This window comes from Mesorhizobium sp. M1066, assembly GCF_040318635.1.
In the GTDB taxonomy this organism is placed as follows: Bacteria; Pseudomonadota; Alphaproteobacteria; order Rhizobiales; family Rhizobiaceae; genus Mesorhizobium.
The window spans coordinates 1-55,794 of the sequence record NZ_JAMYMR010000018.1; the positions used below are offsets into that span (position 1 = coordinate 1).

Genomic DNA, 55,794 nt, shown 5'->3' on the forward strand with positions numbered 1-55,794 from the left:
CCCCCCCGCGCCGGGGGTCCCCCCCCCAAAAAAATCCGCCCCCGCCCCCCCCCCCCCCCCCCCCCCCGCGCCCCCCCCCCCCCCCCCCCCGGCCGGTTCCCCCCGCCCGCCCCCCCGGGACCGCTGGCGACGAAGCCGGCAAGAGACAATCAAAGCGAGGATCCGATGGCAGAGCGCCTCATCGAACTGCGCGACATCAGCAAATCCTATGGCCAGGTCTATGCACTGGGCGGGGTCAACCTCAGCGTCGACCGCGGCGAGGTCGTCGGCCTGCTCGGCGACAATGGCGCCGGCAAGTCGACGCTGATCAAGATCCTCTCGGGCGTGGTCAAGCCGACCAGCGGCGAAATCCTCGTGCGCGGCAAGCCGGTGACCGGGTGGAGCGCCGCGCGTTCCCGCGAGGCCGGCATCGAGACGGTGTTCCAGGACCGGGCGCTGGCCGTGCAGCAGACCATCGTTCGCAACATCTTCATGGGCCGCGAACTGACCGGCTTCATGGGCTTTCTCAGGGTCAACAAGGAGATCGAGGAAGCGAGCCGGCTGATGCGCGAGATCGGCTTCACCTCGAAAGTGTTCACGCCGCAGTCGATCGTCGGCCAGCTGTCCGGCGGCGAGCGCCAGGGCGTGGCGATCGCCCGCGCCATCTACAAGCAGGCGGAGTTGATCGTCCTCGACGAGCCGACGACGGCGTTGTCGCTGACCGAAACCGCCAAGGTGTTCCATTTCGTGCGCCAGGTGCGGGCGAGCGGCCGCTCGATCCTGTTCATCGGCCACAACATCCATCATGTCTTCGACATCGCCGATCGCTTCGTCGTGCTGGACCGCGGCAAGGTCGCACTGACGACCGACCGCAGCGAGGTCAAGTCGGCCGAAGATCTCATCAACTTCATGGAAGAGGTCGCGCATCCCGGCGGATTGGCCGGGCTGCACGATGCCGGCGACGCGGAGCAGAGAGCACGATGAGCAAGACCATGGAGCCCGACCTGCACGAGCCGTCCGCCGGCATTCCCCGCCCCAGTGCCCAGAAAGAGTGGAAACACCCATCCGATCACTGGATGCGCGGCTTCATCCTCGACAACCGTGCCGCGCTCGGCACGCTCGCCGTGTTCATCGTCATGATGACGGTGTTCCTGATCGCCAACCCGACCGTCTTCACCACCTGGTATCTCTACCGCTCGGTGCTGACGACGCTGCCGGTGGCGCTGTTCGTGGTGGTGCCGCTGGTCTTCGTGGTCACCTGCGGTGAGATCGACCTGTCGTTTCCGGCAACGATGGGCTTTGCCTCATGGGTCTTCGCGCTGGTCGTGCAGGCCGGCTACGATCCGTTCCTCGGCATCGCCGCGGCACTCGTCACCGGCATGCTGCTCGGCTTCCTGGTAGGCTCGCTGGTCGTCTATGGCGGGCTGTCGTCGCTGATCGCCACGCTCGGCATGAATTTCCTGCTGCGCGGCCTGATCCAGATCATCAACGAAGGCAAGTCGATGGCGCTGACCAGCCTCAGCGACAGCTGGGCCTACACGATCTTCTCAAGCCAGCTCCTCGGCATTCCGGTGCAGATCTTCTGGGCCATCGGCTTCGTCGTGCTGTCGGCGATGCTCTACAACCGCCACCGCTTCGGTGCGCAGGTGAGGGTGGTGGGCGACAACCCCGACAGCGCCCAGCAGATGGGCATCGACGTCAAGCGCGTGCGGGTGAAAGTGTTCGTCTTCGTCGGCATCGGTGCGGCGCTCGCCGGCACATTCTCGGTGATGATCAACTTCACCTGGTGGCCGACCGCCGGCGACGGCTATCTGCTGCCGGTGCTGGCCTCGGTGTTCGTCGGCGGCACGCCGACCTGGGGCGGCATCGGCACCGTGGTCGGCGGCGCTATCGGCGCGGTCACCGTGTCCTTCATCCAGACCGGCGTCGTGGCGGCGGGGTTGAGCGGTTTCTACGTCCAGTTCTTCAACGGCCTGATCATCATCCTGTCGCTGCTCGGGCATAAGTGGAACCAGGCACGGTATCGGTGAGGGGCTGTTTCGTTGGCGAACCGCATGCCTTGCGCGGACGCCCATCATTTCGTCATCCACGGGCGAAGCAAGGAGCGTAGCGACGCGGCGCAGACCCGAGGATCCATGCCGCGACTTAAAAGTACCGCTGCGGTTGTGGAATTCTGCTCCGCTGCATTTCTGGGCGAAGGTCGCGGCATGGATCCTCGGGTCTCCGCGACGTCGCTTCGCTCCTGCTCCGCCCGTGGATGACGAAGGTGGGGCTTCCGCCAGAGAATGGTCGCTTGTAGGGCAAGCGGGCGCTCACACCGCCGCGACGAACCCGTCCAGCACGCGCTTCTGGCCGGCCTTGTCGAAGTCGATGGTCAGCTTGTTGCCTTCGATCGCGGAAATGTTGCCGTTGCCGAATTTCTGGTGGAAGACGCGGTCGCCGACGTTGAAGGCGGATGGCGTGTCGGAGACGGATTTGGCGACCAGTTCGCCGTCGATGGTGCGGCCTTTGACCGAGGTGCGGCCGGCGCCGTAGCCGCTGTCCGTCTCGCCATAGCCGATGCGCTCGACCTGGTGGCCGGAGCGCGAGCCCCAGTTGCGGTCGGTCGCCTCGGTGCGGTTGGCCTGCGCGCGCTGCCAGCCCGGCGTTGCATAGGTGTTGGAGAAGGCGCCGGATTTTTCGCTGTCGGCGCCGACATTGTCGAAGCGCGAGGCGCCATAGGGGTTTTGCCGTCCCGCGCCCTGGCCGCCGCGGCCGGAGGCAAAAGAACCGCCGCCATAGGAATTGCCGTAGCCGCCGTAGGAGTTGCCGCTTTCGGCGACCTCGACATGGGCTTCCGGCAGTTCGTCGAGGAAGCGCGACGGAATGGTCGACTGCCACAGGCCGTGGATGCGGCGGTTGGAGACGAACCAAAGATGCAGGTTCTTCTTGGCGCGGGTCAGGCCGACATAGGCAAGGCGGCGCTCTTCCTCCAGCCCGGAGCGGCCGCCTTCATCGAGCGCGCGCTGATGCGGGAACAGGCCTTCCTCCCAGCCGGGCAGGAAGACGGTCTCGAATTCGAGGCCCTTGGCCGAATGCAGCGTCATGATCGAGACGGCGTCGAGCCCGGCATTCTGCTCGGCATCCATGACCAGTGCGACATGTTCGAGGAAGGAGCGCAGCGACTCATACTCCTCCATCGAGCGGATCAGTTCTTTCAGGTTCTCCAGCCGGCCGGGCGCTTCGACCGAGCGGTCATTCTTCCACATGTCGGTGTAGCCGCTCTCTTCGAGAATGGTCTCGGCGAGTTCGGTGTGCGGCGTGGTTTCCAGGGCCTTTTGCCAGCGCTCGAAATTGGCCGCGACCTCGCGCAGTGCGGCGCGCGGCTTCGGCTTCAGCTCGTCGCTTTCGGCCAGCTTGGCGGCGGCCTCCAGCATCGGGATGCGCAGCGCGCGGGCCGTGTCGTGGATCTGGCGGATGGTGGCTTCGCCCAGGCCGCGCTTGGGCACATTGACGATGCGCTCAAAAGCGAGGTCGTCGGCACCTTGCGCGACGACGCGGAAGAAGGCCAGCGCATCGCGTATCTCCATGCGCTCGTAGAAGCGCGGGCCGCCGATGACACGGTAGTTGAGGCCGAGCGTGACGAAGCGGTCCTCGAACTCGCGCATCTGGAAGGAGGCGCGGACAAGGATCGCCATGTCGTTGAGATTGTGCTTTTGCCGCTGGTAGGTCTCGATGGTTTCGCCGACGGCGCGGGCTTCCTCCTCGGAATCCCAGGCGGCATGGACATGCACCTTGCCGTCCTCCGGCTCGTTGCGGTCGGTGAACAGCGTCTTGCCGAAGCGGCCCTCATTGTGGGCGATGAGGTGGGAGGCCGCGCCAAGGATATGCGCGGTCGAGCGGTAGTTGCGCTCCAGCCTTATGATGGTGGCGCCGGGAAAATCCTTGTCGAAACGCAGGATGTTGTCGATCTCGGCGCCGCGCCAGCCATAGATGGATTGGTCGTCGTCGCCGACGCAGCAGATGTTGACGGTGGCGGTGCGCTGATATCCCTCCCCCTTGAGGGGAGGGTGGCCGGGCGAAGCCCGGTCGGGTGGGGTCCGCGCGGCAGTGCTCGACGTTTTGGAGGTGCCTTCTGAGGCAACCCCCTCCGCCCGCTTTGCGGGCACCTCCCCCTCAAGGGGGGAGGATTGCGGCCGCTGCGCCAGCAGCCGTAGCCACATGTACTGGGCGGTGTTGGTGTCCTGATATTCGTCGACGAGGATGTATTTGAAGCGCTTGTGGTATTCCTTCAGCACATCCGGATTGGCGCGGAAGATGCGGATCGGGTGGCATAGAAGGTCGCCGAAGTCGCAGGCGTTCAGCGTCTTCAGCCGCTCCTGATAGGCCTTGTAGAGTTCGCGGCCCTTGCCGTTGGCGAAGGCGCGCGCGTCACCCTCGGCGATGTCGGCCGGGCCTTGGCCCTTGTTCTTCCAGCCGTCGATCATCTGGGCGAACTGCTTGGCCGGCCAGCGCTTGTCGTCGAGCCCTTCGGCCTGGATCAGCTGCTTGATCAGCCGCACGACGTCGTCGGTGTCGAGGATGGTGAAGTCGGATCTCAAGCCGGCAAGTTCGGCATGGCGGCGCAGCAGCTTGACCCCGATCGAGTGGAAGGTGCCGAGCCAGGGCATGCCCTCGACATTGCCTTCGCCGATCAGGACGCCGATGCGGATCTTCATCTCGCGCGCGGCTTTGTTGGTGAAGGTCACCGCGAGGATCTGCGACGGGAACGCCTTGCCGGTGGCGAGGATGTGGGCGATGCGCGTGGTCAGCACGCGGGTCTTGCCGGTGCCGGCTCCAGCCAGCACCAGAACCGGGCCTTCCGTTGTTTCAACCGCTAGCCGCTGCTCCGGGTTGAGGCCCTTCAGATAGTCGGGCGCGTTGTTGTGTCCGCTGCGGGCAGCCATGGCGCGCGCGGCGATGCCCGACGGGGCCGTGGGCCGCGCATTGGGTTCGTCGAAAAAGGGCATGTCTTCGGAAAAGCCGGACATCGCCCCGAATGTAGTGATTCGGTGGGGAAAGACCAGAACTGTCTACGTTTTGTTCCGCTAAAGTGCCCGATTGCTGCCCCGCGCTCCCACCGCGGTCGATGTTATTCCAATTGCGATGGACCATTACCGCCTGCGCTTGAGGCCCGTGCTTGACAGGCGGGACCGTCAGGAGAAAGTTGTGCTTCGGGCAGCGACGCAATGCCGGGTTGCCATGGCCGCGCCGCGAAGCGCAACAGTCGAAGGAGTATCATCTTGGCTGTCACCATCACCTCCCTCATTCTTTTCCTCATCGGCCTGGCACTCGGCGGCGGCGGCATCCGCCTGGCGATGCTGGGCGGCAGCTGGTACTATGTCGTTGCCGGCCTTGCCTTCCTGATCGCCGCCTGGCTGCTCTACCGGCGCCGGTCCACCGCACTGTGGCTCTACGCGGTAATCGTGCTCGGCACGTTGGCCTGGGCGGTCTGGGAAACCGGCTTCGACTGGTGGGAACTTGGACCGCGCGGCGGCATCATCGTGCTTCTCGCTTTGTGGCTGCTGACGCCGTGGGCGAGGCGGGGTCTTGTCGGCCCTGACGCACGCGCGCCGCTGATCCTGGCCGTGCTGGCCTCGCTGGCCGTCGCCGGTTATTCGATGACTTCAGATCCGAAGGACATTGCCGGCGAACTCGGCACCGACAAGGTGGTCGCCAACGCCAATCTCGGCAATGATGTGCCGGCCGGCGAGTGGCACTATTACGGACGTACGCAGTTCGGCCAGCGCTATTCGCCGCTCGACCAGATCACGCCTGACAATGTCGCCAAGCTGCAGCCTGCCTGGACCTACCAGACCGGCGACGTGAAGGGACCGGACGATGTCGGCGAGACCACCTATCAGGTGACGCCGCTGAAGATCGGCGACACGCTCTACATCTGCACGCCGCACAATTTCGCCATCGCCATCGATGCCGCGAGCGGCAAGGAGAAATGGCGCTTCGATCCCAAGGTCAAGCTCGACAAGGACCGCCAGCACCAGACCTGCCGCGGCGTGGCCTATTATGCCGATGCCGCCGGCGCCGCCGGGCAGCCCTGTGCGACCCGCGTCTACCTGCCGACCTCGGACGCGCGGCTGATCGCGCTCGACGCCGCCAACGGGCAGGTCTGCCCGGCTTTCGCCGAGGGCGGCACGCTGAACCTTCTGACCAACATGCCCTATCCGAAGTCGGGCTATTACTACTCGACCTCGGCCCCGCTGATATCAGGCGGCAAGATCATTGTCGGCGGCGCGGTCAACGACAATTATTCGACGCAGGAGCCGTCCGGTGTCATCCGCGCCTACGACGCTGCCACCGGCGCGCTGGTGTGGAACTGGGATTCCGGCAATCCGGACCAGACGACGCCGCTGCCGGCCGGCCAGACCTATACCGCCAACTCGCCCAACATGTGGTCGACGCCGAGCGCCGACGAGAAGCTCGGCCTGCTCTACGTGCCGCTCGGCAACCAGACGCCGGACCAGCTCGGCGCCGGGCGCAGTGCCAATGTCGAGAAGTTCTCGTCGTCGATCACCGCGCTCGACCTCAACACCGGTCAGGTGCGATGGGTGCGGCAGACCGTGCACCACGATCTCTGGGACATGGACGTACCGGCACAGCCGAGCCTGATCGACATCACCAAACCCGACGGCACGGTGGTGCCGGCGCTGGTCGGACCGACCAAGCAGGGCGACCTCTATGTGCTCGACCGCCGCACCGGCGAGCCGGTCATTGCGGTCAACGAAGTGCCGGCGCCGGGCGGCGCGATCGAAGGCGACCACACATCGCCGACGCAGCCGGTCTCCGATCTCACCTTCATGCCGAAGCCGCTCACCGGCGCCGACATGTGGGGCCTAACCATGTTCGACCAGTTGGCCTGCCGGATCGAATTCCAGGGCCTGCGCTATGAGGGACGCTATACGCCGCCTTCCGTCCAGGGCTCGCTGATCTATCCCGGCAATTTCGGCACCTTCAACTGGGGCGGCGTCGCCGTCGATCCGGTCCGGCAGGTGCTGTTCGGCATGCCGACCTACCTGGCGTTCAAATCGCAGTTGATCCCGCGCGATCAGGTGCCGCCGCCGGACGAGGGGCGCGGCAGCGAGCAGGGGCTGAACCGCAACGAGGGCGCGCCCTATGCGGTGGTGATGGGGCCGTTCCTGTCGCCGCTCGGCATTCCTTGCCAGGCGCCGCCCTGGGGCTATGTCGCCGGCGCCGATCTCAGGACCGGCAAGATCGCCTACAAGCACCGCAACGGCACCGTCTACGACATGACGCCGCTGCCGCTGCCCCTGAAAGTCGGGGTGCCGGGCATCGGCGGGCCGATGATCACGGCTGGCGGCGTCGCCTTCCTGGGGGCCGCGGTCGACGACTATCTGCGCGCCTACGACCTGACATCGGGCAAGCAGCTGTGGCAGGCGCGGCTGCCGGCCGGCGGGCAATCGACGCCGATGACCTATACGGTCGCCGACGGCCGCCAGTTCGTGGTCATTGTCGCCGGCGGCCACGGTTCGGTCGGCACCAAGCCCGGGGATTATGTTATGGCCTACGCGCTGCCGAAGTAGGCGACAGGGTAACGCGATCTTTCAGAGGTCGCGCCGCCCCTCATCTGTGCCGGTGTCTTTCCCCGTATAGTGACGGGGAGAAGTGCCCGACTGGGCGATGAGGGGCGGCAAATCTTCCGATCGACCCGTTGTCGATCAGCCAATCCCCAGATGACCCTTCAGGCTGGGCACCGAGCCGAGCACCTTGTTGGTCAGGTCGGGGCCGGCGGCGGCTTCGGCCTGCTGGATCAGCGTTGCACCGGCCTTCTGGATTTGCGCCATATCGAGCCCGGATGCTTTGAGCGCGGCGATGCCGTTGATCAGCGCGCCGGCCTTCTCGCCGAGAACGCCGCCAAGCGCGCCCTGCAACGACGACAGAAAACCGCCACCGCCGGCCGGAGCGGCGGCCATGACGTCATATTGATGGGCGAGGTCGTCGGCGCCGGGGATCTTGGCGAAGAACGCCGAGGCGCTTGTGCCTTCCGCCTCGTGTTCGAGCACCGAGAAAATGGTGCCGACGACTTTCTCCGTCGTCGCCTGGTCGAGGCCGGCCTTCTGCGAAACGGTGTTGACGATGTCCTGGACGTTCATGGCGTCACCTCAACCCTGGTTTTTCGTGTTGCGGTTCCGCTCAGCGCGGACCCTGATCAACGATCGTCTGCCTGCGTTCAGAACCATCGAGCACAGGGCCAAAGCGACGGCCGCCGCAAGGACGAGCGCGCTGGCGAGGATCGGGGAAGGCATGGTCATGGTCATCGCTTCCTTCTGGGTTTGACGTGTAGGCACGCGGTCAAGATACCGTCGATAGCCACCTTCCCTCACGATTGTGGCAGCGCCAGCAGGATTTATCGCCAATGACCAAAAAGTGATGACACGGCCGTGCATGGCACCGGCTTTACTGCCGGGACGCGGCCAGCGGCCTACGCCCTGAGGCAATCGGCGGCCGCGATGAGTGCTCGACTGGACCATGCCGGCTTGGTCCCTATGTAGCTGGCAATTAAAGCCCGAAGCAGAGGACCCGATCCATGACGAAACCCGACGCCAAGCCCGCCATCACCCAGGCGATGATCGACGCCTATGACGAATATACGCATCTGACGCTCGATCGCCGCCGGTTCATGGAGCAGTTGACCCGGCTTGCCGGATCGGGTGCGGCGGCCGCCGCGATCGCCCCGCTTCTGGCGGCAAATTCGGCGCAAGCGGCTGTTGTCGCCGACAACGATCCGCGGGTGAAGGGCGAGGACATCAGCTATCCCGGCGGCAGCGGCGAAATGAAGGGCTATCTGGTCAAGCCGGTGGACAAGGCGGGCAAGCTCGGCACGGTGATCGTCGTGCATGAGAACAGGGGGCTCAACCCGCATATCCGCGATGTGACGCGACGCGTGGCGCTGGAGGGGTTCGTGGCGCTGGCGCCGGATTTTCTGTCGCCGCTCGGCGGAACGCCAACCGATGAAGACAAGGCGCGCGACATGTTCGCCAAGCTCGATCCGGCGCAGACCATCGCCGACGGTGTTGCGACCGTCGCTTTCCTCAAGAGCGACAAGGACGGCAACGGCAAGGTCGGCGCCATCGGCTTCTGCTGGGGTGGCGGCACGGTCAACATGCTGGCCATCAACGCCCCCGATCTCAGTGCCGGCGTTGCCTATTACGGCATGCAGCCGAAGGCCGCCGATATGTCCAAGATCAAGGCGGCCTTGCTGCTGCACTATGGCGGACTGGACGAGCGCATCAATGCCGGCATCGACGCCTTCAAGAAGGAACTCGACGCGGCGCATGTCGAATACACGGTCTATGTCTATGAAGGCGCCAACCATGCCTTCAACAACGACACGTCGGCAGCGCGCTACGACAAGAAGGCGGCTGACCTCGCCTGGGGCAGAACGATCGCCTTCCTCAAGCAGAAACTGGCATAGGGGCACCCGTCTAATCCGTGTTCGCCGGCTTGTGGAAGGCGACGCCGGCGACCACCAGCGCAATGCCGAGGCAATCGGCAAAACTTGGAATCTGGCGCAGCACGACGACGCCGATCAGCGTCGCGGTGACGGGCAGCAGCGACAGCATCAGCGCGAAGCTCGCGCGTGGCAGCCGCGACATGGCGAGCTGGTCGCAGATGTAGGGGATAACCGACGAGCAGATGCCGACGCCGATGGCGGCGAGCAGCAGCGGCGGCGAGAAAAAGGCCGGCAGCGCATCGGTGAAGCCGATCGGCAGCACGACCACGAAAGCGATCGCCATGGCGGCACCCAGGCCGGCAATGCCGCTGCCTGCGCCCGAAGCGGCGACGCGGTGGCCGAGCACGATGTAGCCGACAAACAGCGCGCCGTTGAGGAAGGCCCAGAACAGCCCGATGGGACCATCGGACCATCTGACGTCGATGAGCAGCAAGGTGCCGGCGATGGCGACGGCAAGGGCGGCGAGATTGCGCGGGCTCCTGAGGCCGACCACCGCGACGCCGATGGTGCCGACGAATTCGATCGCCGCCACCAGCGAGATCGGCAGGCGGTCGAGCGCCAGGTAGAACGAACAGTTCATCACCGCCAGACAGGCGCCGAAGGCCAGCAACAGCAGCCTTGTCGAGCGATCGGCGCGGGCGAAGGTTCGCCATGGGCGGGTCAGGGGTGCGAAGATGAGTGCTGCCGTGGCGATACGCAGCCACGCCATGCCGAGCACGCCGACATGCGGGAAAAGCAGGACGGCGAATGCCGGCCCGAGATAGTGGAAGACGGCGCTGACGCCGAACCAGACATGCGGCGGCAGTTTTTCCGTCAGCCTGCCGAGGGTGGAACCGGAAGGGGCAGGGTCCGCCGCAGGAGCTTGCGTTTGATCATCCATCGGATCAGTATCGCAGGCAGATTTGGCTGTTTATATGGGTGATAACTGGCTCTTCTGGCCATCTTTCTCCCGGAAGCAAGGAATTTTCCATGAAGCGCCTTCGAAACGAAAATGCCGACCTCGACGCGGCGGATATGAAGATCCTGCCTGCTGGAGAAGGACGCGCGCATCAGCACGGCGGAACTGGCACGCTCGGTCGGCCTGTCGGCGCCGAGCGTGGCCGAGCGCATCAAGCGGCTGCAGGAGACCGGCGTCATCGAGGCCTATTCGGTCAGGATCAACCCCGCGGCACTTGGCCTGCCGCTGTCGGCATGGCTGCGCATCCGTCCGGTGCCGGGACAACTGGCTGTCGTGGCCGAAATCATCCGCGAGCTGCCGGAGATCGCGCAATGCGACCGGGTGACCGGCGAGGACTGTTTCATCGCGCTGGCGCATGTCGGCTCGGTGGCCGAACTCGAACGGGTGATCGACCGGATCATTCCCTACGCGATGACCAACACGGCGATCATCCAGTCGTCGCCGGTGGTAGCGCGCTCGCCGCTGGGAGCGGTCAAGCGCTGATGCACGAACTTTCGTTCGTGTCTTCGCACAACAGGCTGCTGCCGCCAGGGAAGCCCTAGCGCTGCCGTGGTTGACGGGCCAGATCTTCATCCGCTTTGCCAACGAGCCAGTTGAATACCTTTACAGATACGCTGATTACCCCAATAGGTCTCTTCGGTCGCTTGTATCCGTAGATATGATCTTGCGGTGTTGCCTCGTCCATTTCGGTTCCGCATTGGATGCAAACTACATGAAGATCATGATGAAATACCTGAATGTCGCAATGTCTTCCATCTGAGTAAGCGACTTCTCCGCCACCGCTTGCGCCATTGTGAAGATAGTCATCAATAAACTTAGGGCTGTGCTGCTTGAGGCCAGATAGGAACAAATCAAGTGCAGTCAGTTCTCTTCGGCATCCCTTGCAAAAAATATGATTTAATGTCCGCCAGTCATGTTGCGGGACATCTGTTTGCAGAATATTTTGTATGATCTCTGCCTCAAATGGCTTTATAGGGTTTGTGTTTAGGTAAAACTGCCTGACAAAGGCCTCAGATTGGATGCTAGTAAGTTGGACTGAGTAAGGTTTCTGCATTTTCCCCTCCACCGCGTTCGGCCCAACGATAGACTGCCGCGAGAAGTTTCAACAGAGCGTCGTCATGCAATTTACCAATCCTGTTACTGTCGCAGTAACGCGCCGGTGCGATGGAGGAAGGTGCCAATAGACGGACAAGGCCGTGCACGACTGAGGCTACTTTACTCCTGCACCAATCAAACGTGGCCGCGCTTCATGCGCGCCTGCTTCAGGATGGCGCGCCAGCGGATCATGTCGAACGGGATCGGCTCGTTGTTGTTGGCGATGTGGAAGATCTCGTTGTTGACGTTCTTGAGCGAGCGCCAGAAATCGTAGTCGGTGATGCGCGGATCGGCAGCCAGCCTGTCCACCTCGACCTTGATGTCGGTTTTCATGCACTTTCCTCGAACCGGCGCCGCGCCGCCCGTGTCGCTACCTCGATGCGGATCGTTTTCGACCGACCCGCTGAGTCGCGCAACGGCTCAAATGGCTTGTTCCCGTTAAAACCTTGGTAAGGTTAACGTGGGCGCCGCGCTGCTTCAAGCACTGCTGCCGGCCGATGGGAGGGTTCTGCGATTTTAGATTGCCGGTGTGGCTTTGAAGCCGGAAACGAGAAGTATCGCCTTCGCCCTATTTGCGTTTGATGCCGATCGAGCGGCCGGCCCGTTCCGGCATCGGCAGTGCCGAATGGGCGGCGCGCATGGCTTCGACCCTGGCCAGCACATCGGCGGGGAAGGGCGCCACCTTCGGCCCGGACATGTCGACATGCAGCGACAGCGATTCGGACGTCGCGGCCAGCCAGCCGTCGACATGGCGGATTTCCTGATAGGCCCGCAGCCGCTTGTCGTCGTGGTCGATGAGCTGGAATGAGACCGTGACCTTATGCTCGAGGTGCAACTCCTGCACGTAGCAGACATGGACTTCGGCCGTGTAGATGGTGAGGCGACGATCCCTGGCATAGTTCGGTCCCATGCCCATTGCCTCGAAGGCATCGTCCGAGCAGCGGTCGAACAGCACGTTGTAATAGGCCATGTTGAGATGGCCGTTGTAGTCGATCCAGTCCTTCTCGATGTCCATGGGTTTTGAGACGAAGGGAGTGGGGATGGGCATCGAAACTTCCTTGTTCTGGTGCTGGACAGAGCGTGGCTCCGGAGACTACGCATCCATAGACGCATAACAAGCGTGGACGCTGGTCCATTCGCGGAGGAATTCATGGCTCTGAGCGACCTCAACCCGGTCGAACGCAACGAGGAGGGCATCGCCGCTGTGCTCGGCATCCTCAAGCAGCAGCTTGGCGAGCGATTCCAGACCGGCCAAGTCATCCGCTCGCAGCACGCGCACACCACCACCTATATTCCGACGCAGGCGCCGGACGGCGTCGCGTTTCCCGAGACGGCCGCCGAGGTGCAGGAGATCGTGCGGGCCTGTGCCGCGCACCGCGTGCCGGTGATCGCCTTCGGCGTCGGCTCCTCGCTGGAGGGTCACACCAACGCACCGGGCGGCGGCATATCGGTCGACACCTCGCGCATGAACCGCATCCTTGCGGTCAATCCGCAAGATCTCGACTGCACGGTCGAACCCGGCGTCACCCGCGAGGATTTGAACCGGCACCTGCGCGACACCGGATTGTTCTTTCCGATCGACCCCGGCGCCAATGCCTCGCTCGGCGGCATGGCTGCGACGCGGGCCTCCGGCACCAACGCGGTGCGCTACGGCACGATGCGCGAGAACGTGCTGTCGCTGACCGCCGTCATGGCCGACGGCGAGACGGTGACGACCGGCAAGCGGGCGAAAAAGAGCTCGGCCGGCTATGATCTGACGCGGCTGCTGGTCGGCTCGGAAGGCACGCTCGGCATCATCACCTCGCTGACCTTGAGGCTGCAAGGCATCCCGCAGGCGATCTCCGGCGGCGTCTGCCCGTTTCCGAGCGTCGAGGCGGCCTGCAATGCTGTCATCGCGACGATCCAGATGGGCATCCCCGTGGCGCGCATCGAACTGGTCAACGCGCTGCAGATGCGGGCGATGAAGAACTATTCGAAGCTCGACTATCCCGAAAGCCCGTGCCTGTTCGTCGAGTTCCACGGCAGCGATGCCGGCGTTGCCGAACAGGCCGAGACCTTTGGCATGATCGCGGAAGAGAACGGCGGCGGGCCGTTCCTGTGGACCAGCGTCGCCGAGGAGCGCACCAAACTGTGGAAGGCCAGGCATGACGCCTACTGGTCGTCGCTGACGCTACGGCCGGGCGCCAAGGGGCTGTCGACCGATGTCTGCGTGCCGATCTCGCGCTTTGCCGAATGCGTCATGGAGACCGAAGCCGACATTGCCGAGATGGGCCTGATCGCGCCGATCGTCGGCCATGCCGGTGACGGCAATTTTCACGTTCTGGTGCTGATGGACGTCAACGATCCCAAGGAGATCGCACTGTCGGAAAAGTTCGTCTCGCGGCTCAACATGCGGGCGATCGCCATGGACGGCACCTGCACCGGCGAGCACGGCATAGGCCAGGGCAAGATCGGCTTCCTGCGCCACGAGCTCGGCCACGGCGTCGACATCATGCGCACGATCAAGCAGGCGCTCGATCCGCTCGATATCATGAACCCGGGCAAGATATTGCCGGGGTACTAGGCGCGTCCTCCAGCGCAAGGCCGCAGGCGGCTCCTCTTGACCATGCCACCATTCGGGCCGAGACTTCGCCGAGCAGCGAGGCCTGAAACAGACAGGCGTGCCAGCGGAGGAGAAGTGTCATGGCGATTTCACGCAAGGAAGAGGCGCGTGCGCTGAGCGCCGACGAACAGGAATTGGTGGAGAAATCGCACCATCCTTCGGTGCAGGAGCTTTCCGACGCCGATCTTGCCGGTCTGGTCAAGCTGTTGCGGGACCGGCGCGACAAGGCACAGACCGAGGCGCATCGGCGCCGCCGCGAAATGCGGGGCAAGGGAGCGCCGAAAGGTGCTGCGCCCTCAAAGTCCGATGGCGGTTCGCAGGTAAAGCTGGCGGTGCTGGCCATGGCGATGCGGCGGCTGAATGGCGAGGCCGAGCGGCGCCGGCAACTGGCGGCCAGCGTTTCGCTGGTTGGGAATGCGCGCAAGGTGCTGGCCATGAAGCAAAATGCGCCGGCGGACGGTCCCGCGCTCAATTCGCGGACGGCTCACAAGGGCATGCGCGCCGTGGCTAGCAAGCGGGCGCCGAAGCTGGTCCGGCCGGCGGAACTCGGCCGGCAGCGCAAGGCGGGCAAGGTGGCACAAGCGAAGCGCGACGCACGCTGATCTTCGCCGATAGAGGCCGTCAGCCGTTCTTTACCGGGCGGCGGGAAGCTTCTCCTGCGCGCCCTCGACAAGCGCCTGCAGCATGGGGCGGGTTGGCGCGAAGAACGTTGTGCCGGTCTGCGGCGTCGAGAAATCGAGCAGGCGGTCGTAGGCGCCCGGCGGGTCGCCGATATACATGCGCTGCAGCATTTTTTCGATGACCCAAAGATATCTGGAATAGCCGATGAAGTAGGTCCCGAACTCGTTTTGTCCGGGCCTGCCGAACGGCATGTTGTCGCGCAATATGTCGTACTCGTTGCCATCGGCATCCTCGATGGTGGCCAGCGACTTGTGTGATTTGCGCGGCGCGTCGTCATCGTCGATTTCGATGTTGTCGATCTTGGTGCGGCCGATGATCGCTTCCTGCTCGGGCGTCGGAATGCGCGCCCAGGCCTGCATGTCGTGCAGATATTTCTGGACGACGACATAGCTGCCGCCAGCGAAGTCGGCGTCTTCATCGCCGACGAGCGCAGAGGCGGGCAAATCGAGGCCGGTCGGGTTGGCGGTGCCGTCGATGAAGCCGAGCAGGTCGCGCGCATCGAAATAGCGAAAGCCGGAAACCTCGTCGACGACGCTCACGCCGTCGCCGAGATTGTCGAGCAGAATGCGCTCGAACTCGAAGCACATGTCGGGGCGTTCGGAGCGGATGTGGAAGAGAAGATCGCCAGCGGTCGAGGGCGCCGAATGAACGGATCCGTTGATCGGCGCAAACGGTTTCAGTTCCAGCGGCCGCCGATCTGGAGAAAGACGATCCCAGAGATCGCGGCCGATGCCGGCAATGCACGAAAGCCGCCCGGAAAGATCGCGGAACCCGACCGTTTTGACGAGATCGTCGAGCCCACCAAGCACGGAGGCCACCTTGGCGAGCGCGGTCTGCTCGCCGGCGACGGTGACGACAAGAAAGACCGCCGAAAGCGACAGCGGAGCGTCGACGCTTTGCGCGTCGATCGGCACGCGATCCCAGTTCTTCCCAGACATCCGAATTCTCCGCTTTGCGAGGATTTGTTTCAGATCATCCGGGATCGCGCAACACTGGATGAATTGCCTCTTTATCGACACGCGGATGCGGGTAGAGTGCGGCAGAATTTCAATCAACCCATTCGGAGCTGATGCTCGCACGCCTGTTCGTGATCTTTGGTGGCCTGTTCGTGCTGGTGCTATGTGCGGCGCTGGTGGTGCCGTATTTTGTCGACTGGACAGGCTACCGCGCCCAATTCGAGCGCGAGGCGAGCGCCATTCTCGGCCGCAAGGTGACTGTGCAGGGCGACGCCACGGCAAGGTTGTTGCCGTTCCCCTCGGTGACCTTCTCGAATGTCGCTGTCGCCGGCGGCCCCAATGGCCAGCCGGCCATGACCGTCGAGACGTTTTCGATGGATGCGGAACTGGCGCCCTTCCTGCGTGGCGAAGTGCTGATCTTCGACATGCGGCTGGTGCGGCCGAAAGCGACCATCGACATCGCCAACAATGGCACGGTCGACTGGGCGATGCGGCCGTCCTCGCCCTTCGACCTCAACCAGATCTCGATCGAGAAGCTGACGGTGACGGAAGGGCAGATCGAACTGCGCCATGCCGCCGGCGGGCGCAGCCATTTGTTTTCCGAGATCAATTCGACCATCTCGGCCAAGTCGCTGGCCGGGCCATGGCGCATGGACGGCACGCTGCGGCTGGACGGGTTGCGCACCGCGGTCACCGCGTCCACCGGCAAGGCCGAAGCCAACGGGCAGATGCGGCTGCGGCTGAAGGCCGATCCCGATGCCTATCCGCTGGTCATCGAAGCCGACGGCAATGCTGGCATTGTCAATGGCGCTGCCGTCTATTCCGGCCAATTCAAAATCTCCGGTGCGGACAAGAACAGCGCCGAGCTGCGCAGCACCGACGGTGAGACGGTGAAGGTTTCCGCCGGCAAGCCCGATCCGGGCTTTCGGCTGAACGGCAAGTTTTCGCTCGACCACCAGAAGTTGGGCGTCGACGAATTCCGCTTCGAGACCGGGCCGCTCGACAACCCCTACACCGCCGATGGCAAGGCTTCTGTCGATCTCGGGCTGAAACCGAGTTTCGCCATCGAGGCCAATGGCGCGCAGGTGCAGTTCGACGAGGCGGTGGGCGCCGAGGCCGGCGCCGGCCTGACGCTGGACCAGCGCATTGCGGCATTTGAGCAGGCGCTGCTCGACATGCCGAAGCCGACCATTCCCGGCACCGTCGAGGTCAAGCTGCCGGCGGTGGTGGTCGGCGACACCACGGTGCGCGACGTGCATCTTTCCGCCGAGCCGGTCGATGGCGGCTGGTCGGTGAAATCGCTTGCCGCGACCTTGCCCGGCCGCACCACGCTGGAAGCCGATGGCATGCTCGTGCTCAATTTGGAGGGTCATTTCGGCTTCAACGGCTCGCTGCTGCTGGCCGTGGCGCAACCCTCCGGCTTTGCCGCCTGGCTGTCGAAGGATGTCGACGAGGCGATCCGCCGTCTGCCTGCCGCCGGCTTCAAGGCCAAGGTCGACCTCTCGCAGAAGCGCCAGGCCTTCAGCGATCTCGAATTGATCCTGGGTAAGGCGAGGTTTTCCGGCCGCATCGATTCCAGCCAGCCCGACGATGCCAAGCCCTCAGTGCTGATGCGTCTCGAAGGGGGCGACCTCGATGTCGACGGGCTGGCGGCCTTCGCCTCGATCTTCGTCAGCGACAAGGGCGCCAATCGCTTTGCCGACCGCGACCTCGATTTCCAGATCAAGGCAGGGCCGGTCAACGCTGGCGGGTTGACCGCGGATACCGTCGACACGGCGCTCAGGCTGCGCGACGGGCTGCTCGAAATCGACCGGCTGTCGGTGGGCGGGCTGGCCGGCGCCTCGATCAGCGCCACCGGCAGGATCAAGGATTTCCCGGCGAGCCCGACCGGCAAGCTCGATGCGTCGGTGATTGCCGTCGATCTGAAGCCGCTGATCGATGTCGCCGCCCAGCACTATCCCGACAGTGCCGTGCTGAAAGGGCTGGCGAGCCGCGCCGCTGCCTATCCCGAGCTGTTCCAGGATGCGCGCATCGACCTGGTGGCGAGTGCGGCCGATAATGGCGACGGCACCACGGGCCTGGCGGTGAGCGGGCAAGGCAAGGCGGGCGGCTCGGCCTTTTCGGCGTCGCTGTCGGGGAAGGGGGCGGTGGACAAGCTTCTTGAAGCGCCGGTGGCGCTGACCTTCAACGCCAAAAACCCTGACGCCACCACGCTGCTGGCTCTCTACGGCCTGCCGGCGCTGCCGCTCGGCATGCTGGGCGAGGCAAGCACCGACATTCAGGCCAAGGGAACGCTTGGTGGCGGCCTGGCGACGAATTTCAGCCTTGCCGGCAATGACTTCAAGGCTGGTTTCGAAGGCACGATCGCCGACACGCCGCAAGGCCTCGCCGCCAAGGGCAAGCTCAGCCTCGATGCCGCCGACATCGAGCCATGGCTGATGACGTCAGGCATCGGCCTGCCCGGCATGGGGGCGGGCATGTCGACGTCGCTCGCCGCGCAGGGCGACTATGGCAACGGTCTGCTGGTGCTGGACGAACTCAGCGGCGCCATCAACGAGGCGGCAGTGTCCGGCGACGTCAATATCGATGTAAAGGACGGCGTGCCGCATCTGGCCGGGGCGCTGGCGCTCGACGAACTCGACCTCGATCCGATGGCGGTGGCGCTGTTCGGCGATTCCGCCTTTCTTGCCGACAAAGACGGGGCCGACAAGGAAGGGGCAGGCAAGGGTGGCGTGTGGCCGGCGACACCGTTCAGCCAGAAATCCAGCCTGCCGTTCACCGCCGACCTGGACCTGACGACGGCAGCGCTCGCCGCCGGTCGGTTCGCCACGGCCTATGACGCCGCTTTTTCGCTCAAGCTCGACCAGGAAGGCATCCGCGTTTCGGATTTGAAGGCGAAATTGCTGGGCGGGGCGCTCACCGGCCTTTTCGAACTGAAGAACAATGATGGCACCGGGCTGTTCACTGGCCAGATGAAACTGGCGGGCGCCGATCTGGCGACCGTGCTGCCGGATGCCGGCATCAGCGGCATCGGCGACTTCTCGACGGCGCTGTCAAGCAGCGGCAAATCGGTCGAAGGGATGGTGGCTGCCTTGTCCGGCTCCGGAACTGCGGCGTTGAAGGGCGTGAAAGTTGCCGGCGTCAATCCAGATGCGTTCAGTGCGTTCCTCGCCAAGGCGGATGCGATCGGGCGTGACATCGATGCGGCCAAGACCGCCGGCTTTGCGCCTGACATCGCCGCTGATGGCAGTCTAGCCGCCAAGGACACCGACATAGCCTTCACGGTTGCCGGCGGCACGCTGCGGGCGCCGCCGGTCAGCCTGGAAAATCCGGCGGCGACCTTGTCCGCCGACGTCACGGCGGATCTCAACGCGGCCACGGTGTCGGCCAAGGGCGCGATCACCTATCGGCCTGGCGACGAGGCGCTGGTCGGCTCCGAGCCGGTCGTGAATTTCACCGCCGAGGGGCCGTTCGGCGCGGTGAAACGAGAGTTCGACAGCGAGCCATTGGCGCAGTTCCTGACCCAGCGTGCGCTGGAAAAGGAACAACAACGCGTCGAGGCGATGCAGGCCGCGCTGCTTGAGAAGCAGCGGCTTCGGCGCGAGGTCCGCTACTACGCGGCGCTGCAGGATGCTCGCGACAAGGCGGCCGAAGAACTGCGCAAGCAGCAGGAAGCGGCGCGGCTGAAAGCCGAGGCTGATGCCAAAGCCAAGGCCGAAGCGGATGCCCAGGCCAAGGCTGAAGCGGACGCAAAGGCCGAAGCGGACGCAAAGGCCGATGCCGATGCGAAGGCGGCTGCCGAAAAGCAGGCCGCCGACGAGGCGGCCAAAGCGCAGGCCGAGCAGGAGCGGCAGAAGGCGGAAGAGGCGGTGCCCATCGCGGCGCAGGAAAAGGCAAGGCTCGAGGCCGAGCGCAAGGCCGCGCAGCAGGCTCCCAAGGTGGAGCGTGCCCCGCTGCCGCAGGCCAATGACAATCCGCCGCCGGCCAAGCCGAAGTCCAATCCGTTCACGATCGACAATCTGCTGAAGTCGCTGCAGTAGTAGTCGACGGCGGTTACCCACGGTCCCGATCGAGCAGACGCCGCAGCATCGGTTCGATGCGTGACAGTTCGTCGAGATGCACCGCCGACAGTTCGGCCAGGCAATCGTCGGCGCGCTCGGTCAGTTGCAGCAGCACGCGGCGGTGGTCGTCCTTGTCCTGATCCCTTGTGACCAGCCCCGCCTCGCCGAGGCGGTTGACCAGTTCGACGGCGCTGTGGTGGCGGATACGCAGGCGTTCCGCGAGATCGCCAACCGTCACCGGGCCGCCGCCGGGGAATCCCTTGATCGCCAGCAGCGCTTGATGCTGGCGCGGGGTCAGGCCGGCGTCTTCCGCCTGGACCTGGCTGAATTCGAGGAAGCGGCGGATCAGGTAGCGAAACTCCGATAGCCGCTGGTAATCAGCCTGGCTGATGGCGGGGCGTGGTTTTTGTGGCTGCGACATATCAGACATGTGTTCGTTTTCCGGCGAAAGCTCAAACGGATTTCGGGCGAAACCGGCTTGAATATTTATATCGTGTTACGATACATAGCCACCAACAAGCCCGGCTGGCCGCTTCGACCGTGCCGCATCTCAGACATACGGCGCGCCGCCAGGAAGCAAACTGCCATGAAGACCCCTCACTCGAACCCGGAACATCTGCGGGATTTCACCACGGATGCCAGGGTGCTGTTCGTCGCCGCCATTGCCGTGGTGGTGGCGACAGCTGGACTGGTTGCCGGCATCGCGCTTTTGAAGCTGATCCGGCTGGCCACCAACATCGCCTATTTTGGCCAGTTCACGCTCGCCGATCTGAAGCTCGAGGACACGCCGCTGGGCTATGCCTCCGTCATCGTCCCGGTGATCGGCGCGCTGATCATCGGCCTGATGGCGCGCTTCGGCAGCGAGAAGATCCGCGGTCATGGCATTCCCGAAGCCATCGAGGCAATCCTGCTCGGGCGTTCCAGGCTCGATGCCAAGGTGGCCATCCTGAAACCGCTGTCGTCGGCGATCTCGATCGGCTCCGGCGGACCGTTCGGCGCCGAGGGCCCGATCATCATGACAGGCGGCGCGATCGGCTCGCTGATCGCGCAGATGCTGCCGGTCAGCGACAACGAGCGCAAGACGCTGCTGGTGGCGGGTGCGGCAGCAGGCATGACCACGGTGTTCGGAACACCGATCGCCGCCATCATGCTGGCGGTCGAACTGCTGCTATTCGAATGGACCCCGCGCAGCTTCATTCCTGTGGCGGTCGCGGCCGTTATCGCCGAGGTCGAGCGCACCATGCTGCATCTGCCCGGGCCGATCTTTCCGTTTCAGGGCGGCATGGAGGTGTCCTTTGTCGGCCTTGCCGGCTGGGTGGCGATCGGCGTTTGTGCAGGACTTTTGTCGGGGCTGCTTACGCAGATGGTCTATGCCTGCGAGGACGGTTTTCAGAAGCTGCCGATCCACTGGATGTGGTGGCCCATGCTTGGCGGACTGGTGGTCGGCATCGGCGGGCTGATCGAGCCGCACGCGCTCGGCGTCGGCTACGACAACATCACCGACATGCTGGACGGCCGCACGGTCGCGACGGCAGCACTCCTCCTGCTGGTGGTCAAGGCGATCATCTGGTCGGTTGCGCTCGGCTCGGGAACGTCGGGCGGTGTGCTGGCGCCGCTGTTGATCATGGGCGGGGCTATGGGCGCTGTGCTCGCCGGCGTTCTGCCTGCTGCGGATCCGGGTTTCTGGGCGCTGCTGGCAATGGCCGCCACGATGGGCGGCACCATGCGTGCGCCGCTGACCGCCACGTTCTTCGCCGTCGAACTGACCGGCAACACACATATGCTGGTGCCGCTGATTGCTGCCTGCGCCGCCGCGCACGCCGTCACCGTGCTTCTGATGAAGCGGTCGATCCTGACCGAAAAGATCGCCAGAAGGGGACATCATCTGGTTCGCGAATACCGGGTCGACCCTTTCGCCCTGACCAGGGTGCGCGAGGTGATGACGTCACAGGTCGAAAGCGTGCCGGCGACGATGACGCTGCATGGCGCGGCAGCGTTCCTGACAGCGCCGGAAACACGGCATCCGAGTTTCCCGGTGGTCGATGAGCACGGTCATGTGCTGGGCCTCATCGATCCGCCGGCTATATTGCGCTGGAGACGCGCCGGCACGCACCGCACCACCACGCTTGGCGCGTTGCTGGCCGGCAGCAAGGTGACGTTGGCCTATCCGGATGAATATCTCGAAGGCCTGTCGGACAAACTGCTGATGGCCAACGTCTCTCATCTGCCCGTCGTCACCCGTGAGGGCTTGCAACTGGTGGGCTATGTCGGCTGGAAGGATTTGATGCGCGTGCGGTCCAGGAAACAGGCCGAGGAGCGCGAGCGTTCGACCTTGCTTGGCTTTGGCACCAGACACAGGAAAAAGGACGACGCGGTCGCAAGCCTTTAGATTCTCTCTCCTCGCTTCGCCCACTCCAGCACATGGAGCCTCAACGCCGAGGACAGGTTGGTGTCGCGGGGCCGCGTCTCGTCGACTTCGGCAACGAGCGCAGCGAGCGTCAATTGCCGGGCGGCCGCGATCGCGACGAGGTCGTCATAGAAGGGCTTTTCGAGCGAGTAGCTGGTGCGGTGACCGCGAATGGTCACCGAGCGCTTTTCGACCGCGCTCACTGGTGACAGCTCACTGGTCGTCTTCGGCGCCGGATGGCTCGCGGCGGTGCCCAGCGACGAAGTTTTCGGCCTTGTCGGCGACTATGCGGTCGCGTTGCTTCTCTGCCTTGGAGCGACCGTACAGTGCCCGGTTCTGTTCGGCGACGCGCACTTTCTCGTCCCGCGCCTTCTGCTTGCGAGCCTGGCGGAGATTGACGATGTCAGCCATGGCGTGAACCGCAGGCCTATTTCTTGCGGAAGGCGTCGAGCGAGACCACTTCGGCGCCCTTGGTGCTGGCGTCCGCCGCTGCGGGCTTCTTCTCCGCCTCGGCGGCAGCTGCCTTCTTCTCCGCCTTCGGCTTTTTCTCGGAGACGATGGTCAACGGCTCAGGCGAGGCTGGAGCGGCTGGTTCCTCGGCTGCCGCGCCATCCGTCTTGACGTCGAATTCGAGTTCGAAATTGACCGACGGATCATAGAAGCCGCGTACGGCCGAAAACGGGATTTCGAGCTTTTCCGGCACATCGGAGAAGGACAGGCCAACCTCGAAGCCGGTATCGGTCACCTTCAGGTCCCAATACTGGAACTGAATGACGATGGTCATCTGCTCGGGATAGCGCTCGCGCAGCCGCGAAGACACGCGTACGCCCGGCGCGCCGGTCAGGAAGGTGATGAAGAAGTGGTGGTTGCCGGGGAGGCCGGTGCGCGCGACCTCGGCCAGGACCTTGCGCATGACGCCGCGCAACGCCTCCTGGGCCAGAATGTCGTAGCGGATGTGGTCGTCGGCCATGTGGCGGTCGGGTTCCGTTGAATCGTCCGCATAGCTGTAATCAAGCTTGAGGGCGGCGTAAACCGCATATAGATCACCCTCGCGCGGAAGCGAAGACTATTGCCAGCGATTTGATCGCTCAGGCGCTGGCGAGCGCGCTTTGCTTTTCGGACGATGCCGCGGACCGGCGCTTGCCGAAGGCGCGCAGGAAGGTGCGCACGCCATTGGTCGCGGATTGCAGCACCTCGTCCTCGCGCGGCGAGCCGCCAAGCATGAAGGTGGTCTGCAGTTCGGCATTGACGAGGCCAAGGAACTGGCGTGCCGCCACGTCCGGGTCCTCGATCGTGAGGTAGCCGCCATAGGCGAGGCGGGCGAAGCGGGCGGCGATTGCCGGCCATGTCCTGCCCGGTCCCTGTTCGCGCCATTCAGCAAACAGTTCGGGATAGCGCTCGCCTTCGGTCTGGATCAGCTTGCGCAGGAATTTTCCGTCGCGGTTGCAGATGCAGTTCTGGTTCAGGCGCACGGCAAAGCCGATCAGGTCGGCTTCGAGATCCCCCGGCTGGTCGGGGAAGGTGGCAATGGTGGCGAAGATGCCGGCATTGCAGCGTTCGGTGAGGTCGCGGACCACGGCGACGAACAGTTTCTCCTTGTCGCCATGATGGTTGTAGATCGTCTGGCGCGAAACGCCGGCTTCGGCCGCGATCAGATCGATGTTGGCGCCGGCGAAACCTTCGCGGCAAAACACGGCAGCCGCGGAATCGACGATCGAGAGGCGCTTGGCCTCATGGCCGCGTGGCGGGAAAATGTCAGGAGAAACATGCAGCTTCATAAAAAACTATATAGAGGCGATTGACGATTTAGACAAGAGTGTCTAAATTTGTGGACACAAGATAAAGAGATTTCGCACGGCAGACGAACAGAATTCGCTCTCGAGGTGTCGGAATCTCATGGGATGGAACGTCCTAGGTTAGACGTCGCCTGGCGGCGGCAACCAGATTTGAAAGAAGCCTTTATCATGAGTCCCAAATTCCTCCGCATCGCGGTCGTGCTCGGCTTGTTGTCCGCCATCGGCCCGTTCGCCATCGACATGTATCTGCCCGCGCTGCCGTCGATCGGCGCGGATCTGCATGCCGGCACCGCTGCCGTGCAAATGAGCCTGTTGATCTTCTTCCTGTCGATGGGGTTTGGCCAGATCGTCGTCGGGCCGATCTCCGACATGGTCGGCCGCAAGCTGCCGCTTTATGGCGGCCTTGCGCTGTTCATGGTCGGCGGCATCGGTTCGGCAATGGCGCCGAGCATCGAATGGCTGATCGCTTTCCGTTTCCTGCAAGGGCTTGGCGCCAGCGCCGGCATGGCCGTTCCGCGCGCCATCGTGCGCGACCTGCACACCGGTAATGAGGCCGCCAAGCTGATGTCCTTGCTGATGCTGGTGTTTTCGGTGTCGCCGATCCTGGCGCCGCTGACCGGCAGCGTGATCATCGAGAATTTCGGCTGGCGCGCCGTGTTCTGGACGGTGACGGGCGCGGCTCTGCTGGCCACCATCCTTCTGGCAACCTCGCTCAAGGAGACGCGGCCGGTTGAAGATCGCGCCGGCTCCTCCTTCGGCACCGCGCTGTCGGCCTACCGCTTCCTGATGGGTGACCGCAACTTCCTTGGCCTGACGGCGATCGCCGGCTTCGGCATTGCCAGCTTCTTCGTCTATCTGTCGAGTTCGTCGTTCATCCTGATCGACCATTACGGGCTGTCGCCTTCGGTCTACAGCGTGTTCTTCTCGATCAACGCGGTCGCCTTCATCGGCATGTCGCAGATGACGGGGCTGCTGGCCGAGCGCTTCGGCCTGAGGCGCGTGGTGCGCGTCGCGGTGACCGGCTATGCGACGACGATGGTGGTGCTGTTCGCGGTGATGGCGACGGGCATCGACCGGCTCGATATGATGGCGGCGCTGCTGTTCGTCGGCTACGGCTTTCTCGGCCTAGTCATTCCGACCACCTCGGTGCTGGCCATGGAAGAACATGGCGAGATCGCCGGTACGGCGTCAGCGCTGATGGGCACGCTGCATTTCGCCATCGGCGCACTCGCCATGGGTGTTGCCGGCGTGTTCTTCGACGGTACGCCGCTGCCGATGGTGGCCGGCATCACGCTCTGCGCGGTGATTTCCTTCACGCTGGCCAAGTTCACGCTCGGCCGCTCGCGCGAAGCCGTCGAGGCGCCGGCGGAATAAGCAACCAAAACAAATGAAAAGGCCGGGTTCATCCCGGCCTTTTTCATGCCAATCCTGCCTCGATCAGTACGAAGCGCAGCCGCTCCTCGACCGTCGCCAAAGGCAGCGGGACGAGTTCATAGCCCAACTCCGTGTAGACGCCGACCAGCGCATGGTGGGTACGCTCGGCCTCCTCAAGCGTCTGCTTTCTCTCCGCATCTTGCGCGAAGATCTCCGGCCAAAGCGGGGCGACGAAGACGCGCTGATGATAGCGGAAGCGCCCGGCGGCGGCGTTGGCGTGTTCGGGTAGCGGCAGGCCGCTCAGCCTGAGGTACCCAATCGTGTCCGGAACGCCGCGATCGAAAAAAACAGGACGCTCGGTCTGTTCTCGCGCAAGTTGATACGAGCGCATATCCCATGCCAGCATCAACTCGGCGAACAGGGCGCGATCACGCCAGGGCAAAGCGGATCCGCCAATGGCGGACTGGTCGCGGATAATGCCGCGCCCGGCTTCCACCGAGGTGGCAAAGCCTGCGTGCCGCAGGGCTTCGATCAGGGTGGTCTTGCCGGATCCGGGACCACCGGTCAGCACGAAGAATCGATCGGAATCGTTTTGCATGTTTTGTCCATAGAGACGGGCACGCGGCGGTGCGCCTTCGCGGCCCATAGCCGTTGGACGGACCGGCCAGCGGGAGCTGCCGTTGTGCGTAGCGCGTGTTGAGGAGGGGAGAAGTGGAGGTTTCTGTTGCCAGGTACCTCCGAACCCCGCCTAGAAGTGCGAACCTCTAGGGCTTGATTTGAAGCTATCGCACCGCTTACGCGGCGAGACGTGCTTCCGCATAGTTGTCATTTGCAACTACAGGTTTAGCCCGATGACGGTGGTACCATGCCGGGCAAAAGTACGATCTTTACACCTTCGTCGATCCTATTTCGCCCCCAGCAAAAACCGCTCTGTCATCAGCAGCGGCTTTTGGTGGAGGCGCCGGGTACCGCCCCCGGGTCCGAACGGCTTATTTCATCGCCCATTTATCGCCATAGTCGGTCTAGCCGACAAACTGAATATAGGGGGCCATCGCAAGAAATGGAAGGCCGCAATGGCACTTTGTCCCTCTGACAAAACCGCAAGTCCAAAGGGTTGACTTGGGCGCGGTCTCAACCGAAGCTTTGCCCCGGTGAGGAGTTACCGACCTAGCGCACATGTTGCAGCAGCGCGCCACAGCCCTCATCGCTCGAATCCGTGGCGCCGACGAGGGGAATTTTGATGGCCGACTATCTTGCAGACGTGAAGAAATACGATGCCGGCGCCAGTGCTGATGCGGTTGAAAAGATCGTCAAGCACCTAGGCATCGCGCTCAGGAACCGCGATTCCTCGCTGGTATCCTGCACCCACCCGAAGGAACTCGGGCGTGTCAGGGACAACTGGGTCGCCAAGAAGCTCGGCATCAGCGATGCAGCGAAGGCCGATGCATCCATCGAGAAGACTTGCAAGGCAATGGCTGCCGACAACACCAAGAGCCGGGTGACTTTCTACTACCTCGTCGCGAAGGACCTGGGCAAGCTCGGCTCCCTCTGACGACCGCGCTTCAATTCGCAGGGCTGGCGCGGTCCATGCCAGCCCTGACGTTGTTGGGGACTGGCAGCCTTCGGGCAGGGCTTGCGCTGCTTTGTGGTGTTCGATTGCCTGTCCGTAAGCTATGATGGCTGGACAACCGAATCGAGCCGGAACCGATGCGCCAGTATCTCGACCTCCTGCAGCACGTGCTGGACAACGGCGCCGATCGCGGCGACCGCACCGGCACCGGAACCCGCTCCGTCTTCGGCTACCAGATGCGTTTCGACCTGGCGCGAGGCTTTCCCGTCACCACGACCAAGAAGCTGCATCTCAAGTCGATCATCCATGAGCTTCTGTGGTTCCTGGCCGGCGACACCAACATCAAATACCTCACCGACCATGGCGTTTCGATCTGGGACGAATGGGCCGACGAGAATGGCGATCTCGGCCCGGTCTACGGCAAGCAGTGGCGTTCCTGGCCGGACGGCCATGGCGGCTCGATCGACCAGATCGCGAATCTCCTCAAGGAGATACGCAAAAACCCTCAATCGCGGCGGCTGATCGTTTCGGCATGGAATCCAGCCGAGGTGGAAGCGATGGCGCTGCCGCCCTGCCACTGTCTGTTCCAGTTCTACGTTTCGGAAGGGCGGCTCTCCTGTCAGCTTTACCAGCGGTCGGCTGATATCTTTCTCGGCGTGCCGTTCAACATCGCGTCCTACGCTCTGCTGACCCTGATGGTGGCGCAGGTCACCGGGCTAAAACCCGGCGATTTCGTCCACACGCTCGGTGATGCACATCTCTACTCGAACCATTTCGAGCAGGCGCGGGAGCAGCTGCGGCGCACGCCGAAGGCGCTGCCGACGATGTGGATCAATCCAGAGGTGAAGGACCTGTTCGCCTTCCGCTTCGAAGATTTCCGGCTGGAAAACTACGTCGCAGACGCGTCGATCAAAGCGCCGATCGCGGTCTAAGGCCGCAAATTTCAGTCGATGCCGACCATCACGTCCGAGGCCTTGACCACGGCATAGGCCTGCTTGCCCTTTTCGAGCTTGAGATCGGCGACAGCCTCGTTGGTGATCGAGACGGTGACGATGGCCGCCGCCAACGCCGATCATGACATGCGAGGTGGTGGCTCCCTTCCAAGGTTTCTTTGCTGGTTTTACCGAACAATCGATGTCGTACAGACGCTTTCGCAGAGCGTCGGCCTTCCCTTGTTATATTCATGCGGATATATCGGTTGGGAGGCTTCGGGCCGCCGGAATTCAATCAGGGAGAGTTTTCCATGACGCGCAAAGGTTTTGGATCGAGGGCGACCGCCATTGGTGGCTTCGCTGCGGCGCTGATGGCAGTCGTGCCGGCAGCACATGCGGAAGACAAGGTGGTGGTGTTTGCCGCGGCCAGCCTCAAGGATGCACTCGACGCCGTGAACAAGGCCTGCGAGGCCGATGTCGGCGAGGTGGCGACTGTCTCTTATGCCGCGAGCTCGGCGCTGGCCAAACAGATCGAGGGCGGGGCGCCTGCCGACGTCTTCATCTCGGCCGATCTCGACTGGATGAAATATCTCTCCGACAAGAAGCTGACCAAGCCGGACACCGAAGTGAAGCTGCTCGGCAATCAGATCGTGCTGGTGGCGCCGAAGGACTCGGGGGTCGACACCAGGATCGAGAAAGACTTCGACCTCGCCAAGCTGATCGGCGACGGCAAGCTCGCCATGGGCGACTTCAAAGCGGTGCCGGCCGGCAAATACGGCAAGGCCGCACTTGAATCGCTCGGCGTCTGGTCCTCGGTCGAAGGCAAGGTGGCGCAGGCCGAAAACGTGCGCGCGGCGCTGAAGCTGGTTTCGACGGGCGAAGCTGCCCTTGGCATTGTCTATGCCACCGACGCGCATGCCGAAAAGGGCGTCAAGGTGGTCGGCACCTTCCCGGAGGATTCGCACCCGCCGATCATCTATCCGGTTGCCCAGACCACCGATTCGAAGGACAAGGCTACGCCGGCTTTCCTGAAATGCCTGCAGTCGGCCAAGGCGGCCGCGCTGTTCAAGGATCAGGGATTTACCGTGCTCGCGCCGAGCAACTGAGTTCCAAGGGGCATTATGAACTGGCTGCTGGACCTCACTCCCGACGAATGGAATGCGGTCCGGCTGTCCATCAAGGTGGCAACGGTGGCGATGCTTGCCAGCCTGCCGCCGGGCATCTTGATCGCGCTGCTGCTTGCCCGGGGACAGTTCTGGGGCAAGACCGTTCTCAACGGGCTGGTGCATCTGCCGCTGATCCTGCCGCCCGTGGTGACCGGCTACCTGCTGCTGCTCACCTTCGGCCGGCGCGGCCCGGCCGGCGCTTTCCTGGCAGAGCATTTCGGCATTGTCTTCTCCTTCCGCTGGACAGGTGCGGCGCTGGCCTGCGGCGTCATGGGCTTTCCGCTGATGGTGCGGGCGATCCGATTGTCGATCGAGGCGGTGGACCGCAAGATGGAAGCGGCGGCGGGAACGCTCGGCGCCAATCCGCTGTGGGTGTTTGCCACCATCACGCTGCCGTTGATTCTGCCCGGGCTGATCGCCGGCGCCATCCTGGCCTTCGCCAAGGCGATGGGCGAGTTCGGCGCCACCATCACCTTCGTCTCCAACATTCCCAATGAGACGCAGACATTGCCGTCGGCGATCTACACCTTCACGCAGGTGCCGGGGGGCGATGAAGGGGCGCTCCGCCTGACGCTGATCTCCATCGTCATCTCCATGGCCGCGCTGGTGGCTTCGGAGGTGCTGGCGCGGCGTGTCGGCCGGCGACTGGACATCGAATGAGCGTTCTCGTCGACATCAGTCATCGGCTCGGCGGTTTCGCCATCGACGCCCGCTTCGAAAGCGCTGGGCGGCTGACGGCGCTGTTCGGAGCGTCTGGGTCGGGCAAGACGACGCTGATCGACATGATTGCCGGGCTGATCCGGCCCGACAAGGGACGCATCGAGGTCGACGGCCGTGTGCTGGTCGATACCGGTGCCGGCATTTTCGTGCCGAAGCACAAGCGCCGCATCGGCATGGTGTTCCAGGACACACGGCTGTTTCCGCATTTGAGCGTTGCCGGCAATCTTCGCTACGGCCGCTGGTTCACGCCGCCGGCGGAGCGCTACGCCGATATCGATGCCGTCGTCGACCTGCTCGGCATCGGGCCGCTCATGAACAGGCGGCCGGCAAAGCTCTCGGGCGGTGAGAAACAGCGCGTGGCGATCGGCCGGGCATTGCTTGCCAGCCCCAGACTGCTGCTCATGGACGAACCGCTGGCCTCGCTCGACGAAGCGCGCAAGGCCGAAATCCTGCCCTATGTCGAAAGGCTGCGCGACGAGACGAAAATCCCGATCGTCTATGTAAGTCATTCAGTCGCCGAAGTGGCGAGGCTGGCCAGCGACGTGGTGATGCTGGCGCAGGGCAATGTCGTTGCCAGCGGGGCGACCGAGGCGGTGATGCAAAGGCTCGACCTGTTGCCGGCGGAGGAGCGCGGCGAGGGCGGCGCCGTGCTGGACACCAGGGTGCTGCGTCATGACGAGACTTTCGGCATGACCGTGCTCGGCTTGGCCGCGGGCGAGCTCCGGGTGCCACAGCTGGCGATGAAGACAGGTACGCCGGTGCGCATCCGTATTCGCGCTCGCGATGTGATGATCGCCACCGAAAAGCCGAGGGGTCTCAGCGCGCTCAACATCCTGCCGGGGACCATTACCGCGATGAGCCCCGGCGAAGGGCCCGCGGTTGAGGTCGGTATCGACTGCAATGGTGCAACCGTGCTTGCCCGCATCACCGAACAGTCGCGGCAGGCGCTGAAGCTCCATCTTGGCGGCAAGGTTTTCGCGGTGATCAAGACGGTGAGCTTCGATCGGGCGAACACCGGCGCCGGCCTGCGCGCCGAGGTGGATGGGTGATCCCGCTATGTCTTTTTGGAATAGCGGTTTCGCCAGGGAGCTTCTAGTATGAGGTTGGACCGCGGAGAGTAATGATGCCGTCGCTGAGCTTGCGGATAAATCTCGACCCCGACGGGCGCGTCGGGCCGGGCAAGATCGAACTCCTGGAACAGATCGCCGCCTTCGGCTCCATTTCGGCCGCCGCGCGCGGCATGGAGATGTCCTACAAGCACGCCTGGGACCTGGTCGAGGACATGAACCGGGTATTCGGCAAGCCGCTGGTGGCGGCACAGACCGGCGGCCGCAAGGGCGGCGGCGCACAGTTGACGGCGGTCGGCCTGGCGGTGGTCAGCCGTTTTCGCGCCATCGAGCGGGCGGCGGCTTCGGCGGCAGCGACGCATATGGAGGCATTGCAGGCGGAGATTGATGCTGGGTGAGGGGGAAGGGAGTAGGGGAGTAGGGGAGTAGGGGAGTAGGGGAGTAGGACTTATTGCTCTTCACCGGGCTTGCGCAGCAAATAGCTGTCCATGATCCAGCCCTTCTGCCGACGAGCTTCCTCTCGAACCTTTTCGATCTTTGCGCCGATGTCACCGATCCTGCCGGAGAGAGTGATCTCGTCTTCCGTTCCGAGATAGGCGCCCCAATGGATGACGACATCCTTGTCTACAAGCGTGTTGAAAGCGCATTTGCCGTCCAGCAGGACGACCGCGCTGCCGGCATTGTCCGGCATGCCTTCCTCGGTCAGGCGGCGGCCGGTGGTGATGAGAACGGAATCGCCGATGCGGTTCAGCGCCATCTTGTGGCTGGCGGCAAGCGCCTGGACGGCGGTGATGCCGGGGATCACCTCAAGCTCGAACGCCACATTGCCCCGCAGGCGCACGCGCTCGAGGATGCGCAACGCGCTATCGTAGAGGGAGGGATCGCCCCAGATCAGGAAGGCGCCGCAGCCGTCGCCTGCAATCTCGTCGCGGATCAGGCCTTCGTAAATGGCGGCGATGGCTTCGTGCCAGTCATCGACGGTCGCGCGATAGGAGGGCGCCGGCCCATGTTCTACTGGCCCATCTTCCATTGGCAGGTCGCGCACCGGCACGTCGAATTCGACGCGGCGCGACTTCGGATTGGTGACGAAGCGGTCGCATATCCGGCGGCGCAGTTCGGCCAGCTCATTTTTTTTCGCGCCCTTATCGGGAATGAACAGCACATCCGCCTGGTTCAGGCCTGATATGGCCTGAACGGTCATGTGGTCGGGATTGCCGGCGCCGATGCCGATGACGAGAAGCTTGCGCATGGGCGAACTCCTGCCCGATCGGAACCTGTTAGTCCAGACCGCGCTGGCGTGTCCGCGCTCGCGTGTCCAGACCGCGCTGGCGCGTGTCCAGGTCGCAGTCCATCTCCCTTTGGTGCTTTGGTGCGTCCGCGAATACGGAAGGGCTTTGAAACGCTACATTGAAACGGCTAGGGTCCTGCAGGCATTCTAGCCGAGGGGGCTTCCATGTTGCGATATGTTCTGACCGCCGTGCTGGCCCTTTCGCCCGCGCCTGCCTTCGCCAACGATTCGGTTGCCGAACTTGGCACTGGCGGCCTGATCCTGTCGCGCAGCGATGCCGTGGCGATGCAAAGCGAGGACCTTTTCATCTCGCCGGAAAAGGTCACGGTCGACTATGTCTTCCATAACAACACCGATCGCGATGTCGAGGCCATCGTCGCTTTCCCGATGCCCGAAATATCGGGCAATCCCGAAGAAATCCCGGCGATTCCCGAAAACCAGAGCGACAATTTCCTCGGCTTCGAGGTGACGATCGACGGTGCCGCCGTCAAGCCGCAACTGGAGCAGAAGGTGTTTGCGCTCGGCATCGACATCAGCGCAGAGCTGAAGGCGCAAAACGTGCCGTTCTATCCTTTCGGCGATGCGGCGAAGGCGGCGCTGGCCAAGCTGCCGCAAGCGGTTGTCGATGACTGGATCAGCCGCGGCATCATCATCGAGGACACCGGCAGCGACGGCACCGAGACGACCAAGGTCTACACGCCATTCTGGCAATTGCGTTCGACCTACTGGTGGCGCTCGACCTTTCCGGCCAACAAGGACGTTCATGTTTCCCACCATTACAAGCCGAGCGTCGGCGGCACGTCTTCAGTCAGCTTCTTCTACGACGGCAAATTCCAGGGTCAGTATGCGGCCTACAAGGCCCGCTATTGCATGGACGACACATTCGAGAGTGCGGTGCGCAAGGCGGCGAAGAACGACCCTGACGGCTACCCCAAATATGTCGAGAACCGCATCGCCTATATCCTGACCACCGGCGGCAACTGGGCCACCGGCACGATCGGCAAGTTCAAGCTGACGATCGACAAGGGCAATCCGAAAGCCCTGGTCTCGTTCTGCGGCGACAATGTCAGAAAGACCGGACCGACGACATTCGAGATGACGGCGGATAATTTCTACCCCGAGCGCGACATCGACATCCTGATCCTCGAGTCAACGGACGACAATTGATGCATGTCGCAATCTACGTTGCCATCGCCGAGAACGGCGTGATCGGGCGGGACGGCGGGCTCCCGTGGCGGCTCTCCACCGATCTCAAGCGCTTCAAGGCCGATACGATGGGCAAGCCCATCATCATGGGCCGCAAGACCTATGAGGGCATCGGCCGGCCGCTGCCGGGCAGGTTGAACATCATCGTCACCCGCGACAAGACCTGGCGCGCCGAGGGCGTAGAGGTGGCACATTCGCTCGAAGCTGCGATCCAACTGGCGACGGAGCGCGGGCGCCGCATGGTCGGTGTGGACGAGGTGTGCGTCATCGGTGGCGGCGAAATCTATGCCCAGGCCATGCTTCTGGCCGATCGGCTGCATGTCACCCATGTGCTGGCAGCGGTCGACGGCGACGCGCATTTCCCGCCGATCGATCCTGATTCCTGGCGTATTGTCAGCTCGCACGACGTCCCGGCCGGGGAAAAGGACAGCCACCCGACGCGCTATTCGGTTTACGAGCGGCGTCGAGAGAGACATTGACTGAAAAAAGGGGCATTGAAGGAAGACAAAGGGTCGCGACCGGACAAATCGGACGAAGTCGGCAGCGCATCGCGTTGAAAGCGCCTCGTGGCGTCCCTATAGAAGAACAATACTGGATTTTGCGCCGTAATACCGGCGCTTGAGGGAATTCCAAGCGAAAGGACATTCATGCCCTGGAACGACAAAAGCGGCGGTGGCGGCGGCCCATGGGGTGGCGGCGGCAACAATCAGGGACCCTGGGGGCAGGGTCCAAAGGGACCCAGTGGACCACAGGGCTCGCCTCCCGATCTCGAAGACATCATCCGCCGCGGCCAGGACCGGCTTCGTCGCGCTCTTCCGGGTGGCGGCGGCGCGAGCCCGGCTATCTTCGCGCTGATCGCGGCTGCACTTGTGGTGCTGTGGGCGTTCAAGGCGGTTTATACCGTGCAGCCCGACGAGGTTGCGGTCGAATTGCGCTTCGGCAAGCCGAAGACCGAACTGTCGCAGCCTGGCCTGCATTTCCATTGGTGGCCGCTCGAAACCGTCGAGACGGCCAAGATTTCCGAGCAGCTCGTCGATATCGGCGGCGGCGGCGCGACAAGTGGCAACACGTCCGGGCTGATGCTTACCGGCGACCAGAACATCGTCAACGTCCAGTTCTCGGTGGCCTATCAGGTCTCCGACCCGAGCGCGTATCTCTTCGATGTGTCCGATCCCGACGGTATGCTGCGGCAGGTTGCCGAAAGCGCCATGCGTGAAGCCGTCGGCCGCCGGCCGGCGCAGGACATCTTCCGCGACGACCGCCAGGGCATTGCCGCCTCGGTGCGTGAAATCATCCAGACGACGCTGGACGGCTACAAGGCCGGTCTCAACGTCAACGCCGTCTCGATCGAGGATGCGGCACCGCCACGTGAAGTGGCCGATGCGTTCGACGAAGTGCAGCGCGCCGAGCAGGACGAGGACAAGTTCGTCGAGCAGGCCAACCAGTACTCCAACCAGAAGCTCGGGCAGGCGCGCGGCGAGGCCGCACAGATCCGCGAAGACGCGGCCGCCTACAAGAACCGGGTCGTGCAGGAAGCCGAGGGTGAGGCGCAGCGCTTCATCTCGGTCTATGACGAATATGCCAAGGCGCCCGATGTAACGCGCAAGCGCCTCTACCTGGAAACCATGGAGAAGGTTCTGAAGGATTCGAGCAAGGTCATCGTCGAGCAGGGCAACGGGCAAGGGGTCGTTCCCTATCTGCCGCTGCCGGCATTGCAGCCGAAAGCGCCGGCACCCGCTGCGCCCAGTGGCGTTACGGGAGGTAACCAGTGATGGCCAACCGTCTTCCCATCATCGTCGTCGCAGCAGCGGTTATCCTGTTCCTGCTCTATTCGTCGGTCTTCGTGGTCAATGCGCGCCAGCAGGCGCTGGTGCTCAGGTTCGGCGAGATCGTCGATGTCAAGAGCGAACCCGGCATCTACTTCAAGGCGCCGTTCTCGTTCTTCGACGCCGACACCGTGCAGCTGATCGAGAACCGGGTGCTGCGCTTCGACCTCGACAACATTCGCGTCCAGGTCTCGGGCGGCAAGTTCTATGAGGTCGATGCCTTCATCGCCTATCGCATCTCGGATCCGCGGGTCTTCCGCGCCGCCGTGTCCGGTCAGATCGAATTGGCCGAGGCCCGGCTCAGGACGCGTCTCGACGCTGCCTTGCGCCGTGTCTATGGTCTGCGTGATTTCGAGGCAGCACTCTCCGAAGAGCGCGGCGTGATGATGCGCGAAGTCCGCGACCAGCTCAGGCCCGATGCCACATCGCTCGGCCTGCAGATCGAGGATGTCCGCATTCGCCGCACCGATCTCACGGCCGAAGTCTCGCAGCAGACCTTCGACCGCATGAAGGCGGAACGCCTGGCGGAAGCTGCCCGGCTGAGGGCACGCGGCAACGAAGCGGCGCAACGCATCACGGCCCGCGCCGATCGCGAAGTGGTCGAGATTGTCGCCGAAGCGCAAAAAGAGTCGGAAATCCTGCGCGGCGAGGGCGAAGCCCAGCGCAGCGCCACCTTCGCGGGAGCCTATCAGCGCGATCCGGCCTTCTTCGACTTCTACCGGTCGATGAATGCCTATGGCACGGCGCTGGACAACACCGGAACGACGATGGTGCTGTCGCCGAACTCGGAGTTCTTCCGTTTCTTCCGCAATCCCGACGGCAGCGAGGGGCCGGCAAAGCCGGCTTCGCCTGCGCCAAACGCTCCGGCGACGGCACCCGCCGCGCCGGCACAGCCCAGCACCGGCCAGTAGCGGCCGGTGCAGGATTTTCTTGCCGCCATGGGCCTGGTCCTTGTCATAGAGGGTCTGGTCTACGGCGGTTTTCCCGGCCTGGCCAGGAAACTTGCCACCGAAGTGCTGTCGCTGCCCGAGAACGCGCTGCGGATCGCCGGGCTGGCGGCGATCGTGATCGGCGTCGGCATCGTCTGGCTGGTACGAGGCGCATGACGGCTGCGATGATTTATCCTCTGCCGATAGTCATAGCCGCAAACGTGCCGTATTTTTTGCCAACATGGCGTGACGCGGCGTTTTCGTCGAAGCGCTTTTCTTTTCAAGGATACCGGGAGGCTTCTCGATGACATCCAATACAATTCTGTGCGCGGCTCGGCGGACATTTATCGCCAGCGCGGCGGCACTTCTTGTCAGCGCCGTCGCTGTCCCGTCCTTCGTGACGCCGACATTTGCCGCCGATGGACCCGCTTCGGTCGCCGATCTGGCGCAAGGCCTGCTCGGCGCGGTGGTCAACATATCGACCTCGCAGACGGTCAAGGGCACCGAAGGCCCGGGCGCCGTGCCGATGCCGCAATTGCCCGAGGGGTCGCCCTTCCAGGATTTCTTCGACGATTTCTTCAAGAACCGCGGCGGTGACAAGGACAACGGCTCGCAGAAGGTGCAGTCGCTGGGCTCCGGCTTCGTCATCGATGCCGAGCAAGGCATCGTCGTCACCAACAACCATGTCATTGCCGATGCCGACGACATCGAGGTCAATTTCTCCGATGGTGTCACCTTGAAGGCGACGCTGGTCGGCACCGACACCAAGACCGATGTCGCCGTGCTCAAGGTCGATCCGAAAGGCCACAAGCTGACGGCGGTGAAGTTCGGCGATTCCACCAAGATGCGCGTCGGCGACTGGGTGATGGCGATCGGCAATCCGTTCGGCCTCGGCGGCACGGTGACGGTCGGCATCGTCTCTGCCCGCAACCGCGACATCAATTCCGGCCCCTATGACGACTTCATCCAGACCGATGCCGCGATCAACCGTGGCAATTCCGGCGGACCGCTGTTCAACAGCGCCGGCGAAGTCATCGGCATCAACACGGCGATCATTTCGCCTTCCGGCGGTTCGATCGGCATCGGCTTCTCCATCCCCTCGCAGCTCGCGTCCGGCGTCGTCGACCAGTTGCGCCAGTTCGGCGAGACGCGGCGCGGCTGGCTGGGCGTGCGCATCCAGCCGGTGACCGACGACATCGCCGAAAGCCTCGGCATGGCGACCGCCAAGGGCGCGCTGGTCGCCGGCGTGATCAAGGGTGGCCCGGTCGACAATGGCACCATCCAGGCGGGCGATGTCGTCATCAAGTTCGACGGCAAGGACATCCATGAGATGCGCGATTTGCCGCGCGTCGTCGCCGAAAGCCCGGTTGGCAAGGCGGTCGATGTGCTCATCGTGCGCAAGGGTGTCGAGCAGACCGTGAAAGTGACGCTCGGCCGGCTCGAGGACGGCGAAAAACTCGCCAGCGGCGAGGAGGGCAGCAACACCGATCAGGACAAGGGTGACAAGGCTCCAGCCGTTTCCACTGCTTCGGTGCTCGGCATGACGGTCGGCGAACTGAACGACGAGACACGCAAGAAGTTCAGCATTGCGGCCGATGTTTCGGGCGTCGTCATCACCGACGTCACCAAGGACTCGGCAGCCGCCGAACGCGGCATCCAGCCAGGCGAGGTGATCACCGAGATCGCACAGGAATCGGTTGCCACCCCCAAGGATGTCATGGACCGCATCGGCGCCTTGAAGGAACAGGGGCGCAAGAATGCACTCTTGATGCTGGCCTCGAAGACCGGCGAGCTCAGGTTCGTGACGATCCGAATGGACTGAGATCCGCCAGATCCGGCGAAATCCTCATCTTGAATGAAAAGGGCGGCTAGCAAGCCGCCCTTTCTCCTTGTTCCCAATCGGCGCGGGAGAGCCGGTAGAACACATGGCGCTTGAGCGCGGGGTGGCTGTCGGGAATGCCGGGATGATCGAAGTCGGCCGATGGATCGGCTCTCATGCCGAGGCGCTCCATGACGGCGGTGGAGCGGCGGTTGTCCGCGACGGCGAAGGAGACGATTTCGTCAAGGCCGAGTGTTTCGAAGCCGTAGGCAAGCCATGCCTGAGCCGCCTCGGTGACGTAACCTCTGCCCCAGAATTCAGGCGCCAATCGCCAGCCGATCTCGATCATGCTGGCTGGCAGGAAGTCCATGTGATCGGTTCCGGTTATACCGACAAAACCGATACATTCGCCCGATGCGGCGATTTCTGCGGCCGCAAAGCCAATGCCGTCGCGATCGATGGCGGCGCGGAACTGATCCATCTTGGCATCCGCCTCGGCGCGGCCACGGCGGAACGGAAAGAACTCCATCACCCGGTCGTCGGAGTTTATGCGGTGGAACAGGTCGCGGTCGCGATCCTCCCAGTTGCGCAGAATCAGGCGTTCGGTGCGCATTGGTTTCATTGCACAAAGTCCTCCTGCCTGTAGCCTTGCACATAGAGCAGCGCGGTCAGGTCGCCGTGATCGATGCGGACCTTGGCCTGTGCCGCCACCGTCGGCTTGGCGTGGAGCGCGACACCGGTACCGGCCAGGCGGATCATGTCGAGATCATTGGCGCCGTCGCCGACGGCGATGGCGTCGACGGGCGTCAGACCGAGGCGCGCTGAAATTTCGATCAGCGCGTCCGCCTTGGCGGCGCGGCCGAGGATTGGCTCGCCGACAAGGCCGGTGAAGCGGCCATCCTGTTCGAGCAGGCGATTGGCACGGTTCTCCTGGAAGCCGAGCATGGCGGCGATGCGCGTCGTGAACACCTCGAACCCGCCAGACACGAGTGCCGTCCAGGCGCCGTTGGCGCGCATGGTTCGGACCAGAACACGGCCGCCCGCGGCCAGCGTCAGGCGATTGGCGACGATGCGATCGACCACGGCGGCGTCGAGGCCCTTGAGCAACGCCACCCGTTCACGCAAAGCCGGTTCGAAGGCGATCTCACCATTCATGGACCGCGCGGTAATCGTGGCAACCCGATCCTTGACGCCAATCTCATCGGCCAGCTCGTCGATGCATTCCTGGTCGATCATGGTCGAATCCATGTCGGCGATCAGGATTTTCTTGCGGCGGGTTTCTGCCTCTTGGACGATCACGTCGACCGCCTCGCTGGCGAGTGCCGTGCGCAAGACGGCGCTCGTGACGGCGTCGTCGGCTGCCTCAGGCAGGACGAGATCGCAGGCAATAGCTTCAGCCAGCCAGACAACAGCGCTTGCGCCGACCGACCGTGAGGCCATATTCGCAAGCGACAGCGACAAAGCGCGCTCAGTGGGACGGGAAACAAGCGTGGCGATGAGCGGCATGGAACATTCCGGCGGGCAGGCGGGCAAGGGCCGCGTGAAGAACGCGATCCTGATAGCCGGGCCGACCGCTAGCGGCAAGTCGGCGCTTGCGCTCGATCTGGCCGAGCGCAGGGATGGCGTGATCGTCAACACCGATTCCATGCAGGGCTATTCGGTGCTCGACGTGCTGACCGCCCGGCCGGAGGCGGTCGACCTCGCCCGCGCACCGCATTTCCTCTACGGCCATGTCCACCCGGCGACAGCCTATTCCACCGGCGCCTGGCTGCGCGACGTGAGGAAGTTGATCGACGACGGCACATTCTCCGAACGGCCAGTGATTTTTGTCGGCGGCACCGGGCTCTACTTTCGTGCGCTGGCCGAGGGCATTTCGGAAATGCCCGACATTCCGCAGCGGGTCCGCGACCGCTGGCGCTACGAATTGAAGGAGCAGGGCGCCGTCAAGCTGCACAGCCTGCTGCTGCGCGAGGATTCGGCGGCCGCCACGATGCTCAAGCCAACCGACAGCCAGCGTATCGTGCGCGCATTGGAGGTTCTCGATGCGTCTGGCCGCTCCATCCTGGAATGGCAGGCAGAGCGCGGCCAGCCGCTCATCGACAGGGAAAGCGCGCGTTTCCTGGTGATCGAGCCGGATCGGCCGGCGTTGGTCGGACGCATCGACAAACGCTTCGACCAGATGCTGGACAAGGGCGCGCTGGATGAGGTCAAGCGGCTTGCGGCACTTGGCCTCGATCCCGAATTGCCGGCGATGAAAGCGATCGGCGTTCGCGAACTGCAGGCAGCAATGGCCGGAGAGATTGGCTTTCCCGAGGCAATCGAACGCGCCAAGATCGCGACCAGGCAATATTCCAAGCGGCAAACCACCTGGTTCAGGCATCAATTGGGGCCGGAATGGCTGAGGTTGCGCCCCGGTGATGATCTGGAAACCACGATCTCAGCGCTTGCTTCCGATGCAACCTGAAAAGTTTACCTGCAAGGAAAGGTTCCCGTTGTGGTTGTCCAAATTAACCCTCCGTAAGCCCGCCCATGCCATAAGGTCGGTGGGCACTTTTCCAACGGGGAGCAGATGCGTTTCCACAAGGCGGAATCAGCATTTTTCGTCTTTATATTCGTGATCCTGGCCGCCGGCCTGGTGACGCTGCATGCTTATGGACTTCTGCAATCCTTCGCCGACGAGTTGCATACGGCTTCGGGTCTGGACAAGGTCATCTATCTCAACAAGCTCTTGTTCGCGACCGGCGTGCTCCTGGCCACCGCGCTGTTCTTCGGCATTTTCTTCATCTATCCGCTGATCCGCAAACAGGCGACGGAGGAAGGCAAGCTGCGCGCCATGACGGTCTCGCTCAGCGCGCGTTCGGAAACACTCGAGCATGCGGCGCTGACCGATGGCCTGACCGGCATGCAGAACCGGCGCTATTTCGATGATGCGCTGAAGGAGTATCTCGAGGAGTTCCGGCGCATCGAAAAGCCCGTCGGGCTGATGATCCTCGATCTCGACCATTTCAAGCAGGTCAACGACACCCACGGCCATGACGTCGGCGACGAAGTGCTCAAGGCCGTCGCGAACTGTCTCAAGGACATGACGCGCTACCACGATGTGGTGGCGCGATTGGGCGGCGAGGAGTTCGCCGTGGTCACGCCCAATATGGACGCCGAGCTTCTGGGCAAGTTTGCCGAGCGCATCCGCAAGGCGATCGCCAACATGTCGGTGCTGTCAGGCAATGTCCGCCTCAAGATCACCACCAGCGTCGGGCTTGCCGTCTGGGACCGCAAGGAAACAGCTGAAGAGTTCTATCGCCGCGCCGACCGCCAGCTTTACGAGGCGAAGAGGCAAGGCCGCAACCGCGTCTGCGCCTAAATCCCGAAGAAGAATTCATGAGGCCGGTCGCCTGACGCGGTTTTCTCGACTTCCGGTGCTCACGGACTAGATGTCCGCTCCGCTCCGGCTTCTCGAAAGCCACGTCATTCAACTCGGCCTGATGAATTCCCTTTCGGGATTTACCCAGGCTTTTCGAACGAAGCAGAGCCAATCGAAGTTTGGTGCGGATTCTCGGGATTATCGGCAGATGGACTTGTCCCAAACTCAATCGTTTTGCGGGCGCAGGCCGAAGGTTGCGGGCTTGAGGCCGTAGCGCATGTCGAAATCGTCGTCCGATGGCGCGCGTGCGGCGGGTGGCTTGCGGTAGTCGGGGTCGCCGGCCTGGCGGCCTGAATCGACGACCTCGGCGAAGGCCATCGCCTGCTGCGTTGATTTAGGCACGTTGCGCAGTCGTTCGACGATCGCCACCAGATCGACATCGTCGCCGGCTTTCGACGAGGCGGCCTCTTCGCGCTTGGCGGTGCCAGGAAGCAGGTGGCTCGGCAGTTTTTCGAACTTCAGCCGCATGGTCGTCGCCACGCCTTCGCCGAAGGCGATGGCTTCGCGCTGGCCCATGGAGGACAGGAAGGCAAGCGTCGAGGCGGAAGAATCGGCAATCGCCGAGCGGATGATCGCCTGGTCCTGCTCATTGGCAAGCCGCATGGCGAAGAAGGTCGAGCATTGCGACAGGATGGTCGGGTCGAGCTCGCCCGGGCGCTGGGTGACGACGCCGAGATAGCAGCCATATTTGCGGCCTTCCTTGGCAATGCGCGACAGCGCATGCCTAGTCGGCGCGAAGCCGAGGCGCGGATCGGCCGGCATATAGCGGTGCGCTTCTTCGCACAAAAACAGAAGCTGCAGCTTGCCCTCGCTCCACAGAGCGAGGTCGAAGGCCAGGCGCGCCAGCACCGAGCAGACCGAATTGACCACTTCGGACGGCATGCCGGCCATTTCGAAGCAGGTTACCGGGCGGCCATGATGCGGCACGCGGAAGATGTTGCCGATCGTCTCGTGGATGGTGTCCTCGATCAGGCGCGAGTTGAACATGAAGCGATAACGTGGATCGGCCGCCGCCGATTCGATGCGCGTCTTCAGCGATTTGAGCGTCGGGCGATCGGTCTTGCTTTCGAGCATGCCCATGCGCTCGTCGATCTGCTTGAGCAGGTCGGCGATGCGGTAGGGCACCGGCGTATCGGCGGTCAGCGCATCGCTGCCGCGCCTGATATAGGAGCCCGAATTCGGGTTGCGGTAGAGGTTCTTGGCGGCCGGGATGAGGTCGCGCAAGGCATCGATTTCTTCCGGCTCGGTCTCGCGGCCCCGGAACAGCACCTCGGCGAATTCCTCCAGCGTGAACATCCAGAACGGAAGATCCAGCGTCTTGGAATCGACCCTGACGCAGTATTCGGGCAGCGACGCCGCGAACTCGTTGTGCGGGTCGAGGATCAGGATGCGCAGGTCCGGCCTTGCTGCGATCGACTTGCGCAGCAGCAGCGAGACGGCGGTGGATTTGCCGACGCCGGTGGTGCCGACAATGGCGAAGTGACGCGCCAGCGTATCGTCGATGGCGATGTTGGCGGCGATCGTCTCGTCCTGCGCGAGCGTGCCGATGGTGATCGAATGACGCCCGGCGAGGTCATAGACCGCCTGCAGGTCGCGGGTGCGGATGCGATGCGCAACGGCGCCGATATGCGGATAGGTGGTGATGCCGCGGTCGAAGACCGGTTTGGCGCCGGGCTCTGCTCCGTCACGCACTTCGCCGATCAATTCGATGCTGACCTCGATGGCATTCTGGCCCTCATTGCTCCAGGCGCGGTCCGACTTGCCGATCGCATAGACCAGACCGACGGTTCGTGTCGATCCGAGATTGATGGAGATCATCTTGCCGACCGTCCACAGACCGGTCACCGCGCCGTCGGCGTCGTCCGCATAGGCGCTGATGGTGGCGCGCGCGCCGTCGCATTGCACGACATTGCCCAGAATGCGTCTGTCGCTCTGCTCGGCGTCGCGGCGCTCCTGCGATGTCGGTTCTCCAACGGAGGCTTCGCGTTCGACATACATGGACAGGCCAATCCCCATTTCCCTGGAGCATCGATGCTACCCGAATGGGGTTAAGGCCCGATGAGGTCGGATGGTGTAGAGAGCATTAAGGAGCCCGTGAAAATTGTCGCAAGGCGGCTCTTCTCCGGCGTCTATATTTTCTCTATAATAGACATATGGATGATATAGCGAACGACATTTCTTCGACGATCGGCCGCAGGATACACGCCGAAAGGATCGTGCGCGACTGGTCCCTGGCCGAACTCGCGGAGCGTTCCGGCGTCTCGAAGGCGATGCTCAGCACGATCGAGCGGGGCAAGACCAGCCCGACGGCGGCGCTTCTGGTGCGTATCGCGTCGGCCTTCGGCATGACGCTGTCGACCTTGATCGCACGCGCGGAATTGCAGGGCGGCGGGATATTGCGCGAGGCCGACCAGCCGGTGTGGCGCGATCCCGACACCGGCTATGTCAGGCGGCATCTTTCGCCGGCTGGCGATATGCCGCTGGAACTGATCAAGGTGCATCTGCCGGCGGGCGCCAAGGTCAGTTTTCCGGCCGCTTCATACGCCTTCATCAAGCAGCAGATATGGCTGATTTCCGGGCGGCTCGAATTCATCGAAGGTGAGGCGGTGCACAAGCTTGTATCAGGCGACTGCCTGGCGCTCGGGGCGCCGTCGGACTGCACCTTCCATGCCCTGGAGCCCGGCGCCGACTATCTCGTCGCGCTGGTCAGGGGCTGACACAATGGCAAGAAGACCAAAGCGCTCCCATAATGGGGGGCCGCCTCTCGATGAGTACAAGGGCCCGCCATGGGGCAAGGGCGATCCCTACATCTTTCTTGCCTGGCAGGCCGCCCATGCCAAGGCGTGGAAGGCGCCGAGCCACGAGGTCATGCTGCTGCGCATGGACAGAGCCGAGCGGCTTGGCCTGACCTATCAGGAGTACACGCTCGAGATCCTCGAGCGCGGGCGGCATCTCGGGCACGAAGACACCGACCGCATCAGCGCCATCAAGGCGGCGCGAAAGCGACGCCGCGCGCGCCATCTGGACTGACAGCAATACGCCCGCTTCTATGGCAATCACAGGATATCCTGCACATGAACTCGCTCGAGATCGCAACCCTGAACCCGGCTGCCGAGACGCAGGACATGCTGGCCGAATTGCTGGTCGCAACGGTGGCGGCCGGCGGTTCGTCAGCTTCATGCATCCGTTGGCGCCGCAGGCGGCAAGGACGTTCTGGGAAAAATCGCTGGCCGCGGCGGCAAGGGGCGAAAGATCGGTGCTTGGCGCCTGGGATGGCAAAAACCTGGTCGGCACCGTGACCTTGCTGCTCGATTGTCCGCCCAACCAGCCGCTCCGGGCCGAGATCGCCAAGCTGATGACATCAGTCGATTACCGGGGCAGGGGTGTGGGAACGCGCCTGATGCGGGCCGCCGAGAGCCTTGCCATCGAGAGGGGCCGCACGCTGCTGGTTCTGGACACAGCGACCGAGGAGGGTGCCTCAGGCCTCTATGAGCGGCTGGGCTTCACGCTGGCCGGTGAGATACCCGACTATGCCCTGAAGCCGCATGGCGGGCTGACCGGCACGTTGATCTACTGGAAGCGGATCGGGCCAATCTCATAACCAGTCATGCCGGCGCGGAGAGGCGCAGGAGCAGCCACTGGCGGAAATCCTGTTCGGCTCCGGTCAGGCGTGCTGTCGACGCCTTGGTCAGGAAATGCCCCGATGTGCTGGAAAGTTCATAGTCGGAAAGCCTGACCAGCGTCTTGCTGTCGAGCGCCGCATCGACCAGCGGCCGCGAGCCCAAAAGCACGCCGACGCCGGCGCTCGCCGCCTCCATGGCGGTGACGAAACTGTCGAAGCGGTGCGATCGTCTGGGATGGCCAGCCAGTCCAGCGGCGGCGAACCATTCCGCCCACATCTCGCGCGCGCCGGCGACCAGAAGCAGCGGCAGGGAAGGCCAGTCGTCGTCGCCGGCGAGCGCAGGTGCGGCCACCGGCACGAGCCGCTCGGCGGTCAGCCTGTCGGCTTCGCGGCCGGGGAAGGATCCGTTGCCGAAGCGGATGTCGAGCACCGAGCCCGGTAGATCGTAGTCGGCAGGGCGATGGATCGTCACCAGATCGAGCTGGATGCGCGGCAGTGCCTTCGCGAGATCGGGCAGCGCCGGAACCAGCATGAGCAAGGCAAAGGAGATCGGGGCCCGGATGGTCACGGTCTGGACGGCACGCGGCTCGAACAGTTCCGCGGTGCTGTTGCCGATGGTGGCGAAGGCCGACTGGATGTGAGGCAGGTAGGCTGCTCCCTCCGGCGACAGTGCGACGCCCCGCGCCAGCCGCGAAAACAAACGTGTCTTGAGCCGCTCCTCGAGAAACCGGATGTGCTGGCTGACGGCTGCCTGGGTGAGACCGAGTTCGGCTGCCGCCGCGGTGAAATTCGACAGCCGCGCCGCCGCCTCGAAACTGCGCAGCCAGTCCAGAGGCGGCACCGGTGTATTTGTACGAGCCATTAGTATTCTGCAGTCATTGGCTAAAAAATGATAATTTGAGTTATGCCTGTCGCGCGATCAACATGCAATCGAAACCCTGCGGATCAGGCTGCGGGGGACGCAATGGACAGGAACGGATCTCCATGCTCACCCACGCGCTGATCGGCGACGAAGGCAGAACAATCGACCTTGGCTGGCAGGACGGGTCGCGCAGCCGTTTTCACGCCATGTGGCTGCGCGACAATGCGCTGGACGACAAGACGCGCAGCGCCGGCAATGGTCAACGGCTCATCACCATTCTCGACATTCCCGCCGACACCAGGATCGGCGCCGCGTCGATCAAAGGCGGCGCCCTGGAAGTCAGCTTCGTGCCCGAGCAGAAGACGGTCAGCTTTCCCGCGGCATGGCTGAGCGCCAATGCCTATGATCGTGACGCAGGCCGCCAGCCCGGCTGGACAGGCGAGGCCACCGTGCGATGGACCAAGGCCTCGATGCAGAATTCGGTGCCGCGCGCCGGCTATGTTGCGGCCAGCCGCGATCGCGCTGTGCTGGGGCAATGGCTGTCGGCGGTGAAAACCTATGGCTTCGCGGTGATGGATGATCTGCCGACCGAATCCGGGGCACTGTGCAAAGTGTCCGATCTTTTCGGCTACATCAGGGAAACCAATTACGGGCGCTGGTTCGAAGTGCGCGCCGAGGTCAATCCGAACAATCTCGCCTACACGAATCTCGGCCTCCAGGCGCACACCGACAATCCCTATCGCGACCCTGTGCCGACGCTGCAGATCCTGTCCTGCATCGAGAATACGGTTGAGGGCGGCGAGTCCAGTGTCGTCGATGGGTTTGCAGTCGCGGCTGCGCTGCAGGCTGAGAACCCGGAAGGCTTCCGGCTGTTGAGCTCATGCCCGGCGCGCTTCGAGTATGCCGGCTCTTCCGGCGTGCGGCTGCAGGCGAAGCGGCCGATGATCGAGCTCGGGCCCGATGGCGAGCTGATTTGCATCCGCTTCAACAACCGCTCGCTGGCGCCGACGGTCGACGTGCCGTTCAGCGATATGGAAGCGTACTACGCCGCCTATCGCCGGTTTGCGGAACTGATCGAGGATCCATCCTTCGAGGTGACGTTCAAGCTCGAAGCGGGGCAAGCGTTCATCGTCGACAACACCCGCGTCATGCATGCCCGCAAGGCGTTTTCCGGTACCGGTAAGCGCTGGCTGCAGGGTTGCTACGCAGACAAGGACGGTCTGCTGTCGACGCTCGCGGCAATCGAGCACGGGTTCAAGGAGGCCGCGGAATGAGCGGCCAGGATTTGAACGCGGACACCATCGTCGAGTTCATCGCCGACATCTTCGAGCGCCGGGGCGCCGAATCCTATCTCGGCGAACCCGTCACCATGTCGGAGCACATGCTGCAGGGTGCCTGGTTCGCTGAAAAGGACGGCGCGCCGGACGAACTGGTGGCGGCGGCGCTGCTGCACGACATCGGCCATTACACCAGCGAGTTCGGCACCTATTCGCCCGAGGATGTCGAGGACAAGCATCATGACGAGGCCGGCGGCGAGGTGCTGGCGCCGTTCTTTCCACCTGTCATCGTCGAATGCGTCAGGCTGCATGTCGCCGCCAAGCGCTATCTCTGCGCCACCGACCCGACCTATTTCGGCAGGCTTTCGCAGGCCTCGGTGCACACGCTGTCGCTGCAGGGCGGGCCGATGAATGCCGAGGAGGTCGCCGAGTTCCGCAAGAACCCCTTCCATGAGGAAGCGGTCCGGGTCCGCATCTGGGACGAGAGCGGCAAGATCGCCAACATGAAGACACGGACATTTCGCGATTACGTGCCGCTGCTGCAGCGGGTGGTGATGCAGTTCGCCGCGGGTAAGCCGGCGTAAATTCCCCAGGGAAGGAGGCAGGGTGCAAGCCGTGCCTCCTTCTTTCTTCCGGCTTCGCCGGAATGGCGCTCGCCTACCCCTTGTGGTGCACCTGCTGCAGCCCGTAGACCGGCGTCGCGATCCCTTCATGCCGCGCCTTCAATTGCAGCGACAGAAATTGCGAATAGTGACGTGACTGGTGCAGATTGCCGCCGTGGAACCACAGCGCTTCCTGTTGCGTCGGCTTCCACATGTTGCGCAGCTCACCTTCCCAGGGGCCGGGATCCTTGGTGGTGTTCGAGCCGAGGCCCCAGCATTTGCCGACCTTGTCGGCGGTTTCGCGGGATATCAGATCGGCGGCCCAACCGTTCATCGAGCCGTACCCGGTGGCGTAGACGATGAGGTCCGCAGGCAGTTCCGACCCGTCGCTGAGCAGAACAGAGTGCTGCTTGATTTCCTCGACGTCGACGCCGCTCTTCAGCTTGATCGAACCATCGATGACCAGCTGCGAGGCGCCAACATCGATATAATAGCCGGAGCCGCGCCGGAGATACTTCATGAACAGGCCGGATTCGTCGTCGCCCCAGTCGAGCATGAAGCCGGCCTTTTCCAGACCCTTGTAGAATGCCGCGTCGCGCTTCTTCATCTCGGCATAGGCCGGGATCTGGAACTCGTGCAGGATCTTGTAGGGCAGCGAAGCGAAGATGAGATCGGCCTTGGCGGTGGTGATGCCATTCTGCAGCGCCTGCTCCGAATAGAGCGAACCCAGTCCAATTTCCATCAACGTGTCGGACCTGGAGATATGGGTGCTCGAGCGCTGCACCATGGTCACGTCGGCGCCGGCTTCCCAAAGGGCCGCGGCAATGTCGTGGGCGGAATTGTTGGAGCCTATGACGACGGCCTTTTTGCCGGCATAGGCGTCGGGACCCGGGTGCTTCGAGGAGTGGTGTTGGTCTCCCTTGAAGGTCTCCATGCCCTTGAATTTTGGCAGATTGGCCTTGCCGGACTGTCCGGTGGCCAGCACCAACTGCTTCGGCTTCAGCGTGATGTCCTTGCCGTCGCGGTGGACGACAACGGTCCATTCCTTTTTCTTGTCGTCATAGGAAGCGCTTTTGGCCTCGGTCGAGGACCAGTAATTCAGCTCCATCACCTTGGTATACATTTCCAGCCAGTCGCCGATCTTGTCCTTGGGCGAGAAAACCGGCCAGTTCTTCGGGAAATCGATATAGGGCAGATGGTCGTACCAGACCGGGTCATGCAGGCAGAGCGACTTGTAGCGCTTGCGCCAGCTGTCGCCGGCCCGCTCGTTCTTCTCGATGATGATGGTCGGCACGCCAAGCTGCCGCAGCCGCGCGCCGAGCGCGATACCGCCCTGGCCACCACCGATGATCACCGTATAGGGCTGCGTCTTGAAGCCGAGCTCGGCGGCTTCCCTCTCGCGTTCTTCTTTCCATGTCGGACGGTTCTTGCCCGAGCCGTGCCTGGCGCCCATCGGCCGCGCAAAGCCTGCCGGCTCCTCGTGGCCTTTCAGTTCGGCCATGGTGGTCAGCAGCGTCCAGATCTTGCCGTCCTTCAGCCTGATATGGCCGAAGCCGCGTGCCACTTCCGTCTCGAAGCTGATCCAGCCCTCGATCAGTTCGCCGCTCTCGGTCGCGTCCTCGCCCTTGGCGATGGAGAAGTGCGAGGGCCTGGTGTTCGACAATTGGCTTTTCAGCATGTCGCGGACCTGGTCGCGGCCTTCCATGGTCTTGATGTTCCAGGTGAAGGTAACGAGGTCGCGCCAGTAGCAATCCTCCTGAAAGCAATCGACCGCCTTCTCGATGTCATTGGCAGCAAGCGCGGCGCCGAATTGATCGAGCAGGTCGGACAGTTTCTTGCTAGGGGCCGTGTTCTTGCTAGAGGGCTTATCGAGCATCAGGTTTCCTCCCGTGAAATCCAGATCGTCATGGTGGTGGCTCCGCCGGGCTTGCCGCCGGACGATCAAGTATCGTCAGAGATGGCGGCCCCCGTCACGCCCCACCATAGTTTCCTATGGTTTCAATGGCTTGTCTAAAAAGCGGGATTCCGGATTCGGTGTCAGGACACCGTCGCGCAATTGTGTTGGTCATTTGCTGGGCTCCGAGGCAACTTGACTGCCGGCGCGATTTTTCCCGTTGACAGGCTGCCTTGCCCGCCCTTAGTGTCCGCCACCATGAAAACGGCACTCATTCTCGTAGGAAAGCGCGTGGGCAAGGCGGTGTAACCGCCGGGCGAAAACCCCCCATGCGCAAGACACAGGCTCCCTCGGGGGCCTTTTTTATTGCCTGAAACACGACTAAACGACCAGCAAACGCCCAATGGCGACAGTACGGGACCAGACCGATGAGCAACGGACAGAACGAGCGGCGCGAAATGACCGGCGCCGAAATGGTGGTGCAGGCGCTGAAGGACAATGGCGTCAAGCATGTCTTCGGCTATCCCGGCGGCGCTGTCCTTCCGATCTATGACGAGATCTTCCAGCAGGACGATGTCGAGCACATACTGGTGCGCCACGAGCAGGGCGCCGGCCATGCGGCCGAAGGCTATGCGCGCTCCACCGGCAAGGCCGGCGTGATGCTGGTGACCTCCGGCCCCGGTGCCACCAATGCCGTGACGCCGCTGCAGGACGCGCTGATGGATTCGATCCCGCTGGTCTGCCTGACGGGGCAGGTGCCGACCTCGCTGATCGGCTCCGACGCTTTTCAGGAATGCGATACGGTTGGCATTACCCGCCCCTGCACCAAGCACAACTGGCTGGTGAAGGACGTCAACGAGCTCGCTGCGACCATCCACGAGGCTTTCCATGTCGCGACCACCGGCCGTCCGGGTCCGGTCGTCGTCGATATCCCGAAGGACGTGCAGTTCGCCAGGGGATTCTACGTCCCGCCGCAGATCGCGCCGCGCACCAGCTACCAGCCCAAGGTCCAGGGCGACCTGGAGAAGATCAAGGCGGCGGTCGAGCTGATGGCCGGTGCCAAGAAGCCGATCATCTACAGCGGCGGCGGCGTCATCAATTCCGGCCCGGAAGCGAGCCATCTGCTGCGCGAACTGGTCGATCTCACCGGTTTCCCGATCACCTCGACGCTGATGGGCCTCGGCGCCTATCCGGCATCGGGCAAGAACTGGATGGGCATGCTGGGCATGCACGGCACCTATGAAGCCAATATGGCCATGCATGATTGCGACGTGATGATCTGCATCGGCGCGCGGTTCGACGACCGCATCACCGGCAGGCTGACCGCGTTTTCGCCGAACTCGAAGAAGATCCACATCGACATCGATCCGTCGTCGATCAACAAGAACGTCCACACCGAGGTGCCGATCATCGGCGATGTCGGCCGGGTGCTGGAGGATATGGTGCGGCTGTGGCGGGCGAGCGCCAAGGCCGACAAGAAGGCGCTCTATCCCTGGTGGGAGCAGATCGCCAAATGGCGTGCGCGCGACTCGCTCGCCTACAAGATGAACAACGACGTGATCATGCCGCAATACGCCATCGAGCGGCTCTACGAACTGACCAAGGGTCTGGACACCTACATCACCACCGAGGTCGGCCAGCACCAGATGTGGGCGGCGCAGCACTATCATTTCGAGAAGCCGAACCGCTGGATGACGTCGGGAGGGCTGGGCACGATGGGCTACGGCCTGCCGGCGGCACTCGGCGTGCAGATCGCGCATCCAGGCGCGCTGGTCATCGACATTGCCGGCGACGCCTCCGTGCAGATGACGATGCAGGAGATGAGCGCGGCCGTGCAGCACGACGCGCCGATCAAGATCTTTATCTTGAACAACCAGTATATGGGGATGGTGCGGCAGTGGCAGCAGTTGCTGCACGGCAACCGGCTGTCGCATTCCTACACCGAGGCGATGCCGGACTTCGTCAAGCTGGCCGAGGCCTATGGCGGCCACGGAATTCGCTGCGAGAAGCCGGACGAGCTGGACGACGCGATCAAGGAGATGATCTCGGTCAGGAAGCCGGTGCTGTTCGACTGCCGCGTGGCGACGCTCGCCAACTGCTTCCCGATGATTCCGTCGGGCAAGGCGCACAATGAGATGCTCTTGCCCGACGAGGCGACCGACGAGGCGGTGGCCAATGCCATCGACGCCAAGGGCAGGGAACTGGTGTAGCCGGCAGAACCAAGGCAGGGCTGTCGCGAGAAAGCCCCGCGCAAACAGAGAATTAGCTCAAGAGCTTGAAAAACGAGATTCATGTCATGAACGCACAGCTACAACCGACCGGCTCCGCCTATTTCATCGCCAAGGAGACGGAAAAGCCGGAAAACCACACGCTTTCCGTGCTGGTCGACAACGAGCCGGGCGTGCTTGCCAGGGTCATCGGCCTGTTTTCCGGGCGTGGCTACAACATCGAGAGCCTGACCGTCTCCGAGACCGAGCATGAAAAACACCTGTCGCGCATCACCATCGTGACGCGCGGAACGCCGCATGTGCTGGAGCAGATCAAGCACCAGCTCGAGCGCATCGTGCCGGTTCACCGCGTCGTCGACCTGACCGTGCGTTCGCATGAATCCGGCCAGGAGCGGCCGCTGGAGCGCGAACTGGCGCTGGTCAAAGTCGCGGGGACCGGCGAGGCCCGCGTCGAGGCGTTGCGGCTGGCCGATGCGTTCCGCGCCAGCGTCATCGACGCCAACACCGAGCATTTCATCTTCGAGATCACCGGCAAAGGCTCCAAGATTGACCAGTTCATCGCCATCATGAAACCGCTCGGCCTGGTCGAAATCTGCCGCACCGGCGTGGCAGCGTTGAACCGCGGCCCGCAGGCGATGTAGGACTTCGGCGGGGCTGGCGCCGAACGCGTCAGCCAGCTTCCACAGTGAGGCCGTCCGTAGCCTTTGCGGGGTCGCCAGAAGAGACAAGATGCTGACTTGTCAGGGAAGATATCCATGTCGCTCGACGCATTCCTTGCCCTGCTTGTCTACGCCTTCGTGACGTCGATCACGCCGGGGCCGAACAATCTCATGCTTCTGGCATCGGGCGTGAATTTCGGCCTCGTCAGAACCGTTCCGCACATGCTGGGCATCAGCATGGGTTTCCTCGTGCTGCTGCTTGCCGTCGGTCTTGGCCTCGGCGCTGTGTTGACGGCGTTTCCGGCGCTGCATACCGCGCTCAAGATCGCCGGCGGCGCCTATCTTTTGTACCTCGCCTGGAAGATCGCCATGTCGCGCACGCTGACCGGCAAGGGCGAGACGAAAGCGCGGCCCATGCGCTTCATCGAGGCAGCCGCATTCCAGTGGGTCAATCTCAAGGCGTGGGTGATGGCGATCACCGCCATGGCCGTCTATGCCAATGCCGAGCACCCGTTCCTGTCGGTGGTGTTGATCGCCGTGGCTTTCACCATCGTCAATTTGCCGAGCGTCTCGGTGTGGGCTGGGTTCGGCACCGCACTGCGCGGTTTCCTGTCGGACCCGGTGCGGCTGAAATGGTTCAACATCGCCATGGGCGTGCTGCTGGCGGCGACGCTTTGGCCGATGCTCGGGTAGGCCGTGGGGCGTACCATCTGGTCGTAGGGGACGGGATCCTGACTCTCGGCGGACCGCCGCCGGATCGGGAGCCGCCCCGTGTTGCACATCCATTGTGCAGTGCACATTAAATCTTCGTAATGCCGCCTTTTGGCCCTTTTCCGACAAAGGCGTGTCCTATCTATTCGGCGAAATCGCGGCAACGGGCCGCGTTGGAATAGAACCATCGGACCACGACGTGTCGGGTGGAGAGGGCCTTTGACCATGCGTGGAAAAGTCGTTCTTTCGTTGCTGGCCGTAGCCTGCCTGGGTGCGGCCGGGTGGCTCTATCTTTCGCCTGACGCGCTTGGCAGGGTCCAGCAGGTCATCGGCGCAAAGCAAGTTGCCGCGCCGGACAAACAGGCCGCGGCTTCGGACAAGAAGGCCGACAATGCGGGGCGCTCGGCCTCCATCCTCTCGGCCGTCGCCTCGACAGCCGATTTCCCGATCCGGCGCTACGCCATCGGCTTCGTCTCCTCTCCCGCCGTCGTCAACATCAACGCGCGGGTGTCCAGCCAGATCGTCTCCATCGATGTCAAGGACGGGCAGATGGTCAGGGTCGGCGACGTTCTGTTTTCGCTCGATGACCGGGCGCTGAAGGCGCAGCTTGCCAAGGACGAGGCGGCGTTGGCCAAGGATCAGGCGATGCTCGCCAGCTCGCAGTCGGATCTCCAGCGCGCCAAGGATCTGGTCGCCAAGCAGGCCGGCACGCAGCAGACCTACGACCAGGCCGTCGCCGCGCAGAAGGCTGCCGCAGCGACTGTCGATGCCGACAAGGCGACAATCGACGCCGACAATGTCCAGCTTGGCTTCGCCACGATCACGGCGCCGATTTCCGGCAGGCTGGGCGCTGTCAGCGTCGCTGTCGGCGATCTCGTCACCGTCAGCAATGGCAACAGCAGCACGGCCACTCCGCTGGTGACCATCACCCAGATGGACCCGCTGCAGGTCAACTTCAATCTTCCCGAGAGCAATCTGGCCCTGCTGCACAAGGCGCTCGCCAACCCGCAGCAGGACGCGGTGACGCTGACCAAGGATGGCGACCCGACGCCGATCGGCAAGGGTACGCTCGATTTCGTCGACTCCAGCGTCGACACCGCGTCGGGCACGATTGCCACGCGGGCAAGCATTCCCAATGCCGATCTTTCGCTATGGCCCGGCCAGTATGTGAATGTCGTGCTCGACGCCGGCATCATGCCGCAGATGACGTCGGTTCCCACGGTCGCGGTGCAGCCAAGCCAGAAGGGGCCGTTCGTCTATGTCGTCAAGCCGGACAACACCGTCGAGATGCGGCCGGTGCAGGTGGCGCTGACCGAAGGCGACAACAGCGCCATCAGCCAGGGGCTGAAAAGCGGCGAGAAAGTTGTCACTGAGGGCCAGACGAGGCTGAAGGACGGCGCCGCGGTGCATGAGGGCAAGGCCACGGCCGATGCCGCGCCGAAGGTGGCCGAGGCGAGCAAAGCCGGCGAGGCAGCCCAATGATCTCCGAATTCTGCATACGCAGGCCTGTCGCCACCCTTCTGATGTCGTTCGCCCTCGTGCTGGGCGGATTGTTCGCCTACAAGTTCCTGCCGGTGGCGGCACTGCCCAGCGCCGAATTCCCGGTGGTCAATGTCTCGGCCTCGCTGCCGGGCGCCTCGCCGGAAACCATGGCGACATCGGTGGCGACGCCGCTGATCAAGCAGTTCGCCACCATCGCCGGCATCGATTCGATCTCGACCACGAACTCGCTTGGCCAGACCTCGATCGCCATCCAGTTCGTGCTCAACCGCGACATCGACGCGGCAGCAGCCGACGTGCAGGCGGCGATCGCGCGCACGCAGAAATCATTGCCGCCGCAGATGACGGCGCCGCCGAGCTATCGCAAGGTCAATCCGGCCGACGCGCCGATCCTTTTGATGTCGCTGGTCAGCGACACGGTTCCGCTGACCGATCTCGATGCTTTCGCGGAAAATGTCATCTCGCCGTCGCTGTCGACCATCGACGGCGTGGCGCAGGTCTCGATCTTCGGCCAACAGAAATACGCGGTGCGCATCCAGATCGACCCGACCGCGCTTGCCGCGCGCGGCATCTCGATCGATCAGCTGCAGGCGGCGGTCGCCTCGGCCAACAGCAACACGCCGCTGGGCGTGCTGCAGAACGACAAGCAGCAGCTCACCATCACCGCCAACACGCAGCTGACCGACGCCGCCGGCTTCTCCAACATCATCATCGCCACCAAAAACGGTCATCCCGTGCGGCTGGGCGAGGTGACCCGCGTGGTCGATTCGGTGCAGACCACCACCACCGCAAGTTGGTACGATGGCACCCGCGCGATCATCATGGCGGTGCAACGCCAGCCCGACGCCAACACTGTCGACGTCGTCGACAAGGTCAAGGCGATGCTGCCGTCCTTCAAGGACCAGATGCCGGCCGCCGCCGACATCAAGCTGCTTAACGACCGCTCCAGTTCGATCCGGCAGGCGGTCAGCGACGTGCAGTTCACGCTGTTGCTCACCATTGCCCTGGTGATCATGGTGATCTTCGTGTTCCTACGCCGGGTGACGGCGACGATCATTCCGGCCGTGGCTGTGCCGAT

Annotated in this window: 52 protein-coding genes, 1 other RNA gene and 3 pseudogenes (1 of these 56 only partly in view); 34 read left to right on the plus strand and 22 right to left on the minus strand. The window is 63.5% G+C overall.

Translation table 11 applies throughout. From position 1 onward, the window contains the following. Positions 1–165: 165 nt before the first annotated feature. Positions 166–963, plus strand: a complete 798-nt coding sequence (locus tag NKH52_RS21115) for an ATP-binding cassette domain-containing protein (protein WP_013530993.1) — start codon at positions 166–168, stop codon at positions 961–963. Next, on the plus strand, positions 960–2,009 hold the full coding sequence (locus tag NKH52_RS21120; RefSeq protein ID WP_128303519.1) for an ABC transporter permease: 1,050 nt from the start codon (positions 960–962) through the stop codon (positions 2,007–2,009). The genes NKH52_RS21115 and NKH52_RS21120 overlap by 4 nt, the downstream gene beginning before the upstream one ends. Before the next feature lie 282 nt (positions 2,010–2,291). On the opposite strand, the gene NKH52_RS21125 is transcribed toward NKH52_RS21120, so the two are convergent. Then, positions 2,292–4,988: an ATP-dependent helicase gene (locus NKH52_RS21125; RefSeq protein WP_352733534.1), complete on the minus strand. Its 2,697-nt coding sequence runs from the start codon at positions 4,986–4,988 to the stop codon at positions 2,292–2,294. Positions 4,989–5,240: 252 nt separating this feature from the next. Between NKH52_RS21125 and NKH52_RS21130 the strand changes: the two genes are divergently transcribed. After that, positions 5,241–7,556, plus strand: coding sequence for a glucose/quinate/shikimate family membrane-bound PQQ-dependent dehydrogenase (locus NKH52_RS21130; RefSeq protein ID WP_352733531.1), 2,316 nt, complete (start codon positions 5,241–5,243; stop codon positions 7,554–7,556). Positions 7,557–7,691: 135 nt separating this feature from the next. On the opposite strand, the gene NKH52_RS21135 is transcribed toward NKH52_RS21130, so the two are convergent. Both NKH52_RS21135 and NKH52_RS21140 read right to left on the minus strand, forming a co-directional pair. Next, positions 7,692–8,126: a hypothetical protein gene (locus NKH52_RS21135; RefSeq protein ID WP_013530999.1), complete on the minus strand. Its 435-nt coding sequence runs from the start codon at positions 8,124–8,126 to the stop codon at positions 7,692–7,694. Between the two features lie 9 nt (positions 8,127–8,135). Then, on the minus strand, positions 8,136–8,291 hold the full coding sequence (locus tag NKH52_RS21140; RefSeq protein WP_352461352.1) for a hypothetical protein: 156 nt from the start codon (positions 8,289–8,291) through the stop codon (positions 8,136–8,138). A 269-nt stretch (positions 8,292–8,560) separates the two neighbouring features. Here NKH52_RS21140 and NKH52_RS21145 point away from each other — a divergent pair, with 269 nt between their 5' ends. After that, a complete protein-coding gene (locus NKH52_RS21145) occupies positions 8,561–9,448 on the plus strand; it encodes a dienelactone hydrolase family protein (RefSeq protein WP_023813104.1) in 888 nt (295 codons plus the stop codon). Between the two features lie 10 nt (positions 9,449–9,458). Here the strand turns inward: NKH52_RS21145 and NKH52_RS21150 are convergent, their stop codons facing one another. After that, positions 9,459–10,367, minus strand: coding sequence for an EamA family transporter (locus NKH52_RS21150; protein ID WP_352733528.1), 909 nt, complete (start codon positions 10,365–10,367; stop codon positions 9,459–9,461). An 89-nt stretch (positions 10,368–10,456) separates the two neighbouring features. On the opposite strand from NKH52_RS21150, the pseudogene NKH52_RS21155 reads away from it, so the two are divergent. Beyond that, a pseudogene (locus tag NKH52_RS21155) lies at positions 10,457–10,928 on the plus strand (Lrp/AsnC family transcriptional regulator). A gap of 55 nt (positions 10,929–10,983) precedes the next feature. Here the strand turns inward: NKH52_RS21155 and NKH52_RS21160 are convergent. The 3 genes from NKH52_RS21160 to NKH52_RS21170 form a co-directional block, all read right to left on the minus strand. Then, the gene (locus NKH52_RS21160) at positions 10,984–11,499 is read right to left on the minus strand and encodes a DUF8243 domain-containing protein (RefSeq protein ID WP_352733525.1); all 516 of its coding nucleotides are present in this window, start codon (positions 11,497–11,499) and stop codon (positions 10,984–10,986) included. A 176-nt stretch (positions 11,500–11,675) separates the two neighbouring features. Next, complete coding sequence (locus NKH52_RS21165) at positions 11,676–11,873, minus strand: hypothetical protein (RefSeq protein ID WP_006204908.1); 198 nt, start codon at positions 11,871–11,873, stop codon at positions 11,676–11,678. Between the two features lie 235 nt (positions 11,874–12,108). Continuing rightward, positions 12,109–12,588, minus strand: coding sequence for a thioesterase family protein (locus tag NKH52_RS21170; RefSeq protein WP_023813101.1), 480 nt, complete (start codon positions 12,586–12,588; stop codon positions 12,109–12,111). Between the two features lie 102 nt (positions 12,589–12,690). Here NKH52_RS21170 and NKH52_RS21175 point away from each other — a divergent pair, with 102 nt between their 5' ends. Both NKH52_RS21175 and NKH52_RS21180 read left to right on the plus strand, forming a co-directional pair. Further along, the gene (locus NKH52_RS21175; protein ID WP_352733522.1) at positions 12,691–14,103 is read left to right on the plus strand and encodes an FAD-binding oxidoreductase; all 1,413 of its coding nucleotides are present in this window, start codon (positions 12,691–12,693) and stop codon (positions 14,101–14,103) included. Between the two features lie 119 nt (positions 14,104–14,222). Next, positions 14,223–14,744 carry a hypothetical protein gene (locus NKH52_RS21180; RefSeq protein ID WP_352442263.1) on the plus strand — a complete coding sequence of 174 codons (522 nt, stop codon included), beginning with the start codon at positions 14,223–14,225 and terminating at the stop codon, positions 14,742–14,744. A gap of 30 nt (positions 14,745–14,774) precedes the next feature. On the opposite strand, the gene NKH52_RS21185 is transcribed toward NKH52_RS21180, so the two are convergent. Further along, a complete protein-coding gene (locus tag NKH52_RS21185) occupies positions 14,775–15,761 on the minus strand; it encodes a Dyp-type peroxidase (RefSeq protein WP_352733519.1) in 987 nt (328 codons plus the stop codon). Between the two features lie 131 nt (positions 15,762–15,892). Between NKH52_RS21185 and NKH52_RS21190 the strand changes: the two genes are divergently transcribed. Then, on the plus strand, positions 15,893–19,819 hold the full coding sequence (locus tag NKH52_RS21190) for an AsmA family protein (protein ID WP_352733516.1): 3,927 nt from the start codon (positions 15,893–15,895) through the stop codon (positions 19,817–19,819). Positions 19,820–19,832: 13 nt separating this feature from the next. Here the strand turns inward: NKH52_RS21190 and NKH52_RS21195 are convergent, their stop codons facing one another. Further along, on the minus strand, positions 19,833–20,270 hold the full coding sequence (locus NKH52_RS21195; protein WP_352733513.1) for a MarR family winged helix-turn-helix transcriptional regulator: 438 nt from the start codon (positions 20,268–20,270) through the stop codon (positions 19,833–19,835). 156 nt (positions 20,271–20,426) lie between these two features. Between NKH52_RS21195 and NKH52_RS21200 the strand changes: the two genes are divergently transcribed. Next, positions 20,427–22,229: a chloride channel protein gene (locus NKH52_RS21200; RefSeq protein WP_352733511.1), complete on the plus strand. Its 1,803-nt coding sequence runs from the start codon at positions 20,427–20,429 to the stop codon at positions 22,227–22,229. Here NKH52_RS21200 and NKH52_RS21205 read toward each other — a convergent pair. The 4 genes from NKH52_RS21205 to NKH52_RS21220 all read right to left on the minus strand — a co-directional run bounded on the left by NKH52_RS21205 (position 22,226) and on the right by NKH52_RS21220 (position 24,025). Then, positions 22,226–22,450, minus strand: coding sequence for a ribbon-helix-helix domain-containing protein (locus tag NKH52_RS21205; RefSeq protein ID WP_352733508.1), 225 nt, complete (start codon positions 22,448–22,450; stop codon positions 22,226–22,228). The two genes, NKH52_RS21200 and NKH52_RS21205, sit on opposite strands and share 4 nt — an antisense overlap. Before the next feature lie 10 nt (positions 22,451–22,460). Further along, positions 22,461–22,658 (minus strand): DUF4169 family protein, encoded by a 198-nt coding sequence (locus tag NKH52_RS21210; RefSeq protein ID WP_127260259.1) that lies wholly within the window; start codon positions 22,656–22,658, stop codon positions 22,461–22,463. Between the two features lie 16 nt (positions 22,659–22,674). Beyond that, entirely contained in the window at positions 22,675–23,217 is a 543-nt protein-coding gene (locus tag NKH52_RS21215; protein WP_128306087.1) for an SspB family protein, read from the minus strand. Positions 23,218–23,335: 118 nt separating this feature from the next. Then, positions 23,336–24,025 (minus strand): TetR/AcrR family transcriptional regulator, encoded by a 690-nt coding sequence (locus NKH52_RS21220; protein WP_352733505.1) that lies wholly within the window; start codon positions 24,023–24,025, stop codon positions 23,336–23,338. A gap of 186 nt (positions 24,026–24,211) precedes the next feature. Between NKH52_RS21220 and NKH52_RS21225 the strand changes: the two genes are divergently transcribed. After that, complete coding sequence (locus NKH52_RS21225) at positions 24,212–25,417, plus strand: multidrug effflux MFS transporter (RefSeq protein ID WP_352733503.1); 1,206 nt, start codon at positions 24,212–24,214, stop codon at positions 25,415–25,417. A gap of 43 nt (positions 25,418–25,460) precedes the next feature. Here the strand turns inward: NKH52_RS21225 and NKH52_RS21230 are convergent, their stop codons facing one another. Both NKH52_RS21230 and ssrA read right to left on the minus strand, forming a co-directional pair. Continuing rightward, a complete protein-coding gene (locus NKH52_RS21230; RefSeq protein ID WP_352733540.1) occupies positions 25,461–26,015 on the minus strand; it encodes an AAA family ATPase in 555 nt (184 codons plus the stop codon). A gap of 112 nt (positions 26,016–26,127) precedes the next feature. After that, positions 26,128–26,487, minus strand: a transfer-messenger RNA (tmRNA) gene (ssrA, locus tag NKH52_RS21235). Between the two features lie 170 nt (positions 26,488–26,657). Here ssrA and NKH52_RS21240 point away from each other — a divergent pair. Together NKH52_RS21240 and NKH52_RS21245 are read left to right on the plus strand one after the other, a co-directional pair. Then, the gene (locus NKH52_RS21240; RefSeq protein WP_352733501.1) at positions 26,658–26,969 is read left to right on the plus strand and encodes a DUF2853 family protein; all 312 of its coding nucleotides are present in this window, start codon (positions 26,658–26,660) and stop codon (positions 26,967–26,969) included. 155 nt (positions 26,970–27,124) lie between these two features. After that, positions 27,125–27,919 carry a thymidylate synthase gene (locus NKH52_RS21245; RefSeq protein ID WP_352733500.1) on the plus strand — a complete coding sequence of 265 codons (795 nt, stop codon included), beginning with the start codon at positions 27,125–27,127 and terminating at the stop codon, positions 27,917–27,919. 11 nt (positions 27,920–27,930) lie between these two features. Here the strand turns inward: NKH52_RS21245 and NKH52_RS21250 are convergent. After that, a pseudogene (locus NKH52_RS21250) lies at positions 27,931–28,132 on the minus strand (TOBE domain-containing protein). Between the two features lie 98 nt (positions 28,133–28,230). Between NKH52_RS21250 and modA the strand changes: the two are divergent. The 4 genes from modA to NKH52_RS21270 all read left to right on the plus strand — a co-directional run bounded on the left by modA (position 28,231) and on the right by NKH52_RS21270 (position 31,270). Continuing rightward, a complete protein-coding gene (modA, locus tag NKH52_RS21255; protein ID WP_352733498.1) occupies positions 28,231–29,025 on the plus strand; it encodes a molybdate ABC transporter substrate-binding protein in 795 nt (264 codons plus the stop codon). A 15-nt stretch (positions 29,026–29,040) separates the two neighbouring features. Then, positions 29,041–29,745 carry a molybdate ABC transporter permease subunit gene (gene modB, locus NKH52_RS21260; RefSeq protein WP_127293102.1) on the plus strand — a complete coding sequence of 235 codons (705 nt, stop codon included), beginning with the start codon at positions 29,041–29,043 and terminating at the stop codon, positions 29,743–29,745. Beyond that, on the plus strand, positions 29,742–30,854 hold the full coding sequence (gene modC / locus NKH52_RS21265) for a molybdenum ABC transporter ATP-binding protein (protein ID WP_352733495.1): 1,113 nt from the start codon (positions 29,742–29,744) through the stop codon (positions 30,852–30,854). Before modB ends, modC begins: the two co-directional genes overlap by 4 nt. A 74-nt stretch (positions 30,855–30,928) precedes the next feature. Beyond that, complete coding sequence (locus tag NKH52_RS21270; protein ID WP_023813079.1) at positions 30,929–31,270, plus strand: winged helix-turn-helix domain-containing protein; 342 nt, start codon at positions 30,929–30,931, stop codon at positions 31,268–31,270. A 50-nt stretch (positions 31,271–31,320) separates the two neighbouring features. Here the strand turns inward: NKH52_RS21270 and cobF are convergent, their stop codons facing one another. Further along, positions 31,321–32,121: a precorrin-6A synthase (deacetylating) gene (gene cobF, locus NKH52_RS21275; protein WP_352733493.1), complete on the minus strand. Its 801-nt coding sequence runs from the start codon at positions 32,119–32,121 to the stop codon at positions 31,321–31,323. Between the two features lie 204 nt (positions 32,122–32,325). On the opposite strand from cobF, the gene NKH52_RS21280 reads away from it, so the two are divergent. From NKH52_RS21280 to NKH52_RS21305, 6 genes are all read left to right on the plus strand, one after another. Then, positions 32,326–33,327: a DUF4424 domain-containing protein gene (locus NKH52_RS21280; RefSeq protein WP_352733491.1), complete on the plus strand. Its 1,002-nt coding sequence runs from the start codon at positions 32,326–32,328 to the stop codon at positions 33,325–33,327. Further along, the gene (locus tag NKH52_RS21285) at positions 33,327–33,845 is read left to right on the plus strand and encodes a dihydrofolate reductase (protein WP_023813075.1); all 519 of its coding nucleotides are present in this window, start codon (positions 33,327–33,329) and stop codon (positions 33,843–33,845) included. The genes NKH52_RS21280 and NKH52_RS21285 overlap by 1 nt, the downstream gene beginning before the upstream one ends. 168 nt (positions 33,846–34,013) lie before the next feature. Further along, positions 34,014–35,138, plus strand: coding sequence for an FtsH protease activity modulator HflK (hflK, locus tag NKH52_RS21290; protein ID WP_023813074.1), 1,125 nt, complete (start codon positions 34,014–34,016; stop codon positions 35,136–35,138). Next, entirely contained in the window at positions 35,138–36,103 is a 966-nt protein-coding gene (hflC, locus tag NKH52_RS21295) for a protease modulator HflC (RefSeq protein WP_352733488.1), read from the plus strand. The genes hflK and hflC overlap by 1 nt, the downstream gene beginning before the upstream one ends. A 6-nt stretch (positions 36,104–36,109) precedes the next feature. Next, positions 36,110–36,298, plus strand: a complete 189-nt coding sequence (locus tag NKH52_RS21300) for a DUF2065 domain-containing protein (protein ID WP_023813072.1) — start codon at positions 36,110–36,112, stop codon at positions 36,296–36,298. A gap of 127 nt (positions 36,299–36,425) precedes the next feature. Then, positions 36,426–37,943, plus strand: coding sequence for a DegQ family serine endoprotease (locus NKH52_RS21305; protein WP_127293114.1), 1,518 nt, complete (start codon positions 36,426–36,428; stop codon positions 37,941–37,943). Positions 37,944–37,989: 46 nt separating this feature from the next. Here the strand turns inward: NKH52_RS21305 and NKH52_RS21310 are convergent, their stop codons facing one another. Both NKH52_RS21310 and serB read right to left on the minus strand, forming a co-directional pair. Further along, on the minus strand, positions 37,990–38,562 hold the full coding sequence (locus tag NKH52_RS21310; protein ID WP_352733484.1) for a GNAT family N-acetyltransferase: 573 nt from the start codon (positions 38,560–38,562) through the stop codon (positions 37,990–37,992). Continuing rightward, positions 38,559–39,446: a phosphoserine phosphatase SerB gene (gene serB / locus NKH52_RS21315; RefSeq protein ID WP_352733482.1), complete on the minus strand. Its 888-nt coding sequence runs from the start codon at positions 39,444–39,446 to the stop codon at positions 38,559–38,561. The genes NKH52_RS21310 and serB overlap by 4 nt, the downstream gene beginning before the upstream one ends. On the opposite strand from serB, the gene miaA reads away from it, so the two are divergent. Together miaA and NKH52_RS21325 are read left to right on the plus strand one after the other, a co-directional pair. Beyond that, positions 39,436–40,404 carry a tRNA (adenosine(37)-N6)-dimethylallyltransferase MiaA gene (gene miaA, locus NKH52_RS21320; RefSeq protein ID WP_352733479.1) on the plus strand — a complete coding sequence of 323 codons (969 nt, stop codon included), beginning with the start codon at positions 39,436–39,438 and terminating at the stop codon, positions 40,402–40,404. The two genes, serB and miaA, sit on opposite strands and share 11 nt — an antisense overlap. Positions 40,405–40,509: 105 nt before the next feature. Beyond that, positions 40,510–41,301 (plus strand): GGDEF domain-containing protein, encoded by a 792-nt coding sequence (locus NKH52_RS21325; protein ID WP_128305783.1) that lies wholly within the window; start codon positions 40,510–40,512, stop codon positions 41,299–41,301. A gap of 225 nt (positions 41,302–41,526) precedes the next feature. Here NKH52_RS21325 and NKH52_RS21330 read toward each other — a convergent pair whose 3' ends face one another. Then, positions 41,527–43,359 (minus strand): ATP-binding protein, encoded by a 1,833-nt coding sequence (locus tag NKH52_RS21330; protein ID WP_352733476.1) that lies wholly within the window; start codon positions 43,357–43,359, stop codon positions 41,527–41,529. A gap of 155 nt (positions 43,360–43,514) precedes the next feature. On the opposite strand from NKH52_RS21330, the gene NKH52_RS21335 reads away from it, so the two are divergent. The 3 genes and pseudogenes from NKH52_RS21335 to NKH52_RS21345 all read left to right on the plus strand — a co-directional run bounded on the left by NKH52_RS21335 (position 43,515) and on the right by NKH52_RS21345 (position 44,962). Beyond that, entirely contained in the window at positions 43,515–44,078 is a 564-nt protein-coding gene (locus tag NKH52_RS21335; RefSeq protein ID WP_127293128.1) for an XRE family transcriptional regulator, read from the plus strand. A gap of 4 nt (positions 44,079–44,082) precedes the next feature. Further along, positions 44,083–44,391 carry a hypothetical protein gene (locus NKH52_RS21340; RefSeq protein WP_352733474.1) on the plus strand — a complete coding sequence of 103 codons (309 nt, stop codon included), beginning with the start codon at positions 44,083–44,085 and terminating at the stop codon, positions 44,389–44,391. A gap of 44 nt (positions 44,392–44,435) precedes the next feature. After that, a pseudogene (locus NKH52_RS21345) lies at positions 44,436–44,962 on the plus strand (GNAT family N-acetyltransferase). A gap of 4 nt (positions 44,963–44,966) precedes the next feature. Here the strand turns inward: NKH52_RS21345 and NKH52_RS21350 are convergent. Further along, positions 44,967–45,845, minus strand: coding sequence for a LysR family transcriptional regulator (locus tag NKH52_RS21350; protein ID WP_352733472.1), 879 nt, complete (start codon positions 45,843–45,845; stop codon positions 44,967–44,969). A gap of 122 nt (positions 45,846–45,967) precedes the next feature. Between NKH52_RS21350 and tmpA the strand changes: the two genes are divergently transcribed. Together tmpA and tmpB are read left to right on the plus strand one after the other, a co-directional pair. After that, positions 45,968–47,119, plus strand: coding sequence for a 2-trimethylaminoethylphosphonate dioxygenase (gene tmpA / locus NKH52_RS21355; protein ID WP_352733469.1), 1,152 nt, complete (start codon positions 45,968–45,970; stop codon positions 47,117–47,119). Further along, a complete protein-coding gene (gene tmpB, locus NKH52_RS21360; protein WP_127293138.1) occupies positions 47,116–47,706 on the plus strand; it encodes a (R)-1-hydroxy-2-trimethylaminoethylphosphonate oxygenase in 591 nt (196 codons plus the stop codon). The genes tmpA and tmpB overlap by 4 nt, the downstream gene beginning before the upstream one ends. A gap of 73 nt (positions 47,707–47,779) precedes the next feature. On the opposite strand, the gene NKH52_RS21365 is transcribed toward tmpB, so the two are convergent. Further along, positions 47,780–49,600 (minus strand): NAD(P)-binding domain-containing protein, encoded by a 1,821-nt coding sequence (locus NKH52_RS21365; RefSeq protein ID WP_352733466.1) that lies wholly within the window; start codon positions 49,598–49,600, stop codon positions 47,780–47,782. Positions 49,601–50,046: 446 nt separating this feature from the next. Here NKH52_RS21365 and NKH52_RS21370 point away from each other — a divergent pair, with 446 nt between their 5' ends. The 5 genes from NKH52_RS21370 to NKH52_RS21390 form a co-directional block, all read left to right on the plus strand. Then, positions 50,047–51,828, plus strand: coding sequence for an acetolactate synthase 3 large subunit (locus NKH52_RS21370; RefSeq protein ID WP_081734942.1), 1,782 nt, complete (start codon positions 50,047–50,049; stop codon positions 51,826–51,828). An 86-nt stretch (positions 51,829–51,914) separates the two neighbouring features. After that, the gene (ilvN, locus tag NKH52_RS21375) at positions 51,915–52,487 is read left to right on the plus strand and encodes an acetolactate synthase small subunit (protein ID WP_023757090.1); all 573 of its coding nucleotides are present in this window, start codon (positions 51,915–51,917) and stop codon (positions 52,485–52,487) included. 114 nt (positions 52,488–52,601) lie between these two features. Then, positions 52,602–53,198: a LysE family translocator gene (locus NKH52_RS21380; RefSeq protein WP_352733463.1), complete on the plus strand. Its 597-nt coding sequence runs from the start codon at positions 52,602–52,604 to the stop codon at positions 53,196–53,198. 243 nt (positions 53,199–53,441) lie between these two features. Next, positions 53,442–54,698 carry an efflux RND transporter periplasmic adaptor subunit gene (locus NKH52_RS21385; protein WP_352733460.1) on the plus strand — a complete coding sequence of 419 codons (1,257 nt, stop codon included), beginning with the start codon at positions 53,442–53,444 and terminating at the stop codon, positions 54,696–54,698. Then, a protein-coding gene (locus tag NKH52_RS21390; RefSeq protein ID WP_127293148.1) for an efflux RND transporter permease subunit crosses the window boundary here: on the plus strand, positions 54,695–55,794 show its beginning. 2,062 nt of this gene lie beyond the right edge of the window; the window shows 1,100 of its 3,162 coding nt (coding positions 1–1,100); the start codon lies at positions 54,695–54,697; its stop codon lies off the right edge, out of view. The genes NKH52_RS21385 and NKH52_RS21390 overlap by 4 nt, the downstream gene beginning before the upstream one ends.

Coding starts and splice junctions, on each gene's coding strand:
- NKH52_RS21115 (WP_013530993.1), top strand. CDS start 166: ATGGCAGAGCGCCTCATCGAACTGCGCGACATCAGCAAATCCTATGGC.
- NKH52_RS21120 (WP_128303519.1), top strand. CDS start 960: ATGAGCAAGACCATGGAGCCCGACCTGCACGAGCCGTCCGCCGGCATT.
- NKH52_RS21125 (WP_352733534.1), bottom strand. CDS start 4,988: ATGTCCGGCTTTTCCGAAGACATGCCCTTTTTCGACGAACCCAATGCG.
- NKH52_RS21135 (WP_013530999.1), bottom strand. CDS start 8,126: ATGAACGTCCAGGACATCGTCAACACCGTTTCGCAGAAGGCCGGCCTC.
- NKH52_RS21140 (WP_352461352.1), bottom strand. CDS start 8,291: ATGACCATGACCATGCCTTCCCCGATCCTCGCCAGCGCGCTCGTCCTT.
- NKH52_RS21145 (WP_023813104.1), top strand. CDS start 8,561: ATGACGAAACCCGACGCCAAGCCCGCCATCACCCAGGCGATGATCGAC.
- NKH52_RS21150 (WP_352733528.1), bottom strand. CDS start 10,367: ATGGATGATCAAACGCAAGCTCCTGCGGCGGACCCTGCCCCTTCCGGT.
- NKH52_RS21160 (WP_352733525.1), bottom strand. CDS start 11,499: ATGCAGAAACCTTACTCAGTCCAACTTACTAGCATCCAATCTGAGGCC.
- NKH52_RS21165 (WP_006204908.1), bottom strand. CDS start 11,873: ATGAAAACCGACATCAAGGTCGAGGTGGACAGGCTGGCTGCCGATCCG.
- NKH52_RS21170 (WP_023813101.1), bottom strand. CDS start 12,588: ATGCCCATCCCCACTCCCTTCGTCTCAAAACCCATGGACATCGAGAAG.
- NKH52_RS21175 (WP_352733522.1), top strand. CDS start 12,691: ATGGCTCTGAGCGACCTCAACCCGGTCGAACGCAACGAGGAGGGCATC.
- NKH52_RS21180 (WP_352442263.1), top strand. CDS start 14,223: ATGGCGATTTCACGCAAGGAAGAGGCGCGTGCGCTGAGCGCCGACGAA.
- NKH52_RS21185 (WP_352733519.1), bottom strand. CDS start 15,761: ATGTCTGGGAAGAACTGGGATCGCGTGCCGATCGACGCGCAAAGCGTC.
- NKH52_RS21190 (WP_352733516.1), top strand. CDS start 15,893: ATGCTCGCACGCCTGTTCGTGATCTTTGGTGGCCTGTTCGTGCTGGTG.
- NKH52_RS21195 (WP_352733513.1), bottom strand. CDS start 20,270: ATGTCTGATATGTCGCAGCCACAAAAACCACGCCCCGCCATCAGCCAG.
- NKH52_RS21200 (WP_352733511.1), top strand. CDS start 20,427: ATGAAGACCCCTCACTCGAACCCGGAACATCTGCGGGATTTCACCACG.
- NKH52_RS21210 (WP_127260259.1), bottom strand. CDS start 22,658: ATGGCTGACATCGTCAATCTCCGCCAGGCTCGCAAGCAGAAGGCGCGG.
- NKH52_RS21215 (WP_128306087.1), bottom strand. CDS start 23,217: ATGGCCGACGACCACATCCGCTACGACATTCTGGCCCAGGAGGCGTTG.
- NKH52_RS21220 (WP_352733505.1), bottom strand. CDS start 24,025: ATGAAGCTGCATGTTTCTCCTGACATTTTCCCGCCACGCGGCCATGAG.
- NKH52_RS21225 (WP_352733503.1), top strand. CDS start 24,212: ATGAGTCCCAAATTCCTCCGCATCGCGGTCGTGCTCGGCTTGTTGTCC.
- NKH52_RS21230 (WP_352733540.1), bottom strand. CDS start 26,015: ATGCAAAACGATTCCGATCGATTCTTCGTGCTGACCGGTGGTCCCGGA.
- NKH52_RS21240 (WP_352733501.1), top strand. CDS start 26,658: ATGGCCGACTATCTTGCAGACGTGAAGAAATACGATGCCGGCGCCAGT.
- NKH52_RS21245 (WP_352733500.1), top strand. CDS start 27,125: ATGCGCCAGTATCTCGACCTCCTGCAGCACGTGCTGGACAACGGCGCC.
- modA (WP_352733498.1), top strand. CDS start 28,231: ATGACGCGCAAAGGTTTTGGATCGAGGGCGACCGCCATTGGTGGCTTC.
- modB (WP_127293102.1), top strand. CDS start 29,041: ATGAACTGGCTGCTGGACCTCACTCCCGACGAATGGAATGCGGTCCGG.
- modC (WP_352733495.1), top strand. CDS start 29,742: ATGAGCGTTCTCGTCGACATCAGTCATCGGCTCGGCGGTTTCGCCATC.
- NKH52_RS21270 (WP_023813079.1), top strand. CDS start 30,929: ATGCCGTCGCTGAGCTTGCGGATAAATCTCGACCCCGACGGGCGCGTC.
- cobF (WP_352733493.1), bottom strand. CDS start 32,121: ATGCGCAAGCTTCTCGTCATCGGCATCGGCGCCGGCAATCCCGACCAC.
- NKH52_RS21280 (WP_352733491.1), top strand. CDS start 32,326: ATGTTGCGATATGTTCTGACCGCCGTGCTGGCCCTTTCGCCCGCGCCT.
- NKH52_RS21285 (WP_023813075.1), top strand. CDS start 33,327: ATGCATGTCGCAATCTACGTTGCCATCGCCGAGAACGGCGTGATCGGG.
- hflK (WP_023813074.1), top strand. CDS start 34,014: ATGCCCTGGAACGACAAAAGCGGCGGTGGCGGCGGCCCATGGGGTGGC.
- hflC (WP_352733488.1), top strand. CDS start 35,138: ATGGCCAACCGTCTTCCCATCATCGTCGTCGCAGCAGCGGTTATCCTG.
- NKH52_RS21305 (WP_127293114.1), top strand. CDS start 36,426: ATGACATCCAATACAATTCTGTGCGCGGCTCGGCGGACATTTATCGCC.
- NKH52_RS21310 (WP_352733484.1), bottom strand. CDS start 38,562: ATGAAACCAATGCGCACCGAACGCCTGATTCTGCGCAACTGGGAGGAT.
- miaA (WP_352733479.1), top strand. CDS start 39,436: ATGAGCGGCATGGAACATTCCGGCGGGCAGGCGGGCAAGGGCCGCGTG.
- serB (WP_352733482.1), bottom strand. CDS start 39,446: ATGCCGCTCATCGCCACGCTTGTTTCCCGTCCCACTGAGCGCGCTTTG.
- NKH52_RS21325 (WP_128305783.1), top strand. CDS start 40,510: ATGCGTTTCCACAAGGCGGAATCAGCATTTTTCGTCTTTATATTCGTG.
- NKH52_RS21330 (WP_352733476.1), bottom strand. CDS start 43,359: ATGTATGTCGAACGCGAAGCCTCCGTTGGAGAACCGACATCGCAGGAG.
- NKH52_RS21335 (WP_127293128.1), top strand. CDS start 43,515: ATGGATGATATAGCGAACGACATTTCTTCGACGATCGGCCGCAGGATA.
- NKH52_RS21340 (WP_352733474.1), top strand. CDS start 44,083: ATGGCAAGAAGACCAAAGCGCTCCCATAATGGGGGGCCGCCTCTCGAT.
- NKH52_RS21350 (WP_352733472.1), bottom strand. CDS start 45,845: ATGGCTCGTACAAATACACCGGTGCCGCCTCTGGACTGGCTGCGCAGT.
- tmpA (WP_352733469.1), top strand. CDS start 45,968: ATGCTCACCCACGCGCTGATCGGCGACGAAGGCAGAACAATCGACCTT.
- tmpB (WP_127293138.1), top strand. CDS start 47,116: ATGAGCGGCCAGGATTTGAACGCGGACACCATCGTCGAGTTCATCGCC.
- NKH52_RS21365 (WP_352733466.1), bottom strand. CDS start 49,600: ATGCTCGATAAGCCCTCTAGCAAGAACACGGCCCCTAGCAAGAAACTG.
- NKH52_RS21370 (WP_081734942.1), top strand. CDS start 50,047: ATGAGCAACGGACAGAACGAGCGGCGCGAAATGACCGGCGCCGAAATG.
- ilvN (WP_023757090.1), top strand. CDS start 51,915: ATGAACGCACAGCTACAACCGACCGGCTCCGCCTATTTCATCGCCAAG.
- NKH52_RS21380 (WP_352733463.1), top strand. CDS start 52,602: ATGTCGCTCGACGCATTCCTTGCCCTGCTTGTCTACGCCTTCGTGACG.
- NKH52_RS21385 (WP_352733460.1), top strand. CDS start 53,442: ATGCGTGGAAAAGTCGTTCTTTCGTTGCTGGCCGTAGCCTGCCTGGGT.